This is a genomic window from Lonsdalea populi (assembly GCF_015999465.1).
In the GTDB taxonomy this organism is placed as follows: Bacteria; Pseudomonadota; Gammaproteobacteria; order Enterobacterales; family Enterobacteriaceae; genus Lonsdalea; species Lonsdalea populi.
Map to the genome: position 1 here is coordinate 1,614,368 of NZ_CP065534.1, position 57,671 is coordinate 1,672,038.

Consider the following 57,671-nt stretch of genomic DNA (forward strand, 5'->3'; position numbering starts at 1 on the left):
ACAGCCTGCGGTGCAGGATCTAGTGGATAGGTGTAAGTGTTTGTATATAAACATCTTGTTTTTATCAGGGAGTTTTAGCATTCTCTAAGCGCTATATTAATCAGATGTCGTCAATATTAAAAAAAGGTGTTTTCATAACAAAACCATCGCCGGTAATTAATGAATTAAGAATATGGACTTTTATTATAAATAACCAAAAAAACTGTGGTGATACTTTAATCAGGCGTTTTATTTGCGCTTGCTTAATTAAGTTTTTTATACCTATCATAGCAAAACAAGAATGAGAGAGCCTTATTTCTTACCCTACGGGTATTATAGTTTATGAGATTTCCTCGCGAAATCATTGCACCAGGCCTATGACTTCAAATTTGTCAAGCTACATCAGTGGCGAAAATTAAGACCCATTAACTTTCCAGGCCATGAATAATTTAATGGGTGGAATCTGCGTGGTAATTAGAAAAGAGGAATATTTTATGCCTGAAAAGGAACCCTGTCCACTGAGCACTGCCCAACAGGAAGTTTGTTTCGCTATCGCCAAAGCTGAGCATAATTTTAATTATCATTTATGCGACGTGCTTGAATTCAAAGGGCGGCTTAATCGTGAGTTACTCATTCAAGCTATTAACACCGTGTGCCGCGAAGTCGATGCCACGCACACTCAATTTGAAATAGACCCCGCGTCTGGGCAATACGTGCAATACGTCGTGCCTTGTCAGACACACGCTTACGTTCAGTATGTTGATCTTTCCGCCGCACGCGACCCTGAACCGGCCTATCAGGCGCAGCTCGACAATCTCCTGGGTCGAGATATGGACCTGGCTCATGCGCCGCTGATCCGCTACTACCTGGTTAAAATGGCTGACGACCAGCATCGCCTGATAGAGATGGGAACGCACTTGATCCTTGACGGTTATAGTCATGGGGTATTTTTCCGCCTGCTGGCGGAACATTACGGACAACTGCTGCGCAGTGAAACGCCCGCGCCACTGGTGCTGGAGCCGTTAAAACGAGTGCATGAAGTGGAGCAGGTTTACCGTAAAAGTCCTTCTTATATAAAGGATCAGGCCTACTGGCGCAATTATTGTCTGGATTTGCCGGAAGTCACGCAGCTGGTGCCGGGCAATGTGCCGCTGACCATGCTCAACCGCCTGCGTAAGCGTTACATTGGGGAAAATCTGGACCGCCTCAGAACCCTCGCCTCGGTCAACTATCCGGAGTTACGTTTATCCAGCATCCTCATCGCCGTGTGCGCCACCTACCTGCATAAAATGACGGGGCAGGACGAACTGGTCGTGGGCATTCCCGTCGCCGCCCGAAAAGCGAAAGCGCTGCGCAATATCCTATCGATGGTGGCTAACATTTTGCCGTTACACATCTCTTTCTCTGCCGCCTCTACGATAATTTCCGTCGCGGCGGCTATCCAGCGGCAGCTGCGTCACCACTTGCTGCATCAGGGCTACCGCTCTGAATCGATGATCCGCGATCTTTACGCCGAGCGCGGGCACAAACCCCTGTTTAACACGTTAATCAATGTGATTGCCTACGACCAGAGAGCCCACTTCGACGGCTGCGAGATGTCGGTGGATAACGTGGCCTGCGGGCCGGTAGAGCATCTGAGCTTCAATATTTTCGACCGCAACAGCGACGGCCACCTGGATTTCGGGTTCGACGCCAACGCGGATCTATACCCGATTGACGCACTGGAGTTGCACTACCAGCGGCTGATTTCTCTGCTGGAGCGGTTTGTGGACGCGCCGGAGTCGCGTGTGGCGGATTTCGATCTATTATTGCCCGGAGAGCGTGAACGCGTTTACTCGCTGCCGCCCCGGCCCGATGCACTGCCGCTGTTTCCCGAAACCTTCACCGAGTCTGCCCGCGCTCATGCTAACGAAGTTGCGCTGGTCCAGGATAAGCGTCAGGTCAGCTACGCCGAGCTGGATGAAGCATCCAACCGCCTGGCCGCTTATCTGCGTGAGCTTGGCATTCGCCCCGGCGACGATGTCGCGGTCATTGTGGCGCGCAGCGTCGAATGGGTGGTGACGATGACCGCGCTGTTCAAACTGGGCGCCTGCTATATTCCCATCGTGCCGGAGCTGCCGGAAGGTCGTATCAGCTACATTCTGAACGATGCTCAACCGGCTGCGGTGATTGTGGTATCGGACAGCCCGCTGAACGCCGACGTCGACCCGTCCATCGTGCTGCATTTGACGGCAGACAGGCTGGCTGCACTGCCGCCGGCGACCCGCTCTCTGGATCATTTCGATCGGTCTACGCTGGCCTACCTGATCTATACCTCCGGCTCGACCGGCAAACCGAAAGGAGTGGAAGTCACCCATCGTAATCTGGTGTCGATCGCCGGTTCGGCGATTGCGGCGGCGAAATTACAGCCTGGCGTTCGAGTGCTGCAGTTTATCGCGGCGGGCTTCGATATGTCGGTACTGGAAATCTTCATGACGCTGCTTTCCGGCGCGACGTTGGTGATTGCGGACAAGGTCTCCGCCACGCCGGGCCGGGCGTTGGCGTCGCTGACCAAAAGCAAGAACATCCATGCGTTGGTTATGACGCCCAGTCTACTGGCCTATCACCAGAAGGAAGATTTCCCGCAGGGCATGACGCTGTTGCTAGGGGGCGAATCCTGTTCATTGGCACTGTTGGCGCGCTTCTCCCACTGTCGTTTGCTCAACGTCTACGGCCCGACGGAAACCTCGTTCGCCACCTCGATTAACGCCCATTACGGCGCCGACGATCTCTCGATTGGCGAACCCACGGCCAACACACGCCTCTATGTCGTGGACCGGAATCAGCGCCTGCTGCCGCCGGGCGCCTGGGGTGAGTTGTATATCGCAGGGCCGGGCGTCGCCAGAGGTTATCGCAACCGCCCGGATCTCACGGCCGAAGGCTTTGTCCCCGACCTGCAAGACCCTGAACGCAGAATGTACCGGGCGGGTGACCGCGTGTTCTTCGATCATCAGGGACTCATTCACTACCAGGGCCGGAAAGACAATCAGGTCAAACTGCGTGGTCTGCGCATCGAGCTGGATGAAATCAAGAATGCGTTGCTGAGCTGTCCTGATGTGGAAGACGCGGTGGCGATGCTGAAAGATCTGGCCTATGGCCCGGCGATCGTGGCTTATGTCGCCAACAGCCAGCTGGAACTGGACAGCGAAACCTTGAAGCTGGCCGTCGGCAGTCAACTGCCGCAGTATATGGTCCCGAGCGTGATTATGGTGGTCGAGTCGTTCCCGCTGACGCCCAACGGCAAGCTGGCGGTTCGGGAACTGCCCGAACCCATCATGCAGGACAAGGTAGAACTGTCGCCGCCGCGTACAGCGGAAGAGGCGGCGATGTGCCGCCTGTTTGCCACCATACTCGAGTGCGACAAGGTTTACGCCAACCAAAATTTCTTCACGCTCGGGGGCCATTCGCTGCTGGGGCTACAGTTGATTAATCTGATCCGCGACGAATTCGGGGTGCAATTGAGCATTACGGATTTTCTTTCCTCGCCGACGCCGCGACAGCTCGCGCCACAGCTCAGGCTCGCTGGCTGCGCCGCCGACCCGTTCGATCCTATTCTGCCGTTGCGTTCGACAGGTGAAAGACCACCGCTGTTCTGCTTCCATCCCGGCGGCGGGATCGGCTGGGCGTTCGCCGGTCTGCTGCCTTATCTGCCGGACGACCAGCCGGTCTATGCGTTGCAGTCGCCCATCCTTCAGGACGCGACGCGCGTTATTCATTCCATTGATGAAATGGCGGCTGAATATCTGGAAAGGATCCGGACGATCCAGCCGCACGGTCCGTACCAGCTGGCCGGGTGGTCGGTAGGCGGCAACGTCGCGCTGCGCACCGCCAATCTCCTGCAGGCCGCGGGCGAGGAGGTGAGTTTCCTGACCATGTTCGACAGCTACCCGCTGCAACGCGGTAGGGAATCTCTGCGACTGGATGACGAGACCATCATTACCCGGATGACTCGCGCTATCTCCGGCGCGGCGCGAGGTGGGATCAAAGGCTTGAAGAGTGCGATGGAAGAGGCGCTCGGGGATCGCAGCATTCGCGAAACGTTCCTGACGCGTCTCATCGGAGATGCCACGCTGATGCTGGATTTGCTGGAGAAATGTCGCTATCAACCGTTCCACGGCGACCTGCTCTTTATCCGCGCATCGACCGATATTCTGAGATCGCAGGAACAACAGCCGGATCTCTGGCGACCCTATGTTACCGGAAAACTGATTCAGTGCGATGTGGATGCGACCCATGAGTGCCTGCTGCAACGCCAGTACCTGCAACAGTTTGGGCGTCAATTCGCCGACGTACTGTTAAAGCGTCAGAACTGTACCGCCTGAGCGTCTCGGGCAAAGCATAACTAAAACCAAGGTCGTTCAGGTCAACGTGGTCTGAACGACACGATTTCATCGTTCGCCAGGGAAAGACGCATAAGGCGGAGGACCGGCTCTCCTTTCTGTCAGTCACTTGAACCGATCATGCTTGCCGAAGAGTACCCTAAAGCGCCATGCTCCGACGATGTCCGCTGGAGCATGGCGCTTTTCTCATTAATGACTTTTCATCCCTGCCGCGGTCATCATCATGCGAAACAGCAATGAGACTACGCCCAGCGCCAGAATACTTCCCGACCAGATAAGCACCATCCAGAGCAGTCGCTGCCACAGCGGCGCACGGGTAGGCGCGGTGTTGATTTCAGCCATATTGCCTCCGCATTTCTGTTAGTGATAACCCGCATCCGGTTTGATTTTTCCCCGAAATACGTAATAGCTCCAGAAGGTGTAGATCAAAATGATCGGGATAATGACCAGCGCGCCGACCAGCATAAAACGTTGGCTTTGCGGGGGAGCGGCGGCATCCCACAGGGTGATGGACGGGGGAATGAGATGCGGCCAGATACTGATGCCGAGTCCGCTAAAGCCGAGAAAGATAAGCCCCAGCGTGAGTAAAAACGGCGCGTAGTGCGCATGTCCCTTCACCGCGCGGACAATCCCCCACGAACAGGCCAGCACCAGCAGGGGAACCGGCAGGAAGTAAAGCAGGTTCGGCATCACAAACCAGCGCTCGGCGATAGCGTGATGCTGAAGCGGCGTCCACAGGCTGATAATGGCGATAATCACCAGCAGCGCGGCCACCAGCGGGATCGCCAGCGCGGACATTTTACGATGGAGTTCATGTTCGGTTTTCATAATCAGCCACGTACAGCCGAGCAGCGCATAGGCAACGACCAGACCGACGCCGCAGAACAGCGGAAATGGCGCCAGCCAGCCCAACGCGGGACCGCTATAGGCGCGTTCCGTGACGGCGAATCCGTTGAGAAACGCGCCGACGACCACTCCTTGACTAAAGGTCGCGAGCAGGGAACCGGCGATAAATGATTTATCCCAGAAAGGGCGATGCGCGGGGGTCGCCTTAAAGCGAAATTCAAAGGCGACGCCGCGAAAGATGAGCCCGATCAGCATGGCCGTCAACGGGATGGCGAGCGCATCGATAATCACGGCGTATGCCAGCGGGAATGCGCCAAATAACGCCGCGCCGCCCAGCACCAGCCAGGTTTCGTTGCCGTCCCACACCGGGGCGACCGTGTTGACCATCATGTCGCGCTCCCCGGCATCCCGATTGAAGGGAAACAGGATGCCGATGCCGAGATCGAAGCCATCCATCACGATGTACATCAGGGTGGCGAACACAATAATGGCGAACCAGATAAATGGAAGATCGATAGCCACGTTATTTCCCCTCTTCGGACGTTAACGGTTCACGAGTGGCCGACAACGGTCTGGACGGCGTTTGCGGTTTGCCCGGTCCGCCTTCCGGCGTATGCGTGCCTTCACCCGGCTGCGGCCCTTTTTTGATCAGGTGCATCATATAGACGTAGCCGATGCCGAAGACCGAGCAATAGACCGCGATAAACGCGAGCAGGCTGATGCTCATATGCAAATCACCGTGCGCGGAAACCGCCGCCGAGGTGCGCTGAAGACCGTAGACGACCCACGGCTGACGGCCGATCTCCGTGGTGAACCAGCCCGCAAGAATGGCGATCAGTCCGGAGGGGCCCATCAGCAACGTAAACCACAGAAAAGGACGAGACTGATAAAGACGGCGTTTAAAGCGCAGCCACAGGCTGATCACCCCCATCAAGATCATCAGCAGGCCCAGCGCCACCATGATCCGAAACGACCAGAAAATCACCGTGGAATTGGGGCGATCCGCTTTCGGAAAACTTTTCAACGCCGGCACCTGTTTGTTCAAACTGTGCGTCAGGATCAGGCTGCCCAGATAGGGGATTTCCAGCGTATATTTCGTGCGCTCCTCGTCCATGTCCGGCAGCCCGAACAGAATCAGCGGCGTGGCTTCTCCCGCCCGATTTTCCCAGTGGCCTTCAATGGCGGCGATCTTGGCCGGCTGATATTTCAGCGTATTCAGGCCATGCATATCGCCCAGCATCGCCTGAATCGGCGCGACAATCAGCGCCATCCACAGCGCCATCGACAGCATGGTGCGGATAGCCGGGGTATCGTTGCGGCGCAACAAATGCCACGCGGCCGAGGCGCCAACGAAAAAGGCGGTGGAGAGGAAAGCCGCCGTGGTCATATGCAGCAGCCGATAGGGGAAGGAAGGGTTAAAGATGACGGCAAACCAGTCGACCGGCACGACGACGCTGTTGATGATTTGGTAACCCTGCGGCGTATGCATCCAACTGTTTGACGCCAGTATCCAGAATGTGGACACCAATGTCCCCAGCGCCACCATGCAGGTGGCGAAAAAGTGCAGCCCCGGCCCGACGCGGTTCCAGCCGAACAGCATCACGCCAAGGAAACCGGCCTCCAGGAAAAAGGCGGTCAGCACCTCATAGGTCAGCAGCGGGCCGGTAATACTGCCCGCATACTCGGAAAAACCGCTCCAGTTGGTGCCGAACTGATAGGCCATGACCAGCCCAGAGACGACGCCCATACCAAAATTGACGGCGAAGACTTTCGACCAAAAATGGTAAAGATCGCGATAGTCCTCGTTGCGGGTTTTGAGCCATAGCGCTTCCAGCACGGCCAAAAAACTGGCTAAGCCGATAGTGATGGCGGGGAAAATAATATGAAAAGATACCGTGAACGCGAACTGTATCCTTGCAAGATGAAATGCATCTAATCCAAACATGTCTCGCCTCTTACTGAATGAACATCTCCGTTTCCCCCCTTTCGCCGGCGGCTCGGTGAACGATATCCACACAATTCGAATGGCAAAAGAGAGAGATAGCCTAATCTTAGGTCGGATTTGCCTATGCGGAGAGGGATGTGTCCAAATATACGCATCTTTATGGTGGCGACTGGCGGCCGGCACGGGCTGGTCGATCTCGCCGCTTTTAAGACCACGGATATTAAGCTGGCGCTTGGTGCGAAGGCTCGCTCATTGCTTTTCTTGGCTTGGCCCGTCAAGCCGGGAATAACCGTGGACGCAAAATTCTCCGGAGGGGGGGCCTATGCAACACACCTCAGTGCCGGGTAACCCTGCGCCGCATTCCGGCGTGAATCTGCCGTCAGCAAGTCTTGCGCATCACGGCCCTCGCGGGGATGAGCGCCAGGATGCCAATGAAGCCTGCGACCAACGCTAGCATCGAAAACCCGCCGTGCGTGATGATCACCCCGCCGATTCCGCTACCGGCTCCGATGCCGATATAGATAACGGAACTGTTGAGCGCCAGCGCCTGCTGGGCCGCCGCGCCCGCCAGTCCCAGCAGGCGGTGTTGAATAGGAACCAGATACATATAGCTGACGATGCCCCATCCCGCGCTGAGCGCGAGCGCCGCGGCGGCGGATTCACGGAACAGGACCAATGCGATAAGCCCGGTAGTTTGCAGTACGATGACATGGCTCAGAACCCTCCCCGGGCCCCACCGATCGGTCAACAGCCCCGTCGCGATATTGCCGAGCACCGAACCGATGCCATAGGCCATCAGCACCAGCGGCAACGTTGGGACATCGCCAAGCCGAGTATTGGCCAGTAGAACGCTGATATAGGCGTAAACGGTGAACTCGGATGTAACGACCAGCAATGTGACGCAGAATAGCCCCCATACGGCGGGTGGAAAACGGCGCGATCCCCTGGCAACGCCCGGTGCGGAGCAAGGCGGAGCGCCGGGACGCTCCAACAGCATGAACAGCAGAGTCAGCGCAAGAATGCCGAAGAACACGACGCAGTAAAACGCCCAGCGCCAGTTCATGGCGTGTGAAATCCAGGTGATGAGCGGTACGCCCAACGCCTCAGACCGTGTCATGCCGCCGAAAATCAGCGCCAGTGCGACGCCTTTTCGGCCTGGAGGCATGCGCATTGCGGCCAGCGAGGTCGCGGTTGGCGTAAACATTGCGGCGCCGAAGGCAGACACAATGCGTCCTACTATCAAGATGCCGAAGGAGGGACTAAAGGCGCTCAAGCTATTGCCAGCAATAAAGCACACCAGAGAGAGCAGCAGCACTCTCTGGGTTGACCACGATCTAAACCACCAGGCATTGAGCGGCGCGAATGCGGCGTAACTTAACGCAGAAATGGACACCAGCCTGCCCGCCGTTGCAGGAGAGATCATGAAATCGCCGGCGATTTCATGCAGAGCGCCGATGACGACGAAGGTATCAAGACCGATGGCGAACGCGCCAAGAGTCAGCGCCTGCGGCAGCAATCGGACACGCCGACCGGCGATGGAATGGTTAAGAGGCATGCTGCGACGCGTTCAACTCAGGATAGGACATGGCGATAATTTCCCCTCGATAGCGCGCCCGCGGACCATAGAGCAACCATGTCGTCACCACTTCGCCTAAGGTTTCCAACAGCTCGATGCGGTCGGGATTCTCGGTGGCGACAAAGGTATAAGCCAATCCCGCGTCGTATTCGCCCGACAGCAGTTTCGCCGCCACCACCGGTTTGGACGTTTCTAGGATGATTTCGTCCCAGTCCTCTACATTAATATAGCCCAGCGTCGGTTCCGGCAGCGCCAGATGGCGCGGATGTTCGACGTCGCGGCGTTTGAGCAATGCCAGGGGTTGTGTGGGAAAAATAAACGTATCCACGACCGGAAGTCGTTCGCGGAAGCGCTCGGTGACAATATGCACCTGATTGTGGGCGCTGCACTGCAGTAGATAAGCATCGCCATCATCGACCGCCTGTTGGCCTGCGGCGACAAGATCGTCGACCAGGATGATCTCCGCCTCCTCCACGTTCTGGTAACGCAGATAGTGTCGAAGGGCGTTTTCATGGCAGGTGCCGGTGGGCCCCAGCGTGTAAATTCGTATCATATTGCGACTTCCTTGTGGTGGTGGCGCCCGCGCGATCAGGCTTTGATGATGGAGTCTTCTAGCCTGCAGGCTTCGTCGATAATACGTTCGTACAGCGCGATCGCAAACTCGGGGTTAAGCCCATGACTGGCCGCGCGCTCGGCGCAGCGCTGTTTCACGGCATTTAGCCGGCCCGGCTGCATCATCGGGATATCATGGGTGCGTTTATACGCGGCGACCTGTGTGCAGACATCAATACGCTGGGCGATAAGACTGATAATGGCATCATCCAGCTCGTTGATCTGGACACGGAAGGGTTCCAGCCCTTCAAGTGGGTTGCCCTGTCGAACCCGAGGAGGGTGGGTTGCGGGCGCTAAGAGGCCATTGACCAGTGCGAAGGCGCAGTCGGAGAGCGCGCTCATCAAGTAGCCGCCTTCCTGCACAAAGCAAATGGGCAGGTTGGCCGCGGCGAAACGCTCGCCAATCGCTTGGAACACTTGGGGCGACAGTCGCCAGATACCGTGAGGCTCGTCCTCAATGATATCGAAGCCGACGCTGACGACCAGGGAACGCGCTCCCGATGAAACGGCGTCCATCAGCACATTATCCAATGCGGCCAGATAGGCGGTCGCGTCGGGCGGCGTCTCAAATCCCGTATAGCGATGGGCGGGATGGGCGGGGGCGATGGCGTGCTGGTAAGGGAAGGTCTTTTCGCTCAATGCATGCAGGCTATAAAAATGTATATCCGGATGCGCAGACAGTACATCGCTCGTTCCGTTGCCGACGTGATGGTCAATGTCGATAACGCTGACCGGCGCTAGACCCTCATCGGCCAGCGTGCGTGCGGCGATGGCCGCGTTGTTGAGAAAACAGTAGCCGCCGAGAAAGGTCCTTCCTGCATGGTGACCCGGTGGGCGGCAGAGCGCGTAGGTATAGTCGGCGTACCTTTGCGTCAGACCGCGCGCAGCAAGCAGGCTAGCCATAGCGGAGGCCTCCGCGCGCGGGTAGCAGGTATTATCCAACAGCGTATTTTGCTCAATGCCCGGCGCGGCGTAGTCTTGCGCCAGCTCCCGTGCGTGGGCCGGATCCCGGGGCTGCTCGACGTGACGCAGTCCATCCAGATACCGAGGATTATGGAGTCGCGGCAATAGCGTTGCCAGCGTAGTGTTTGCCGCCTGTTCCTCCTCCTGGGACGGCGTCGCGCAGGACACTCTCGGCTGGCGGAGCAGTCCTTTGCAAAGGGTGTCTGTTCGTTCAGGCACTTCTTTGGACGGAACGGTATGGCCGTTCGCCATCACCAGCATCGCAAGCGGCTTCAGTTCCGTTTCTCGTACCTGATAAATTTGCATTGTTTTCATCGTCATCCTTGGCGTCTCCTGTAACGCTGCCCGGCGCTAGCGTAGCCCGCGGCTTGGTAAAATCGAGTCAGTTTCTCCAACGCCGGGTAGTCATTCATTGGTAATGTGGCTTCTATCATCGGCCATCCACGCGACCGTGCCTCATGATCTACGGCGTCCAACAACTGTTGGCCCAGACGTGCCGAGCGGTAATTGGGATCGACCCATAACTCCTGCAAAATGCCGTATTCGCTGCTGGCGCGCAGTGCGTGCACCCGGGAGACGGTCGCTAGCTCGACAATCCCATGTCTGCCGGGGACTTCGACGATGTAGGCAAAGCCCAACTCGCGGGAAGCGGTGATACGGACAGCCGCCTGACGGGCACCGTCTAGGGAAAACTGCGGTCCCGGTCCGCCCAACTCCCGTAACAGTTGATATACCGCGTCCGTCATCGCCTGCGCATCATCCGGTTCTGCCAAACGTAGCTGCGGTTCATCCGTGCGTGTCCCTGCCGGGTTGCTGAATTCACCCGCGATGGTAAAAGGCGCATCAGTCTGACCGGTCACGGACTCGGCGATAGCGGCGAGCGGCGCCCGCGCTTTCAGTAAGATTTCGTCGAATTCTGCGGCGGGATCGGAGAGGGCGACGATGGCGCCGCCGCATCCGACCGAGACGCTATTCGGCGTACAGACGATGGTGCGTATGACGATATTGAGATCCACCTCTCCCGACAGGGAAAGGTAGCCGATGGCACCGGAATAGATGCCGCGGGGGGCTGCTTCCAGCGCATCGATGATTTCCAGTGTGCGAATCTTCGGTGCGCCGGTCATCGAGCCGCCGGGGAAGCACGAGGCGATACAGCTGAGTGCGGTTTCGTGGGAGCCTAGGCGACCTCGAATGACGCTGACCAACTGGTGAACGGTTTGATAGCTTTCAATATGCATCAGGCTCGGGACGTTGACGCTGCCGGGTTCGCACACCCGGCCGAGATCGTTACGCATCAGGTCGACGATCATCAGGTTTTCGGCCCGGCTCTTCTCATCCAGTCGCAGTGCTTCCGCAATCTGAGCATCGCGAGCGGGATCCTGGTCTCGCGGCGAAGTCCCCTTGATGGGTTTGGTCACAGCGATACCGTCGCGGTCGATGCGAAGGAAGCGCTCGGGGCAGGAACATGCCACCGCCAGTTCCCCGAAGCGAAGATACGCAGCGTATGGGGCCGTGTTGCGGCGGCGCAACCGGCGGTATAGATCGAGCGGTTCGACATGCACCTGCGCGGAAATGTCATTAGTCAGGCAGACTTCGTAGGTTTCCCCCGCCGTAATCTGAGCCAGACAATGTTCGATATTGGCTATATAGGTGTCCCGGTCCTGGCGTAGCGTGAAGTTTACCGGAGCGGTAGCGTTTCCCCCCGTGACGGGCGGGGCGGGCGGCAGAGCGCCCAGTGTTTTTTTCATCTCTTCGGCCCAGACTTGCGCCGCATCCTTTTCCTGCGGGTCGTAGAGGGCGACGACGTACAGATGCTTTTCAACATGATCAAAGGCCAGAAAGCGCGTACAAAACAGAAACGCGGCGTCAGGATAGGGTGATAGAGGCGATGGCATATTGCACGTCAGGCTTATCAATTCATAACCGAAATAGCCGACGTGGCCACCGAGAAACGGGATGTCGGGGTGCGGGTGCTTTACGTCCAGGCCGTGCACGGAGCGGTTGCGTTCCAGATAGTCGAAAATCGACAGCGTTAGCGTGTCTTCGCTGCGGGTGCCTGGCCGTACCACTCGCACGGTCTGCCGTTTGGCATCGAAGAAAGCGACGTTGGCGTCCTGGCCGGAGATGTCGCCCATAAAAGACCAGCGTGACAGGGGGGGACCAGGAGACTGCTGTCCAGCCAAAATGCATAGTCGCTGCGGCCGTAGATGTGCGTGAAAACATCCTCGGCGTCGACGGTCAAGGGGAGTGGGTCGCACAGTAGCGCGTAAGATTGGGTTGACGCAGGCGCCGGGACGCCGTCAATGATACTAAACATTCGAGCTGTCCTTGTATTGAACGGTTTTCTGGGTCTGAAGAGGGGCTATGGCATCGGAGAGAAAGTTGCCGAAGATTTCGCGGCCATACTCCGAGCATATGGACTCCGGATGAAACTGGACGCCCCAGTGAGGAAGGGTGCGGTGGCGCAGCGCCATGACGATACCGTCTTCTGTTTCCGCGATCAGTTCCAGTGCGTCGGGCAAAGCTCTGTCGGCCACCAGCGAGTGGTATCGTGTGACTTCAAAGGTCTCGGGAATGCCGTGGAACAATGGGGTGCCGTAATGATGGACGCGGCGTATACGGCCATGCATGGGCTCTGGCGCAGCGATGACGCGGCCGCCGTGATGCAACGTCAGGCATTGGTGACCGAGACAGACGCCCAGCACGGGTACATCGGCATACGCCAGTATGTCCATGGAGCTGCAGACGTCTCGTCGCTGATGCGGCGTGCCGGGACCGGGAGAGAGAATGATACGATCATGGGGAATTTTATGAATCTCACGCCAGGATAAGGTGTTCGGTAATACAACAGCCTCTTGACCATTTACCTCGCCAATCATTTGGGCGATATTAAATGTAAAGCTATCGAAATTATCAATAATGAGAATATTTTTCTGATGAAGAATCATATATTCCTCTATGATATAGGAAAGGGTTGCTGTCAGTTTAAAAAACTCAGTTCAGCGCCGTCTGATTAAAACGGGCTCTGTTATTTTGCATGCCGGGTTCTATAACTAATATAATACCAGGTCTTCTTTTCTTAAAAAAACCTTGTTGTGAGTTTTTACCTGCCCCACTCAGTTAATTACTCTACCACTTTTATTTTGTCTATTTGTTGTTTTTATTTTCATGAAAAGAGGCGGGTAATAATATTTTAGGCACGACATAGGTATAAAAAATGTTTATTGCATAAGCGATATCTATGCTTTTTGCTTTAACTAATTGTTATTCTTTGTTTTTTTGTTTGTTCGTTACTGCGGCATTGCTTGGGCTGGTTGTTGTATAAAAATAAGTTTCATTGTTCATGATACAAATATTCTATGTGTGAAAAAAATCATAAAAACAGAGTGTTGTTAATCATCAATCAGAAGAAATGGTGATTGTTTTACGTTGTTTTTTATCATGGATAGAACGGTGTGGTGAGCATTTTTTGGGGTGCTAAAAAAATTAAATAAAACAATATCCATGGAGGCCAATAATTGTATTATCTTCAATTGTACGTCTATTATTCCATAGTGCTTAGAGTCAATTATACCGTGATATTCGTCCCATTTTATTTTTAAAAAAACGGGCTATTCCTTCTTTAAGGCGCTGAGCACTGCCGATGCCGAGTGCCGTAATGTTAACGACTTAAAGATGGAACCCGCCCACTGAATGAATTCAGACGGGAAAACAGGTTAATCATCAATGTGATCAATCACGGTTTGAGGAACTGGGAAGCCGTTTTTGGGGTGGCACTGCAACCCCGCATGGCCGCCTCTATCCAGAGGCTGTTGGCGCTGAAAAGATATCTCTGGGGCGCCGGTGACCTTGGCAACGTCTTGCCGTGCCGTCAGCGTTTTTCCAGCCCCGCGCTACCGCGATTTGGACTGTGTTATTGGCTGCGTCATGCGATGTCACCTTTCGCGGCCGCGAGTTACACGATGATCGTGCCCGCCAATGGCTGCCGAACGGGGATGACGGCAGTCATGTTCACCCTCTGAAATCCCCAATTGCCACGAGAGCGGCAGGCTGAACAGAGAGGAGGGAAAACGTCAGGAGACGTTATGGCTCTCTTTGATCAGTTGAATGAAGTAGTTCAGCTCTTCCTCCTTTCTCTTCAAATAATAGATATGCGACACCTCGGTAGGCTGGTTGAGAAAAAGAGGGCGTGTCGCCAGAGGAATATGCCGGGATATTTCGAAATTCATAAAAGAAGAGCACGAGAACGAATAACCTTTCCCGGCAGCAAGATACTCGACGACGTGTGAAAAATCGGGAAAAACATACACTCTGGCGCGGGTATTTTCCATCCTACGGTGCTGAATGGTTTTTTCCAGAATAGGGTGAGACAACATCGATGTATGAGCGACTAAATTTTCGTGGACGATAAGATCCATGACATTTTCATATCTATCAATCACTTTCTGCGCGCTGATCAGCGTACAGCTATTGTTCATCAGTGCAATACAGGCAATACGTTCCAGGCTGTCGATATATTTAGGGGAGGAGGAGATAAAGAAGTCTATCTCTTCGGACAACAGCTTGTTTTTGAACTCGGCGTAGGAATGCTGCATGCAGAAAAGGTCGATACCTTTTTTTATCGAGTTCGAAAAGATGATTTTATAGAAACTGTCGTTGTAGGTGTCCGTACTGATTTTTAGCTCACGAAAAAATTTTGTGTTTTTGGTGACAAGCTTGGTGATATTTTCCAGATTCTCTCTGACGGGCAGCAGCTGCTGATAAAAAAAATCGCCTTCTTTAGTCAGGTTTATCCCTGAATTGGAGCGATTAAACAACCGGTATCCGAGAGAGTTTTCGAGATCGCTGATGCTTTTGCTCAGTGCGGGAGGTGTCACATGAATGCGTTCCGCTGCCGCTTTAAATGAGCCTAATTCTGATATCACGATAAAATGCTCAACTTTTTTTGAAAAAATCATATCTCACCTCTGCCGATTCCTGTGAATATAAAGCATCTTCCTAATTGATATAAACAAAAGGTCTGTTGCCGTGACTAAAACAGAACCTTTCAGCGTCCAGGGGGAATGAAATCGTGATTCAGTATCATCCGATGACGAAATTTAGTCTACGTATTATATTTGCATTATCATAGGATTAATAGACAGCACAATATTGATGGATTCAAGATCATGAGAATAGTTGCGGATGATATTTTGCCACCCCGGAATTAGTGATGGAAATAAAAAATAGGTACGCTGCCGCTCCGTGATTTATCTCGGTTGCTGCATCCTTTGGTAGCATTCGAAAATACCCTGATATTTTGTTAAAAATAAGTACCTTTTGTATTCTATACACCACTCTGAATCGATGGGCAAGCGCTATGCGCGAGCAGACATCAGCGGTATCGGCGATGAAGAAGATCGCTGGTAATGGCTTCCCTGCGAGCCGGAACTACCGGGCGGCGGCGGCAGAGCCAGTCGTGTACCCTGGCTATCACCCGGACAACGTCATCACGGTTTCAGATTCGGACATGTCTGGACGCCGTGGCGCGCCGGGTGGATGCGTCGGACGCTCTGCCGCGAATTTTGCGCTATCACAGTTTATTCCTGAGTTTTTATTCTTCGAAATACGACATAGCACGATCTTTAAGGAGGACTGGCGTGGATATAAAGGATGCGTGTCTTGGGATGCGTGTCTTTATATCAGTTCGATGTTTTTCGCTATTCGCTTATCACGTTAAAAATAACGTAATAATAACGTTATTGTTTTCTCATTCGCAGTCGAACCATGGTGAGTAGGGCTGAAGCGGAGGCTGTCATTATTGATAATGTGGCGCTCGTTGAGCGTTGCCGCGTTTATTTAATGTGTAACCAAGTATTTTATTTTTAGAAACTGGAGTGTTTTTTTGAAAACAATAAACATTGTTGTGCCAGTGTATTTAAACAGCCAATAAATCAAGTGACGGTTTATTCGTTGTTTGAATCTTCGACAATGTCAGCGGTTATTTCCGATAAAAGCGTACTTAGATTGTTCTCACTATCCGCGCGTCGGGACGAGAGTCATGTGACGCGATGCAAGATCACGATCCGCTACCTAAACTGTAGCAAGAACGGAACGCATTCTGCGGCAAGCCACATCGTCAGAGAGGCTTCGCGCATGCTGGAGCCCACCTTCAACGTCTCTCCTCTCATGCGGGCCAGGTATTGCCATTGATCTCCCTGCATGTCTACCGTCTTACATTGACGGCGTCGACGCGAATGATGGCGATGCGCCGTCAGAATGCCTTCACTTTGGTGACTTAAACACGCAAATCACAGGAGATATTATGAGCGTTAATACTCATCACGATCGGCGTCTGGCGGGCAAAGTGGCTATTATTACGGGGGCGGCGAAAGGTATCGGACGCGCTACGGCTGAACGCTTTGCCTCGCAGGGCGCGCAGCTGATGCTTGCTGACGTGGATGCTGCGGGAGTCAACGACCTTGCCGCCCGCCTGAGCGAGCAGGGCATTAAGGTCATCGCACAGGCCTGCGACGTCCGACATGAAGATGATATTCGCCGCACGATCGACGCAACTGTCGCAGAGTTTGGGCGCATCGATATTCTGGTGGCCAATGCCGGTATTATTCCTGAGGCCACGCTGGAAGAGGCGACCGCTGAGTTATGGGACGAGACGTTTGCCGTTGATGCGCGCGGTATGTTTCTTTCGGCGAAATACGCCGCCAGAGAGATGGTGAAGGCAGGCAAAGGCGCCATTGTCTTCCTTTCATCTATTTCCGCCGCGGGCGGGCAGCCGGGGCAGGCCGTTTATGGTCCTGCTAAATTCGTGGCGTCGGGTTTGACCAAGCATCTGGCGATAGAGCTGGCGGGTAAAGGCATTCGCGTCAACGCCGTCGCGCCGGGCACGATCGATACCCCCGCCGTCGCGGGTCTGACCAAAGAAGGTATTGAGAAAGTGGTGGCGATGCATCCTTTGGGACGTATGGGGAAACCCGAAGAGATCGCCTGGGGGATTTTATTCCTGGCGTCCGATGAGGCGTCGTTTATCACCGGTGCCGTGCTGCCGATTGACGGCGGTTTCCTTGCACAATAAGAGGCGGTAAGGCATTTCGCTTAGACGAGTGCGTCGCATTTCGGCACAAGCCTCGTTTCCCTTGCGAAGTGAGGCTTGTGTTATGGGATATCATCAATGATGGATGGCAAAAACCGCCTTTACGGACAGCCCTGTAAGGCGATTGCTTTCCGGAGCCTTCTACTTCAGTTCTGGCGATCGCACAACGGTGTTTTTACCTTAGCGCTCGCTCTCTAACCGTGCGCGCCAGGGCGGTACGCTAATGGGCGGGATTGCGGGCGTTATTTTCCGCCGCTTTTCACCCGCGTCCAGGCGCGGGTACGAGCGCGGTCAAGCTTGGGTGACTTGTCCATCGTGATAAACAACCGCGCGCGAACTGCATCCGACGGATAAATGCCGGGATTGTTCCGCACCTCGTCGCTCAGCAGCGGCAGAGATGCTTTATTGGCGCTGGCGTAGAACACATGATCGCTGATTTTGGCGATGACGTCCGGGCGCATAAGGTAGTTGAGGAATTGATAGGCTTCGTCCACATTTTTTGCGTCCGCAGGAATGGCTAAGGTGTCGAACGCGACCTGTGCGCCTTCCTTCGGAATGCTGTAGCGAATATTCACGCCGTTCTTCGCTTCCTCTGCGCGTTGCGCTGCCTGCAAAACATCCCCCGACCAGCCGATAGCGACGCAGATATCGCCGTTGGCCAGGTCGTTAATGTACTGTGATGAGTGGAAATAGCGGATGAACGGACGCAGTTTCAGCAGGAGATCGGCCGCCGTTTGGCTGTAGTCCTTTACGTTATCGCTGTTGGGATTTTTGCCCTGGTGATTCAGTACGGCGGCGAAGATATCCTCCGGCGCATCCAGGAACGTCACCCCACAGCTTTTCAATTTTTCCAAATTTTCCAATTTAAATACCAGATCCCAGCTGTCTACCGGCGCATTTGCGCCCAGCACGGCTTTCACTTTATCGACGTTATAACCTATCCCCGTGGTGTTCCACAGGTAGGGGACCGCGTATTCACTGCCCGGATCGTGCTGCGCGACCAGCTTCATCAGCTCGGAATCGAGATTTTTCGCATTTGGCAATTTGCTCCAGTCCAGCGGGTGAAAAACACCGGCGGTGCGAAGACGCGCCATAAAACTGTCCGACGGCACCACCAGATCAAACCCGGTGCTGCCCGCCATTAGTTTACTTTCCAGCACTTCGTTGGAGTCGAACACATCATAGATCACCTTGATGCCGCTCTCTTTTTGGAAATTTTCCAGCGTATCCGGGGCGATATAATCAGACCAGTTGTAAATGTGCAGGACCTTCTCTTGCGCGGACGTGATAGCGGAAACGGCCATCAGTAAGCCTGTAACCGTTTTAGAAAACCTTTTCATATGATGGGTGAACATCCGTTGCTTCCTCCTATCGGGAGTGAATGAAACATTGACGAGCAGGATCGAAATTTTTTTAACGTTGCACGACGACGTTTCTCAGGGTTCTGGCAATCTGTCCCCTTGAATAAAATGGACGAGATTATCACGACATTCTATATAACCGATTGTTTTTAATAGTATTTTTAAAACAATTTGCCGATAATGAAAAATAGGAAAAACAAATATCAGAGGTTGCTTTACGCCGATAGGGCCGTCCGGTAGACGTGATGTCTTTTCCCTGAGGCGAGATACTGTTTGACGCTATCACGCCTGGTTCTTGAGATACCAACCCCACGGCTCTTCACTGACATATTCCGTAATCTGTTTCGTTTCCAGATAGTTGTCGAAACCCCAACGGCCGAGCTCACGCCCAATCCCGCTTTGTTGATAACCTCCCCAGGGCGCCTGCGTGAACGTGGGCTGCGAGCAGTTCACCCACACAATGCCCGCGCGCAACGCGCGACTGACCCGGCGGCAGCGCTCCGCATCTGCCGACATCACCGCTGCGGCGAGTCCGAAGCGGCTGTCATTGGCCTGTCTAACGGCCTCCTCTTCATCGCGAAAGCGCCGAACGGTCAGCACGGGGCCGAAGATTTCCTCCGTCCACAGCGCGCTCTGCGTCGGTGTATCCACGAAAATGGCCGGTTCGATGAACCAGCCCTGCGTCAGATGAGCAGGACGCTCACCGCCGCAGACCAGACGGGCGCCTTCGCGTTTGCCACGTTCTATCGCCTGCCGCACTTTCTGGTAGTGTTCGCCGCTGACCAGCGGGCCGAGCTGTACGCTTTCCTCCAGACCATCACCAATACGTATGCTGCGGGTGGCGTCGATTAATCGCTCGATCAGGCGTTCGTAGAGGCCTTCCTGCACCAACAGGCGCGAGGTGGCGGAACAGACCTGCCCTTGATTCCAGAAAATGCCGAACAAGATCCATTCGACGGCGGCGTCGATATCGGCGTCATCGAATACCATAAACGCTGATTTCCCGCCCAACTCCAAACTGACGTTTTTGATGTCCTGCGCGGCCGCCTGCATGATGGCGCGGCCGGTTGGCACGCTGCCGGTGAAGGCCAGTTTGTCCACGCCAGGATGGCGGGACAGGAGCGCGCCCGCTTCGCCGCCCAGACCGGTAACGATGTTGAGGACGCCGGCAGGCAACCCGACCGCATCGGCGATGGCGGCAAGCTCCAGCGCACCCAGCGGCGTCAGTTCAGAAGGTTTGAGCACGGCAGTCCAGCCTGCGGCCAGCGCAGGAGCGACTTTCCAGGCCGCCATCAGCAGCGGGTAATTCCAGGGGATGATCAGACCGGCGACGCCTAACGGTTCGCGCACCACGCGGCAGGTAAAACGCGGATCCGGCAGAGGGATAACCTGTTCTTCTGCGTCCAACGCCTCGGCCAGTGAGGCGTAGTACTCGAAGCAGCCGACGGCATCCTCGACATCCCACCGCGCTTCCGGCAGTGGTTTGCCGTTGTCTTTGACTTCCAGCTCGGCCAGTTCGTGTTGACGTTGACTCAGGAGGTCGGCCATAGCGCGGAGGTAACCGGCGCGGACTTTTCCGCTCATCCGCGGCCAGGGGCCATCATCAAAAGCGCGTCTGGCGGCCGCTACCGCCTTTTCGATATCGTCCGGCCCGGCTGCCGCAACTGTGCCGATGCGCGCTTCGGTCGAGGGATTGACGACCGCAAGATGGCCGTTTTGCATTGCCGATTGCCATCGGCCACCGATATAAAGCTGATCATGCATCGTGTTCATCTCCCCGATGATGGCGAATGTTCCGGTCAGCCGACATAGGGCTATGTTGCCCGTTAGCGGCGAGCGGAATAATGAATGACCTGAACGCGTCGTGAACGGCCCGTGGTGGGCGCGGCGTCAATCCGCGTTTTTGGCGATTTTATGCTGCAAATAAGATTTCGGCGAAAGTCCGGTCTCCTCTCTAAAGCAGCGGTAGAAGGTCGAAAGGGAGTGAAATCCGGCCGCTTTAGCGTCATCGTCGATGCGTTTGGATGAATATTTGCCGTCATCCCACTGCGTTAACACATGCCGAAGCCGGAGCCGGTTGAGATACTGGTAAAAACTGCAGCCCATGACGTGATTAAGGAAAAACGAGATCTGATTGCGGGTATAGCCCGTGGCGGTCGCGACCTGAATCAGACTCAGCTCCGCACTCAAATGGGGGCGGTGCTGGGTGAAATACTGCTGAATATCGTCGGCCATAATGCTCAGCTGCCGGGCGGACAGGCCCAGCCGTTGTGAGGCGGCACGGTGGTCCACATCGCTCGGCGAGCCTTTCCCCTTCGGATGAGAAAGCAGAGAGGCGTATTCATTGACGCGGATGATCATGCCTTCGCGGACCGTGACCACCTCACAACAGCAGATGATGGCATGGCTATCGCTGCCGCTGAGCGGAGTTTGATATTGCAGGGTTGCCGTGTCGCCATCAACGCGCAGGCGGTCGCTATAGTGGAGAGTGTCTTCCGTCGTCGTCGACAGACAGGCGCTGAGATAGTCGCGGAGCGCCTCGGGGGCGATGCGGCACCCCTGAAAAAAGTCGTTGTACTCTACCGTGGGTGAGTACAGGGCGATAAGCCTGTCCAGATCGCGTCGCCACCAGGCTTCGTAATAACGCATCATCACCTGCTGCGTGTGATGATTCGCCGTGTCGGGGGAATAAGGGGTCGTACTTAATCGTTCTGGGGCGCGTATGTCATCATCCATAATCAATTCCATTGCAGGTTCTTTCACAAAAAACCTAACCGATATTAGAAAAAAACGCCGCCGTTTTTACATCGGTCAGGCGCCGTCAGGAATCGAAGCCGATACCCAAAGCATCGAAGGTTTTCAGCAGCATATTACGATGCCCGTCCCGGTCCTCGCGGGCCAACGAGTGGATTGCCGCCTGTACGCCGGCGAAGCGCAGCGGTTCGGGGGGGAAGTGGATCGGCGCTCGCGAAAGCATGCGTAATTCGGTGCGCGGCGTTTTTTCTCCCGCAAGCTGGTCCAGCATGTTCAGCGCGGCGAAGCGACAGGCGGAGACGCCGAGTCCGGTATAACCCAATGCATAAGCAATCTTGCCGTCCGCCTCACAGCCGGTAAACATTGTCGTGCGTGCGGACGTGTCGATGATCCCACCCCAGGCATGGCTAAAGCCGACGTCTTGAATGGCAGGAAAAACGTCGCTGAACTGTTCTGCCAGACGGTTAAAGGTTTCGGGTCGTTGGGTGAGCGACTCGTCGCGACGGCTGCCGTAATGGTAGATCGCATCATATCCGCCCCACAGAATGCGGTTGTCCGCCGTTTTGCGGAAATAATGAAACCTATTGCCGCTGTCCGAGATGCCGTAACGTCCCGTCCAGCCGATATCGGCTAATTGCCCGTCGCTCAATGGATGAGTGACCAGTACGTAGTCGTAGACGGGGATGACCGTCGAGGCCAGATGGCGCAGCAGCGGCGCGGCGATGTTCGTCGCGAGGACGACCTGTTTGGCAAGGACGTCTCCCAACGCCGTGCGCAACCGGACGTTTTCACCGTGTTGCGTCAACGCTTTCACCTCGCTGTTTTCGTATAGCTCGATGCCCTGCGACAGACAAACCCGTCGTAATTCGCTCACCATTTTGGCGGGATTGACCATGGCGTAGTTCGATTCGAACAGGCCCGCACTGTAGCGCGGCGAGTTCAGCTTCTCGGTCAGGCTGTCGCCTTCCAGCCATTCGCATTCAAGGCCGAAGCGCTGATAATCCTGCTGCATGGAACGCAGCCCTTCGATTTGCCAGGGTTGGCTCGCCAGATTCAACTGACCGGTAAGCTCGAACTCAATCTCCATCCCAAATTCATGGAGGTCCGCGGCCAAATCTTCCAGATTGATTTTGCCCAACTCGATGAGTTTTCCCGCTTCCTTCGGCCAGCGATTGAGCGCGATGGAGATCCCGTGGGAGATGCTTGGCGAGCAGAAGCCGCCGTTACGGCTGCTCGCCTCGGAGCCGCAACGTCTGGCTTCGATAATGACAATCTTTTTCTCGGGCCATTTTCGGCGGGCCAGCAGCGCCGTCCACAGGCCGGTATAGCCGCCGCCGACGATGGCAAGGTCGCAGGAAATACGGTCTTGCAGGAAGGGCGCGGGCGTCCCGGCGGTAAGGGTATCCAGCCAGAACGGATAAGGTTTCACGTCAATAAATGCGTCTGGATTTGAATAAGTAGTCATGCGGGGCTCCTGAAACACAACGAATCTCTGTCTCTTTTGAGCTGAGTCTAAATACGCCTAAAAATGAAACAAAGACCACGGCTTTCCGTGCGGGTCCGCGAGAAAAAAAACTGTGACACGCTGTGAGGGGAGAACTAGGTCAATAAAGTTAAAAACAGATATCCAAAATACAGGGGTAGTATTGTTTATTCACCCACGAAAGGCGCGGTGGGGCCAGCAGAGGCTGGACGTAGAACATATTGAAGAACAGGCTGTTTTGGCTAAAAGCATCAGCTCGCAGGGAAATTTTTAGCACTCAGAAGAACGAGTGATGAAAAAGGACTCAGCGAAAAGGAGAAGTAGGAATGGTGCGTTCTAATGGACTCGAACCATCGACCCCCACCATGTCAAGGTGGTGCTCTAACCAACTGAGCTAAGAACGCATTCCTGAAGTGCGGCTGTCAGTGCGACAACGGGGACTGATATTAACGACCTGAGCGACGGCTGGCAAGGGGCGAATAAACCCAATTGCCGCCTTGCCGGTTCGATTGGCGAGCTTATATCCAGTTCGCCGTTTTTTTCATCATTTCAGTGAGTTAATGCTCCGAGCGCGCCAGCGTAACCGCCGCTGGTTGGTTCTGCACCCAGCGTATACGCAAGCCCATCATGATGGCGGAGGCGGTCAGACCAATAATGAATCCGCACCAGAATCCTGCCGGTCCCATCGGCGCAACCCATAGATCCGTCAGCGCCAGCAGGTAGCCGGAGGGCAGACCGAGCACCCAGTAGGCGGCGAGGGTAATAAAGAAAATAGAGCGGGTATCCTTATAGCCGCGCAACACGCCGCTGCCGATGACCTGAATGGCATCCGATACCTGATAGATAGCGGCGAGCAGCATCAAATGCGAGGCCATCGCGACGACCTGAGGATTGTCGTTGTAGAGCAGGGCGATGGGTTCACGCAGTACCACGGTGAATATCGCTGTGCAGAGCGCCAGCGCAACGCCGCAAAAAATGCTGGTGCGGGCGGCGATGCGGGCATCAGGCACTGAACCTTCCCCAAGCCGGTGTCCTACTCGGATGGTGGCGGCGACGCCCAGCGACATTGGCAGAACAAACATCAGCGAGCTGAAGTTGAGTGCGATCTGGTGACCAGCGACATCAATAACGCCCAGCGGCAGCACGAGCAGGGCGACAACTGCGAACAGGCTGACTTCGAACAGGATCGCCAGGGCGATCGGCAGCCCAAGGTTGAATAGCCGTTTGATGACGCGCCAGTCGGGACGCAAGGGCGTGGCATGTTTGCTGATATCTTGTATCCAGCGGGCCCGGTGCAGATATCCTGCCAGCAAAAACAGCATGATCCAGTACACCGAGGCGGTGGCGACGCCGCAGCCGACCCCACCCAACTCGGGCATACCGAGCTCACCGTGAATAAACACGTAGTTGATCGGAATGTTGACAAGCAGGCCGATGAAACCAACAATCATCCCTGGTTTGGTTTTGGATAACCCTTCGCACTGGCTGCGCAGCACCTGGAAAAACAGATAGCCCGGAACGCCCCACAGCAGCGCGCGCAGATAGCCGACCGCCTTGTCCGCCAGATCCGGCGAGTCGTTGTGCATCAGATGAATAACTTTGTCGCCTTGGTAGAGCAGGAGCATGGTGACGACGGAAATCACCGCGGCCAGCAGAAAAGCCTGCTGCCGTTGATGCGCAATGCGTTCACGCCGACCTGAGCCGTTGAGTTGGGCCACCACCGGTGTCAACGCCATCAGCAGGCCGTGGCCGAATAGGATCACCGGCAACCAGATCGAGGTGCCGACAGCCACCGCCGCCATGTCGGTAGCGCTGTATGAACCTGCCATGATGGTATCCACGACCCCCATGGACGTTTGAGACACCTGCGCAATGATGACGGGAAACGCTAGCGTTAACAGCTGACGCGCTTCCGATAGGTACTTTTGCACGCGAACACCTTTTGTAGAACGACAGTTTGTCATCCGAGATGACGCTATCATCCTGTTTCTTTGGAAAAAGTGGGGTATTGTAATGTTCTAACAACATTCTACCAATCACTTGTCTATATATACCCGCTAGCCTTAGCAGGTAAAACTGTCAGTCAAACTACCCATATCACACTATATCGTGCAAACTGACGTTAGCGCTTTTGCCGCTGGTAGGAAGCCAGCGACATTCTCTCATCGAATTGGATTTGTAAAGAGGCAGAATTAATGTTTACCGGTATCGTTCAGGGCACCGCGCCGGTGGTGTCTATTGATGAAAAAAGCAACTTCCGCACTCATGTCCTCCAATTGCCGCAAGCGCTGCTGCCCGGGTTGCAGATCGGCGCGTCCATCGCCAATAACGGCTGCTGTCTGACCGTCACGAAAATCGACGGCGATCTTGTCAGCTTCGACATCATGAAAGAGACGTTGCGTTTAACCAATCTGGCCGATTTGCAGGTAGGTTCTTGGGTGAACGTCGAGCGCGCCGCCAAATTTGGCGATGACGTGGGGGGGCATGTGATGTCCGGCCACATTATGTGTACGGCGGAAATTGTGAAGATTCTTATCTCGGAAAATAATTATCAGATTTGGTTCCGACCGACCGACGAAACGCTGATGAAGTATATTCTGCACAAGGGATTTGTCGGCATTGACGGCATCAGCCTGACGGTAGGTGAAGTGACGAAAAGCCGCTTCTGCGTGCATTTGATCCCTGAGACATTGCAACGCACGACGCTGGGCAAAAAACGACTGGGCGATCATATCAACATCGAAATCGATCCGCAGACTCAGGCGATTGTCGATACGGTAGAACGCATTCTGGCGAATCAGAACCTTTCTCTGTCCGTGGTTCCTACGCCTTCTCAGGCCTGACCGAGATGACAGGTTGGCGGAATGAATAGACCCCGCCAACCTGGTCTCTTAACGTGGCGCGCGAATCCCGCCTTCCACGCCATTTGTGCTGAATAGCACCTGCCATAACTGGATATTCCGCGCCCGGAAAGCCCCGGCACAGGCATTCAGGTAGTAGCTGAACATGCGCTGGAAACGAGCGGAGTAGGCGGAGGCCAGCTCCGGCCAATGCTGCTGGAATCGCTCATGCCAAGCCATCAACGTGCGGTCATAGTCGGCGCCGAAGTTGTGCCAGTCTTCCATCACCATGTAAGCCTCGCTGGCGCGCGCGACATGCTGGACGGATGGCAGGCAGCCGTTGGGGAATATATAGCGGTCAATCCACGGGTCAACGGACAGGTCGGTTTTGTTCGCGCCTATCGTGTGCAGCAGGAAGAGCCCCTTGGGTTTCAGATTTTTGCGCACCACGCGGAAATAGGTGTCGTAATTTTTGGGGCCGACGTGTTCGAACATGCCAACGGAGACGATGCGGTCAAACTGGCGGTCTAAATCACGATAATCTTCAAGCAGGATGGTAACGTCCAGATCCCGACATCGTTCCTGCGCCAGTCGCTGCTGTTCACGCGAGATGGTGACCCCAGTCACGGAAACACCGTAGTGCCGGGCGGCATATTCGGATAATCCCCCCCAGCCACAGCCGATATCCAGGAGCGTCATACCGCGCTGCAACTGCAGTTTTTCACAGATCATGCGCAGCTTGTTTTCCTGCGCCTGCTCCAGCGTCTCGGCTTCCTTCCAATAACCGCAGGAGTACTGCATGTGGGGGTCAAGCATGAGTGAGAAAAGGTCATTGCCAAGATCGTAATGTTCTTTTCCGACGATCCAGGCTCGTTTTTTGGACTGTAGGTTGGTGAGGCGGGCGATGAGAACGCGGGCGATATCACTAACATGTTTGGGGAGCTTATTATCAAGCCCGGCCCGGAGTACGCGGTGGAAGAAAATATCGAGCCTTTCACATTCCCACCAGCCGTCCATGTAACTCTCTCCGAGACCGAGAGAGCCTTCTCGCAACACGCGTTTATAGAGGTCAGGATTTTTGACCTGGATATCGAACGGACGAGCGCCATTGATGGCGATATCCGCCGAAGACAACATTTCTTTCACAATCTGGAACCAGGACGTGTTATGGATGTCCAGTTCCTCCACACAAGATGAACTCATAACCTCTCCCTATCTTGCTGTTAGCGAACACCGCAAGAAACAGCGTAGACAAAATTACCTGCAGAAGGTGTCGGTGGACGTGATCCATCGTCTATCCCCCGAAAAAGGGACTGGGGGGAAATTAAGAGAAAAGCCGGTACGAAAGGCATCTATCCGTGCCACAAAAGCCAGAATAGGCAATGTGTTATATCGACAGGATAGCAAACTGCTCTGTATGTCTTGTTCGTAGGTTATTGTCTTAGAAGACAGGGACAAGTTTATGACTGCTTCAACCAGGGTACAAGTTTTAAATGGCTGAAGCAGGGGAAAAGGCGGGGGTAATTATTTCAATCGAAAGAGATGTAATCACTAACGGCGATAATCGCGGAATGGGCCGTCAGACACGGATCGACGCTCAATTAATCGAGGATGTACCTCAATCACCTGGGACGTTTCACGCTTACTGGTAATTCGGTCTAACAGCATGGCGAACGCGGATTGCCCCAACCGTTCTTTCGGCTGATGAATGGTGGTCAGCGCCGGGGTGAAATAGCGTGAATGACGGACGTTATCGTAGCCGATGATGGAGATGTCCTGCGGCACGCGCAACCCAAGTTCATCCGCAGCGCAAAGGGCGCCCATCGCCATAATATCGCCGCCGCAGAACACGGCGGTTGGGCGTTTTTTTTGCGCCAATATCTGATGCATGGCTTTGTAGCCTGATTCCGGTTCGAAGTCGCCCTGTACGATCCACTCTTCACGGATATCAATGTCCGCTTCTTCGAGCGCTTTTTTGAAACCAAGATAACGCCCGCTGCCGGTATTGCGCTCCTGCAATCCCGGGATGGCCCCGATATCCCGGTGGCCGCGTTCAATAAGGTATTGCGCGGCGAGGTATCCGCCTTCAAAAGCGTTATCGATAACAGTATCGGTAAAGTCACTGTGTGCCTGGCCCCAGTCCATCACCACCATAGGGATGTGGCGATAGCCTTCGAGCATCGTCAGAAGTTCAGGCGGGTATTCCGCACACATGACCAGCAACCCGTCCACGCGCTTCTGCGCCAGCATGGCGAGATAGGCTCGCTGTTTGTCCAGATCGTTATGGGAATTGCAGAGAATCAGCGTATAGCCTTTAACATAGCAGCTGTTTTCGACGGACTCGATGATTTCGGCGAAATAGGGCGCCTCACTCGAGGTCGCCAGCAGGCCGATAGACTTGGTGTTATTGACTTTCAGGCTGCGCGCGACCGCGCTCGGAGAATAATGTAGTTCGTCAATGGCGGCGCGAACGGCGGCTTTGGTTTCTTCGGCGACGAATCTGGTCTTATTAATGACGTGGGATACGGTTGTGGTCGAAACGCCAGCACGCTTTGCCACATCTTTAATCGTTGCCATCTAAATGACTCCTAAATCTACTTCCTGCAGCAGTAAGTAACTTGTTAATCGTTTGCCTGCGCGAATCCTTCTCTTTCTGAAGATACGAGCCATTCAGAAGGTGGGGTGTCGACGGATATACCTGAAGATTAGGAAATGATGCTCGACCAACGGAGTTCGTACAGCAGTAAACCGGCGATTTTGTCCGATCCGGTCGAAAAGTGAAAGCGTTAATTCTACTCTTGCAACGATAAACGGACGTTACTGGTGAGATGGAACAGAAAGGTCACTTTTCCATAACATTATATTCATCATTAGGGTGTTGATAGATACCAATTCCCCTATACTGAACCGGCATTGCCACCTTGAATGTTGTGCTGAAAAATTAAGGAGAGAGTGATGGATACCAATTTGAAAATGTCCCTGTTGACGACGGTAGCGGCATTGGCCGTTATTATTGCCTTCAGTTTTACTGCGGTATTTGGCGCATAAGCCATACTGCCGGTATTTGTGCTCCCGGAAATCTTTCTTGTGGGCAGATTGCAAAAAAGGGACTTCGGCCCCTTTTTCTATTTCTTCTCGGCTTGGATTTTAATAACTGCTGCGGATTATCTCACCGTATGCGGCATGACGACCCGACGCGCGCCGATATAGTGTTCCTGCCAATAGTCTTCGCTAAGCTTGCTGATTTGGATATCTGAACCGTCGCGAAGAGACTGGATGAATTTTCCGTTTCCAACATAAACGCCCACGTGGTCTGTCGTACCGCGATGATTGATGCGGAAGAAGACCAGGTCGTCGCTTTCCAGCTCGTTTTTTTTGATAGGCGCGGCATCGCGCAATTGAAACATTTCATTGGCGGTGCGGGGAATGGTGATCTTCACAATATCTTTGTAGGCGCATAGACCAGCCCGCTGCCATCGAAACCGGTGTACGGCGATGAGTCGCCCCAGTGGTAGGGTTTGCCGATTTGGTTCATCAGCTTGTTGAGGACGGCGACTCTAGCACGTTGGGATCGTTGTTATGCGCCGTGCTCAGCACCAGGCCGCCGGTTTCGACGACATCATCTTTTCTTTTGCGGCTGATACGTTCAGCGGTCGTCTTTTCTTCTTTCACCCGAACAGGGTGGCCCCGTTTCGGCGCTTTCTTGGTTAGCGCTAGCGTGAATGGGTCCCGAGAGATTTTCTTGGCGTCCTTTTAAATGGGGTGATGGGAAGAAACGTCTTTATTTAAAGAGGAATAGGTCCCGGTCGGCGTTTGTTTTACGCTGCGTTTGGTTTTTTGTCGTTATCGGCGTCAGCGGTGGTTTTGGTCTTCAGCGGTTTGTTGCGGAATTTTTTCTTGTCTTGTGTGTGGTGGGCCGATATCGCCTGACTGAAAAATAGGCGGCTAAAAACCAATACGAAAAAGGTAACAATTAAACGCATTATAGTCTGACCGATGGTTGTTCTTGATCGCCTAATTTCCACAGTATTCCTTAAATCAGCATGATTACAAAACGCGAATAAGCAGTTAATGAGTATAGAATAGTGAAAAATCATTAATACGTATTGTTTTCTCGGTACTAATACATATTTTTGTTGATGATTTAACGGGTTAACGTTTTTAAAAACCACCCGGCGATAACCCTACAAAAGATGGCGTTTTTTGTGGTTATCGCTATCGTTAAAATGTGTCAAGGTAGTTGGGGCGAGCATACGCCCTTTACTGATGCCATGGCTAGTGGCTTATCATTAGCCATTACGTGCTTTAAGGAAGCAATAGAATGACGACAACGACAATTGAAAAAATCCAGCGTCAAATCGCTGAAAACCCGATCCTGCTGTACATGAAAGGTTCCCCAAAACTGCCGAGCTGTGGCTTTTCTGCTCAGGCTGTTCAAGCGTTGTCGGCATGCGGCGAGCGTTTTGCTTATGTCGATATCCTGCAGAACCCGGATATTCGCGCAGAGCTGCCTAAATATGCCAACTGGCCGACGTTCCCGCAGTTGTGGGTCGATGGTGAGTTGGTCGGTGGCTGTGATATCGTGATCGAAATGTACCAGAGCGGTGAGCTGCCGAAACTGATCAAGGAAACGGCGGAAAAACATAACGCTCAGCAGCAGGATCAAGAGTAAGTCAGAGGTTTGGACGACGGCGGGATTGACCGCGCGTCCGATACTGAATAGGGCGGCTTAGGCCGCCCTTATTGCGTCTGAATTATGTCTAACGCTGAGCCGCAGCGGTATTGTTTTCTTCGGACTCATTGAGCTCCAGCGGCCATCCGCCCATTTTTTTCCAGCGGTTAACCAGTTCACAGAACAGCAGCGTGGTGCGTTGGGTGTCATACAACGCGGAATGCGCCTGCGAGGAGTCGAAGGGAATGCCGGCGGTGATGCAGGCTTTAGCCAGTACGGTTTGGCCGACAACCAATCCGCTCAAGGCGGCAGTATCAAAGGTGGCGAAGGGGTGGAAAGGGTTGCGCTTAAGGCTGCAACGCTCGGTGGCAGACATGAGAAAGCTGTGATCGAAAGTGGCGTTGTGCGCAACAACGATAGCGCGATTACAGCCTTGATCTTTAATCCCTTTTCGCACCATTTTAAAAATTTCGTGCAGCGCATCATATTCTTTGACGGCGCCACGCAGCGGATTACTGGGATCAATGCCGTTGAAGGCCAGCGCTTCGGGCTGCAGGTTGGCGCCTTCGAAAGGTTCTACATGGAAATGCAATGTCTGGTCCTGCTGCAACCAGCCGTTATCATCCATTTTCAGCGTGATGGCTGCAATCTCGAGCAGCGCATCCGTTTTAGCATTAAATCCAGCGGTTTCCACGTCGATCACAACGGGATAAAACCCGCGAAAACGGGCGCTCAGTGCATTCAGATTAATTTTCTCAGCCATCAGTCTCTTTTCTTTAGCAAAAATGCAGTGCGTATTATGGCAAATTTTTGAAGGCGATGCAGTAATGCAGAGGCGACGGACGCGGCTGCGCGCCCGTCAGTAGGATAGGTTAGTTGCCCAAGCCCTGGCCGGCATGTTTGTTTTCAATCAGCTCTATTTTATAACCATCAGGATCTTCAACGAAGGCGATAATGGTAGTCCCGCCTTTGACCGGGCCGGCTTCACGAGTCACCTTTCCGCCGTCCTGGCGAATGCGGTCACAGGTGGCTGCCACGTCATCTACACCCAGCGCGATGTGCCCATAGGCCGAGCCCAAATCGTAGCTCTCGACGCCCCAGTTATACGTTAACTCAATCACAGCACCTTCACTTTCTTCCGTATACCCCACAAAAGCTAATGAATAGCGGTATTCCGTATTTTCGCTCGTGCGTAACAGGCGCATGCCCAATACCTGGGTATAAAAGTTAATGGAACGTTGTAAATCGCCAACACGCAGCATGGTATGAAGTAAACGCATAATTTCCTCTTATTCGGCTTTGCCAGTTACCATCACCGTGTACCACGGGAAATAGTTTGCAAAGTATAGCGTTCATAAAAATTTCAGTCCAAATCATTAATTTTTAATGTGTTAATACTCTGTTTAATGAGTGAAAACTGGTGTATGCGATTTGAGGGATTTCATCGACAGAAGAGTATCTGACCTGTTATTGTCTGCTAAGAATTGGGGACGGTTAGTCAATTATCTGAACTGTTTTTCAATATATCGGCAACGAACGCTTGCCTGCCATGGCGAACAACGGTTCAATAAAGGGATCCGATGAGGAGGTCCCGTGGCTGAGCAGCTTGAACTTTTTCCTGTACCTAATCCCTGTCGTGGTATCTGCCAAGCTAATGAACGTGGTTTTTGCCACGGATGTTTCCGTAGTCGGACCGAACGTTTTAACTGGACACAGATGAGCGATGCTGAAAAACAGAATGTTTTGAGGCTATGCCGACAAAGAATGAAGCGGTACGAGAGAGTAGAACAACCATTACCTTCAACAGAGTCGAAACAAACTCCCTTGTTTTAATGTTTGTTGTGCTGTTTAATGCCAAAAATCAAGTGTAAGATCATTTTTAATTAATGATTATTTGGTAAGATCTCTTGCGTTTTTAAAACAAAATTTAACTTCTTATTTTCTTTTCTATTAAATCAGAAATGGTTGCAATCCAGGGATATAACTTAGTCTGCTAATTATAAGGAGAGGTGATGGAATTGCCATTAGGATCTGATTTAGCTCGGTTGGTACGTGTTTGGCGCGCTTTGATTGATCAACGTTTAAAGCCTTTGGACTTGACCCAGACACATTGGGTCACTTTGCATAATATACATGAACTGCCGCCCGGACAGTCTCAAATCCAGCTAGCGAAAGCGATTGGTATTGAGCAGCCCTCATTAGTTCGCACATTAGACCAACTGGAAGATAAAGGGCTGATCACGAGACATATTTGTACGCACGATAGACGCGCAAAGCGTATTCTTTTGACTGAAATGGCTGATCCAATCATTGTGGCGGTGAATGATGTTATACAACAAACGCGCAGTGAAATACTGGATGGCATTACGCCAGAGGAAGTAAATAAATTAACTGTAATTATATCTCGATTGGAAAAAAATATACTGTCATTACATGAGAGCCAATCTTAATTAAATGCATTTCTAAAATGGATAAGTAATTAAGAGAGTAATTTGCGCCATCGTTTATTGACGAGAGTTGGCTGAACGGTTTATCAACAATTAATTGAAGTACACAATCACCCCCCCTATGGGTGGTGATTGTGTTTGTTTAGGGTTAACGAGGGGAAACCGTCAGGGTTCGACCGTTGTTTGCCATTGCGACACGTTGACCAGCGTAAAAGCGGGTATTTCCTTGTTTCTGAACGACCATAATGGTGCTGCCGTCATCCCGGCGAATTTCAAGTTCCACGCCTTGGGTACGATTTGCCGCGCCTTCTATGCTCGACCCGGCCACGCCGCCTGCGACAGCGCCCGCTGCCGTTGCCAGGCTTCGCCCTGTACCGCCGCCGATAGTATTCCCCAGGAATCCGCCGAGAACCGCGCCGCCTACAGCGCCAATAACGTTGCTGTCTTCACCTGCCTGGATCTGGACTGGACGAGTGGAGACTACCGTACCGTAAGTTACGGTCTGAACCTGCTTAGCTTCCGATGCGCTGTAGACATCGCCTGATAACGTGCTGGTGTTTGCGCAGCCAGCCAGTGTGGTGCTTGCGATGGCAATGACAATGAAACGCTTCATCATAAAAAACTCCTAATGACTATGTCGGGCTGGCACAGCCGGGTGCCGGCGAAGATAAAGGTGTATGTTTAAATTATGGTCTGTTCTCAGCGCTATTCCACTTTAAACACTAAGTTAAAATACTGCGCTTAAATTGATGATATACGCGCTACAAAGTTCCCGTTAGAACTCCCCATGACCATAATTTCCGTCAAAGTTAGGCTCGTTGCCCGGAATGAGGGTAGCGGAACACTGTATTTCATGTCATCAAAAAAGGTAACCTGCTTTTTTGATTGACTATTTTCTAAGACTTAACGTTAGCGATAAGAGTAACTTACTGTTAACTATAGGCACAGGTAAACACACATGCAGTCAGGCAGATATATAGGAGTGATGTCAGGCACTAGCCTGGATGGCATCGATGTCGTTATGGCTAAGATAGGCGAAGGGCGCGTGGTTCAGCTAGCCAGTCATTGCCACTCGATGCCCGAAGCGATAAAACAGGCGATTCTCGGTATGTGCCAGGGGCAGACGGTGACATTGTCAGCGGTGGGGCAGTTGGATACTCAATTGGGGATGCTGTTCGCCGAAGCGGTTCAGACGCTGTTGGCGCAGACTTCGCTCCAGGCGGGAGACATTACGGCCATCGGGTGCCATGGTCAAACGGTGTGGCACGAGCCTCAAGGCGAAGCCCCCTGTACGATGCAAATTGGAGACAACAATCAGATCGCAGCCTTGACCGGTATCACGACGGTGGGGGATTTTCGTCGGCGTGACATGGCGTTGGGTGGGCAAGGCGCACCGTTGGTTCCGGCTTTTCATCACGCGTTGCTGAGTTGTGACACCGAACGGCGAGTCGTCCTCAATATCGGCGGTATCGCTAATCTTTCTCTGCTGCTGCCGGGGCAACCGGTCTCCGGCTTTGATACCGGGCCCGGCAACATGCTGCTGGATGCATGGATTCGCCAGCATCAGTCATTACCCTACGACAAAGACGCCGCGTGGGCGCTGAGCGGCAGAGTGCATAACGGGTTGTTGCAGCGAATGCTGAGCGATCCCTATTTTTCGCTGCCTGCGCCTAAGAGCACGGGCCGAGAATATTTCAATCTACGTTGGCTTGAACAACAGCGGGCGTCATTTCCTGAGGTCGAACCGGCCGATGTCCAGGCTACGCTCGCGGAGCTCTCTGCGGTCAGCATCACCCAGCAGATTACGCAGTCTGGTGGAGCCGAACGATTACTGGTCTGCGGCGGCGGGGCGCGTAACCCACTCTTGATGCAACGGCTGTCCGCTCTGTTGCCGGAGACCGCCGTCAGCGCGACCGATGCATTTGGCATTAGCGGAGATGACATGGAAGCCTTGGCTTTTGCCTGGCTGGCCTACCGTACGCTCTCGGGCTTGCCCGGAAATCTGCCGTCTGTGACCGGCGCTAGCCGGGAAACGATATTGGGCGCGATCTATCCTACGATGTCGACTAATCAGACTTTGCTGAGCTGATCCCATCCGGTCGGTTGATAGACTGCTTTCCGGTCCAATAATCACAATGGGAGATAGCTATGAACAGTATGTTGCTGACGGGGGCGGCGCTGTTGCTTTTGAGCGGCTGTAGTCAATTCAGGCATGGTCAGGATAACGTCATGCACTATCAATGTGGGACGATGCCGCTGACGGTGACCCAAACGCAGATGCAGGGTCACGAGCAGGTCGCATTCTTCCTCGACGGCGAACGGCTTCACTTACGGCAGGTCGCGGATGGCTCAGGAAAACGATACAGCAATGATAACTATACATTTGTGCGCAACGGCAATCGGGCCGCCATCCAACGGGACGGCAAGTTGATCGTGGATGACTGTGTACTGAGGTAACGGGCAGACAAGGGGCTATCAACGTTGAGATTTTCACCCCGCGGGCGCAGAATGATTTTACTTTGATACCCGTTTGTGTGATGGAAGGACGCAATGACAACGGAAAACGAACCCTCACGTAATAAGGTAACGATAGCGCCCGATGCCCCCGCCGCGCAAATCGATATTGCAGATTTACGCCGCGAATATACTCAAGGGGGGCTGCATCGTCGCGATTTGACAGAAGATCCGTTAGATATGTTCGAACACTGGTTGAAACAGGCCTGCGATGCTCGGTTGAGCGATCCCACCGCCATGTGTGTCGCCACGGTGGATGAAACGGGTCAACCTTATCAACGTATTGTGCTGCTGAAACATTTTGATCGCCAGGGCATGGTGTTTTATACCAACCTCGGCAGCCGTAAAGCGCAGCAGTTGTCCAACAATGCCCGCATCAGCCTGCTTTTCCCATGGCAGATGTTGGATCGTCAGGTGGCGGTGCTCGGCCACGCGGAAAAACTCCCGACGTTGGAGGTGTTGAAATACTTCAATAGCCGTCCCAAAGACAGCCAAATTGGCGCGTGGGTGTCAAGACAGTCCAGCCGTATCTCTGCGCGCGGTATCCTCGAAAGCAAATTTCTGGAGTTGAAGCAAAAGTTTCAACACGGTGAAGTGCCGCTGCCCAGTTTTTGGGGAGGCTACCGCGTGCATATCGACAGCATGGAGTTTTGGCAGGGCGGAACGCACCGTCTGCACGATCGTTTTCTCTATCAACGTCAGGAAAACGGCTGGCAAATAGACCGTCTCGCGCCGTAACGGACGAAAACCTGCACAAGCCTCTGGCGCTCCCGCTAGCCGCGCTTTATTCTATGGCGTTTTCTGCCGCGCACAGCGATCGGCGGCTTATCATATAGCATCAGATTCGACGGTTATCCTTTGTTCCAACGTGGTTGGAATTATGGCACCAGTACGTTGTCCGGCAGTTCAACGCCGGGGAAACGACACGATTTTTTATAAAATGGAGTTCTCAATGGCGAGTAGTAACCTGGTAAAACAATTGCAAGAGCGGGGCCTCGTGGCTCAGGTAACGGATGAGGAAGCGTTAGCAGAGCGACTGGCGCAAGGGCCGATTGCACTGTATTGCGGTTTCGATCCGACCGCCGACAGCTTGCATTTGGGGCATCTGGTTCCGCTGCTCTGCCTGAAACGTTTCCAGATGGCGGGCCACAAACCGGTGGCGCTGGTGGGTGGCGCCACCGGTCTGATTGGCGATCCGAGCTTTAAAGCGACGGAACGAAAGCTGAATACCGAAGGCACCGTGAATGAGTGGGTGGAAAAAATCCGACGTCAGGTCGCGCCGTTCCTGGACTTCGACTGCGGCGAAAACAGCGCAATCGCCGCCAACAACTATGATTGGTTCGGCTCCATGAACGTACTGACGTTCCTGCGTGATATCGGTAAACACTTCTCAGTGAACCAGATGATTAACAAAGAAGCGGTCAAACAACGTCTCAACCGAGACGACGTAGGCATCTCCTTTACCGAATTCTCCTACAACTTGCTGCAGGGTTACGACTTTACCTCGCTGAACAGCGCGCACGGCGTCGAGCTGCAGATTGGGGGTTCCGACCAGTGGGGCAACATCACTTCCGGTATCGACCTGACGCGTCGCATGAATCAAAAACAGGTCTTCGGCCTGACGGTTCCGCTGATCACGAAAGCGGACGGCACGAAATTCGGGAAAACCGAAGGCGGTGCGGTATGGCTTGATGCCAGCAAAACCAGCCCCTACAAATTCTACCAATTCTGGATCAACACCGCCGATGCCGACGTCTATCGCTTCCTGAAATTCTTTACCTTCCTGAGCATCGAAGAGATTAATGCCCTGGAAAAAGAAGATTGCAACAGTGATAAGGCACCGCGCGCGCAGTACGTACTGGCTGAGCTGGTGACTCAGATGGTGCATGGCGACGAAGGTCTGGCCGCGGCGCGCCGTATCACAGACAGCCTGTTCTCCGGCGCGTTGCAGGACATGACGGCGGAAGACTTCTCCCAGCTGGCGCAGGATGGAATGCCGACCATTGAGCTGGAAAAAGGCGCCGACCTCCAGCAGGCGTTGGTCAGCGCGGAGCTGGTGCCGTCACGCGGTCAGGCCCGGACGATGATTTCATCCAACGCCGTTTCTGTGAACGGTGAAAAGCAGAGCAACGCGGAATACACCTTCAGTGAGGAAGACCGTTTATATGGTCGTTACACGCTGTTGCGCCGTGGTAAGAAACATTACTGTCTGGTTTGCTGGAAAGCATGATCGTTTTTTGAAGGGAGCGCGATGCTCCCTTTACTCATTTTATAACGGGAAAAATCGCAACACAGGGGCAAGGGTAGCAATCGTTCATGAAAAATATACTGTCGATCCAGTCTCACGTCGTTTTCGGCCATGCCGGCAACAGCGCCGCCGAGTTTCCGATGCGTCGCATGGGCGTTAACGTCTGGCCGTTGAACACGGTGCAGTTTTCCAATCATACCCAGTACGGACAGTGGACGGGCTGCGTCATGCCTGCTGAACATCTGACGGAAATTGTGCAGGGCATCAGCAATATTGGCCGACTGAAGGACTGTGACGCGGTATTGAGCGGCTACATCGGCTCACCCGAGCAGGGCGCGCACATACTGGATATCGTTCGTCAGGTTAAAGCAGCTAACCCGAATGCGATCTATTTCTGTGACCCGGTGATGGGGACGCCTGAGAAAGGCTGTATCGTCGCCCCCGGCGTGACGGACTTCCACTGTAACCAGTCGTTATTAGTCAGTGACGCCATTGCTCCCAACCTACCTGAACTGGAACTCCTGAGCGGATGCACGGTGCACAACGTTGATGAAGCAGTATCGGCGTCTCGTGGGCTGTGTCGGCGAGGTCCGAAGTTGGTGCTGGTGAAACATCTTAGCCGCGCGGCCTACCGTCAGGACAGCTTCGAAATGCTGTTGGTGACGGCGACGGAAGCCTGGCATATCAGCCGGCCACTGGTGGATTTTGGCGAAAAACAGCCTGTGGGCGTGGGCGATTTGACCAGCGGGTTACTATTGGTGAACTTGCTCAAAGGCGTTGCGCTGGAGAAAGCGCTGGAGCACACGACGGCCGCGGTGTACGAAGTCATGCTCATGACGAGCGAAATGAAAGAGCATGAGCTTCAACCGGTGGCGGCACAGGAGGGGATCGCACATCCTCGCCATCACTTCCAGGCCGTTCGTCTCAGTTAAGGCGTCATCTGGAAAAAATAAAAAAGGGGAGAACGCGATGTTTTCCCCTTTTTTGACTCGAAAAGTACGTTGCTCAGGTAATGAGCTCAAGTCCTTCCGCCGTCATCGCTTTCTCTACCGACGGCCGGTTACCTACACGCTCAATGTAGTTGTTCAGTGCCGGGAACGCGCTCAAATTGAATTTCAACTTATGCGCCCAACGGGCGATGGTGAATAAATACGCATCGGCGACGCCAAATCGATTGCCGATGAGGTAGTCGTGCTCGCTCAACACCGTATTCAGATAATTAAATCGTTGCTTCAGGTAGCTTCTCATCAAATCTTTGTAAGATTCCGGGGTGCCGGAACGGAACAGCGGCGAGACCGTCTTATGCACTTCCATTGCGATGTAGTTCAACCACTCGATGGCATGGTAATGATGAATCGTATCGGGAGGCGCAATAAGGTTGTATTGCGGCGCTTTGTCCGCCAGATAGAGCCCGATGGCGACGGCTTCGGTGAGAACGCTGCCGTCGTCCAGCTCCAGCGCCGGGACTAACCCTTTAGGCGCGATGTGCAGGTAATCCCGGCCTTGTTCGGTCGTCTTGGTGTGCAGGTCCACCCGCTCGAGGGTGAAGTGCGCGCGTGTTTCGCACAGGATGATGTGAGGAAACAGTGCGGAACTACCAGGGGTGTAATAGAGTTTCATACGTCGTTCCTTCCGTAAAAACTGCCATTTATATCGGTGTGTTGTTTTTGTTGTAGGCTGCTTCAGCATTATGGCGAGAAATCGTTGAGGCGTGATGTGCGTTGCCTCGCATATTATTTACAGTAAAAACTAATTCGTGTCTGTCTTTCTTAACGCTGATAGGCGTGATCTTGAACCGATTTTTCTCTGCTTTTCCTCACGAAATGCCAAGGGCAGCGCCATATTTCCAGTTTATCCCTATCGTTATAATAACGACCATTGTTATGGAAAAGTTATTATTTGTTTGTGTTATCTTTAAATAAAACCACAAGCAGAAGCCGGTCATTGTCTGCTGGTCGCCATCAAATATGGCACTCCTGCGCCGCTGGCGCGAGCGTCCTGTTCTGCCATGACGGCGCCTCGCAGGATAGTTACGCATTAGCCTGGAGGAAGCATGTCAACACAACATCGCCATGCCCGCATGGAAACGCTGACCGCCGGTCAGCACACCTATCATTTCTTTAGTCTGACGTTGGCCGCCGAGCGCTGGGGCAACCTAGACGCTTTACCTAAATCCCTCAAAGTATTATTTGAAAACGTACTGCGATTCTACGACGGCGATAGCATCGGTGATGCCGATCTGTGCGCGCTGGTCGCTTGGCAAGCCAGCACTCACGGCGATCGGGAGATTGCCTACCGACCCGCACGCGTGCTGATGCAGGACTTCACCGGCGTACCCGCAGTGGTCGATTTAGCAGCGATGCGGGATGCCGTGCGGCGGCTCGGCGGCGATGTCGACAGGGTCAATCCGCAGGCTCCGGTCGATCTGGTGATCGACCATTCGGTGACGGTGGACCATTTCAGTAAAAAAGACGCGCTGGAGAAAAATACACGGCTGGAAATGACACGCAATCACGAGCGCTATAAGTTTCTGCGATGGGGGCAGAAAGCCTTCCGTCACTTCAGCGTGGTACCGCCCGGCACCGGCATCTGTCATCAGGTGAATCTGGAGTATTTGGCTAAAACCGTCTGGTTTGAACAGGATGGGGAGCGTCGGATCGCCTATCCGGATACCTTGGTCGGTACAGATTCCCATACGACGATGGTAAATGGTCTGGGCGTATTGGGCTGGGGCGTCGGCGGTATCGAAGCTGAAGCGGCAATGCTGGGTCAGCCCATATCCATGCTGATCCCGGACGTCGTGGGATTCAAGCTGATGGGGCGATTGCGCGAAGGCATCACCGCGACCGACCTGGTGCTGACGGTCACTCAGATGCTGCGCAAGCATGGCGTCGTCGGAAAATTCGTGGAGTTTTACGGCGACGGTCTGGCCCATTTACCGCTGGCCGATCGGGCGACGTTGGGCAACATGGCCCCGGAGTATGGCGCGACCTGCGGCTTTTTCCCGGTCGATGAAGTGACGTTGGATTACCTCCGCCTGACCCATCGCAGCGAAGAGCAGATCGCGCTGGTGGAAAGCTACTGTAAGCGCCAGGGGCTGTGGCGAAATCCGGGTGACGAACCTCGTTTTACCAGCCAGCTTGAGTTGGATATGGCCGAGGTGGAAACCAGTCTGGCCGGCCCTAAACGACCGCAGGATCGCGTTGCATTGGCGGGTGTGCCTGCGGCTTTTCAGGCAAGCCGGGAGCTGGTTCTCAATGCCAACCCGCCATCGCAGAGTCCCGCGCCAATGTTCACGCTGGCCGGTGAAACGCATGCGTTGAGGGAGGGGGCTGTCGTTATCGCAGCCATCACTTCCTGCACCAACACCTCTAACCCCAATGTCATGATGACGACGGGTCTGCTGGCGCGCAACGCCGTAGCGCGCGGACTGCGGACTCGTCCGTGGGTGAAAACGTCGCTCGCGCCCGGTTCACGGGTCGTCACGGAATATCTGGCGCGCGCCGGGCTTACCGCTGCGCTGGATCGGCTGGGCTTTAATCTGGTGGGGTATGGGTGCACCACCTGTATCGGCAACTCCGGGCCATTGCCCGCGCCGATTGAAGCCGCGATCCGACAAAGCGACTTGACCGTCGGCGCGGTGCTGTCCGGCAACCGCAACTTTGAAGGCCGCATTCATCCCCTGGTGAAAACTAACTGGCTGGCGTCTCCGCCGCTGGTGGTGGCCTATGCTTTGGCAGGCAACATGACGGTGGATCTCAGCCGTGATCCGCTGGGCGAGGATGACAAAGGCCAGCCGGTTTATCTGCGCGATATCTGGCCTTCCGCGAAAGAAGTGACTGACGCGGTTCAAATGGTCAGTACCGATATGTTTCGTCGCGAGTACGCCGAAGTCTTTTTAGGGACGGCAGAGTGGCGGGCAATCGCGGTCGGCAATGCGCCGACTTATGCCTGGGCGGCCGACTCCACCTACATCCGTCAAACGCCGTTTTTCAATACGATGCAGGTCGCGCCGGAATCGGTTAAAGACATTCTCGGTGCCAGAATCCTCGCCATTTTGGGCGACTCCGTCACAACCGATCACATTTCTCCTGCGGGAAATATCAAAACCGACTGCCCGGCGGGCCGCTATTTGCAGGCGCATGGCGTGGAACCAGAAGCGTTTAACTCCTATGGTTCTCGCCGGGGGAATCACGAAGTGATGATGCGCGGAACGTTCGCCAATATCCGTATTCGCAATGAAATGGTGCCGGGCACGGAAGGAGGATATACCCGACATATTCCCTCGCAGGAGGTACTGGCGATTTACGACGCCGCGATGCGCTATCAACAGGAGCAGGTGCCGCTGGCGGTCATTGCAGGTAAGGAGTATGGTTCGGGGTCAAGCAGAGACTGGGCCGCTAAAGGACCGAGTTTACTGGGGATTCGTGTGGTTATCGCAGAAACGTTTGAGCGTATCCACCGTTCTAACCTGATTGGCATGGGGATCCTGCCTTTAGAGTTCCCTGCAGGCGTGACCCGCAAAACATTGGGGCTGCGCGGCGGAGAGCGTATCGACATCGCTGGGCTGACTGATTTGCAACCCGGCAACCCGGCAGCACGGTGGCGGTGACGATCGCCTCAGCAGAGGGCAAAGCGCAGACGGTCAACACCCACTGCCGTATTGATACCGGAAACGAGCTAACCTACTACCGTCACGGCGGCATTCTGCATTATGTCATCCGTAATATGCTGAAATCTAAGTGACATTGTCACTTGTAATGGGTAAGTTCTTACGAACGTCCTCTTGTTGAAGGTCAAATAATCGCGTATCACTGAGGCCGCAGTTTTTACCATCACATCGTTTAAAAGGGAAACACAATGGCAAAGGAACATCTGAAGCTGGCGGTGATGCTGGGCGCGTTGAGCATGGGGGCCGCTGCTGAGGCGGCGGTGGTCCCCGCTGGCACCGTGCTGTCGGACAAGCAGGAACTGGTGCGCGGCAACGGTTCGGAACCCGCGACTCTAGACCCGAATCGGGCGGAAAGTGACGTTGAATCCAACATTATCCACGACTTCTTCGACAATCTGATTTGGGCGAACGATGACGGCACCTTTAGCGGCGGTATCGCGGAACGCTGGGAGAACAAGGATTATCGGGTATGGACATTCCATCTGCGACCGGGATTGACCTGGTCTGACGGCAGTCCGATCACCGCTGACGACGTCGTGTTCAGCTGGCGTCGCCTCAGCGATCCGAAAACGGTGTCGCCGTACCAGTCGTTTATTCAAAGCATGCATGTGCTGAACGCAGAGGCGATTACGCGTGGCGAAAAAGGCCCAGAGACACTGGGTATCAAAGCGCTGGATCCGCAAACGGTGCAGATCACGCTCGACCAACCGCTGTCCTATTTCCTGTCGATGGCCTCGCATTATGTATTATCCCCGTTACCCAAAGCGGTGGTCGAAAAGTATGGCGACAGATGGACGCAGCCGGGGCATTTTGTCAGCAGCGGGCCTTACACGCTCAGCGAATGGGTGGTGAACGAACGTCTGGTGGGAAAGCGCAATCCTCGCTACTGGGACAACGCGCATACGGTGATAGAGAAGGTGACCTATCTGCCGATCCCATCGCCGACCGCGGAAACCAATCGCTATAAGTCTGGCGAAATCGATATCACGAATACGCTACCGCCGCAGCTATTTAAGTCACTGCAGCGGTCGCTGCCGGGGCAGGTAAAAGTATCTTCGTTTCTCTCAACCTATTTTTATAAATTCAATACGCAGAAACCGCCGTTTAACGACGCGCGCGTGCGGCGGGCGCTCGATTTGGCGTTGGACAAAACGGTGATTGCCGAGAAGGTGATGGGGATGGGGGAAAAGCCCGCCTACAACTATATTCCTCCAGGGATGGCGGGCTATACCAGCAACCAGCCCGTCTGGGCTGGCTGGACCCAGCAGCAGCGGATTGCGGAGGCTAAAAAACTGCTGCAGGAAGCGGGCTTCGGCGCCGATCATCCTTTGCGCTTCGAACTGCTGTACAACACGTCTGAGGCTCATCAGAAGCTGGCGATAGCGGCCAGCGCCATGTGGAAACAGTCACTGGGCGTAGAGGCGACGTTGGTCAATCAAGAGTGGAAAACGATGCTCGATACGATGCGCAACGGACGTTTCCAGGTGGTGAGGTCATCATGGGTTGCGGACTACAACGAACCGTCTACTTATTTTAATACCCTTCGCAGCAATGACAGTAACAACCAAGGCAAGTTCAGCGACCCCGCCTTTGATGCATTGCAAGACAAAGCGATCAATGCCGGAAGTCTGGAAGCGCGCAACGCGAATTATCATCAGGCGGAAGTGGTCCTTCAGCAACAAATGCCGCTGATCCCGATTTACTATTACGTGCGTAGTCAGCTGGTTAAACCCTACGTAGGGGGATTCAAAACCGACCTGCAAGGGAATTTTTACACGCGGGATTTTTATATCATCAAACACTAAGAAGAGGACGTCAGGGAGAATGCCCTGACGCCGTAAGGGTTATTTGCTTTCCAGCAGGTGGCCCATTTTGGCGGCTTTGGTTGCCATATAACGTTCGTTTTTCGGGTTTTGCCCCACAATCAGCGGCACGCGTTCGACGATGTTGATGCCCGCTTCGGTCAAAATTTTCACCTTCTGCGGATTGTTGGTCAGCAACCGAACCTGCGCAACGCCCAACAGCTTGAACATATCCGCACATGGCGTGAAGTCGCGCTCATCTGCGGCGAAACCCAACTGATGGTTCGCTTCGACGGTGTCTGCGCCTTTATCCTGCAAGGCATAGGCGCGGATTTTGTTCAGCAGACCGATGTTGCGGCCTTCCTGACGGTGATAGAGCAGTACCCCGCGGCCAGCTTCGGCAATCTGATTGAGGGCGGCTTCCAGTTGGAAACCACAGTCACAGCGCAGACTAAACAACGCATCGCCCGTCAGACATTCAGAATGAACGCGGGCCAGCACGGGCTCGGAGCCGGAGATATCGCCATACACCAACGCAAGATGGTCATGCCCGGTCGCTGTTTCTTCAAAGCCTACCATCAGGAAATCGCCCCACGGAGTGGGTAATTTGGCCTCGGCGACCCGTTTTAGCTGCATGTTAATCTCCAACATAAAAAGACAGAGTGCATCCTACTACTTTTGCTTGAAACCTCTATAGCAGGCTAACAAAAGACCGGATGAATGGCGGTTTTTTAGACTGGTGGGACTTATAAGAGGCGTATAAAGCCTACACTTTACTCACTAAGCCGTTGACGTAACCGAAAGGTATTTTACGTCATACTAAACGCCTATGTCCTCTTTTCTGGTAATATCGGGAAAATTTTATTGGGTTTATATCCCTCTGAATTATAGGGAGAATTAATGTACGGAATTACTAAAAGAGTTACCATTGGTGCGCTATTGCTATTGATAATGCCCCTCGGGGTCTGGCTGAGCGGCTGGCAGTGGCATCCACTGCTCACCGGAGGATGGCTGCGTGTGCTGTTTTGGGTCACGGAAACGGTAACGTCACCCTGGGGCGTAGTGACGAGCGTTTTGCTGTCGCTTTGGTTCTTGTGGTGTCTGCGTTTCAGCCTAAAACCGGCGCTGGGCGTGTTCGCTATTCTGATCGTGACCATCGGTATCGGGCAAGGGGTAAAATCGGCGATCAAAGGCTGGGTTCAGGAACCCAGACCGTTTGTCGTGTGGCTTGAAAAGAGCTATCAGATCGATGAGCGCTATTTTTACTCTTTGCCGCGATCCGAGCGGTCGGCGTTGGTTAAAAGCCAACTGCAAGACGATAATCAACTGCCGATATGGTTACGTCACCACTGGCAGGCCGAAACCGGTTTTGCTTTTCCGTCCGGGCATACGTTGTTCGCCGCCTCTTGGGCGTTGTTGGCGGTCGGTCTGCTGTGGGCGCGTCGGCACTACGTTACCGTGACGATAGTCATGCTGTGGGCTGTGGCAGTGATGGGAAGCCGTTTAGCGCTAGGCATGCACTGGCCTCAGGATCTGATGATGGCGACGGCGATCAGCTGGTTGCTGGTATTGGTCGCGACCTGGCTGGCTTCTCGCTGGTGCGGGCCTTTGACTGCTGCAGAGGTTGATGCTGAGCAGCATTAGCAAGCAGTGACGGTGTCACATGATGGCGATACCTAAGTCTGCGATGGCGTACCCAGATCCGCTCAGGTACGCCGAAACGGCCTTTACAGTTGTACTCCCGCCGCTCTTTTCTCGTGAATTTCCCACGTCGGGTTGGAAGTGCTAACTTAAATGGGGTCCGTTGCCGATTTCGGCATAATTCATTATTTCAAGCGATATCACAGGAAAAAGACGTGAAATATTTGCTTATTTTTTTATTCGTGCTGGCGATCTTTATTGTGGCTATCACGCTGGGAGCACATAACGATCAGGTCGTCACCTTTAGTTACCTCATCGCGCAGGGGCAATACCGTCTGTCAACATTGTTAGCGACGTTATTTGCCGCCGGATTCGTGCTGGGGTGGGTCATTTGCGGACTGTTTTATCTGCGCTTACGCATTGCGCTAGGCCGTGAACAACGTAAAATCAAACGTCTTGAGCAGCAACTGCCCAACTCCGCGGAGAGCAAAACCGTCTCTCCCGAGCCTGTGACCCACTAAGGAATGATTTTCTATGCTTGAACTGCTGTTTCTGCTGTTGCCCGTTGCTGCCGCATACGGTTGGTACATGGGCCGCAGAAGTGTACAGCAGGACAAACAGGATGAGGCGAACCGCCTGTCGCGCGAGTATGTAACGGGCGTGAACTTTCTGCTGTCCAACCAGCAGGACAAGGCCGTCGAACTATTTCTTGACATGCTCAAGGACGACAGCAACACCTTCGAAGCTCATCTGACGCTCGGTAACCTGTTTCGCTCTCGCGGGGAGGTGGATCGGGCTATCCGCATCCACCAGGCGTTGACTGAAAGCGCCTCCCTCAGTTTCGAACAACGCCTGCTCGCCGTGCAACAGCTGGGCCGCGACTATATGACGGCCGGGCTGTATGACCGTGCGGAAGAGATCTTCAACCAACTGGTGGACGAGGACGATTTTCGTCTGACTGCACTCCAACAGCTGTTGCAGATTCATCAGTCGACCAGCGACTGGCAGAACGCGATTGAGACGGCCGAAAAGCTGGTTAAGCTCGGGAAAGAGCGTCTGCGCAGCGAGATTGCGCATTTTCACTGTGAGCTGGCGTTGCAGGCGATGGGCAGTGACGATCTCGATAAAGCGCTGTCTTTGCTGAAGAAAGCGGCTGCGTCCGATAAGCTCTGCGCGCGAGCGTCCATCATGATGGGCCGCATTTACATGGCGCAGCAGCAGTATGCTAAAGCGGTCACAGCGTTGCGGCAGGTGTTGGATCAGGATAAAGACTTCGTTACGGAGACACTACCGATGCTTCAGGCATGTTATCAACACCTGGAACAGCCGCTGGAATGGGCGATATTTCTGAAACGCTGCGTCGAGGAAAATACCGGTGCCACCGCCGACCTGATGTTGGCGGATATCATGGAAAAAGAAGAAGGAGCCGACGTGGCGCAGGTCTATATCAACCGCCAGTTGCAGCGACACCCGACCATGCGGGTTTTCCACCGGCTAATGGACTTCCACCTGAGCGAAGCGGAAGAGGGCCGGGCCAAAGACAGCCTGATGGTGCTGCGCGACATGGTGGGTGAACAAATCCAGACCAAGCCGCGTTACAGCTGCTTTAAGTGCGGTTTCGCCTCCCAATCTCTGTACTGGCATTGCCCATCCTGCCGCTCCTGGGCCACGATCAAACCGATACGCGGTCTGGACGGTCAATAACATCCTGCTTGCGCAATTTAGCGCTATCCTCTCTCTTTATAGTTACAACATTCTCATGTATCCGATGATGGTGCGAGATGTCGGCTCAAACGCGTAGCGGTTCAGCAGTCGCTGGGATTTCATTGTCCGGACATGTAGAATGCGGCGGGAATTTACGCTCAATCTCATGTCGATGGGAGACGCTTCCGCCGTGCGTTGACTTGTCGTGCGGCGTCTTTCTCCCCGCGACGCTGAATACATATCGATACCTCGGGGGTAACGCCAGTGAAAGGCCAAAACGTAACAAAGAAACAGACTTCCCACTCCTCGCCGATTATTGTTGCCCTTGATTACGCCACCCAGCGCGATGCCTATGATTTCGTTGATCGCATTGACCCTAAAAGCTGCCGGCTGAAAGTCGGCAAAGAGATGTTTACGTTGTTCGGGCCACAGCTGGTCAACGATTTACAACGGCGCGGCTTCGAGGTTTTTCTCGACCTAAAATTTCACGATATTCCTAATACGACAGCGCGTGCGGTTGCCGCGGCGGCGGAACTGGGAGTGTGGATGGTTAATGTGCATGCCAGCGGCGGCGCGCGCATGATGCAAGCGGCCAAAGAAGCGTTGCTGCAGTACGGCGCTGACGCACCTTTGCTGATTGCCGTTACGGTATTGACCAGCATGGATGAGGACGATCTGCAAGGATTGGGGATCACACGGTCTCCGGCTGAGCAGGCCGAACGGCTGGGGGTGCTCACGCAGCAGTGCGGGCTGGACGGCGTAGTTTGTTCGGCTCACGAGGCTGAACGTCTCAAACAGCGCTGTGGCGCGGCCTTCAAGCTGGTCACGCCGGGAATTCGCCCGGTCGGCAGTGCAGCTGGCGACCAGCGCAGAATTATGACTCCAGAACAGGCGAAGCAGGCCGGAGTAGACTACATGGTGATTGGTCGTCCGATTACTCAGTCTGCCGACCCGGCGCAAAAGCTGAAAGCGATTCTGGCGACGTTAGGAGAGTCAATATGAATTTTCGTGACGACAATCCACTAGTTTATTCGACGGAGAGCGGACGCGTTGCGGAAAAAACGGCGCCAGCCGAGCGTCCAAAAGGCGATGGTATCGTACGTATCCAGCGTCAGACCAGCGGTCGTAAAGGTAAGGGCGTGTGTGTGATTACCGGCATCGACCTTGGTGATGACGCATTGCAAAAACTGGCGGCCGAATTAAAGAAAAAGTGCGGCTGTGGAGGCTCGCTGAAAGACGGTGTGATCGAAATACAGGGCGATAAGCGCGACGTGCTGAAACAGCTGCTGGAAGCGAAAGGAATGAAGGTGAAGCTGGCGGGGGGATAAACGCGGGCAAAATAGTGATGGGCAGGTCCGGTAACGGAAACCTGCCCATAAGCATTATCTTTTGACTTCGTGGCCGATGACGCCACCCAGTGCCGCGCCACCCAGCGTACCGAGCGTGCTGCCGCCGGTCAAAACAGCGCCGCCTACGGCGCCTACGCCTGCACCGATGGCCGTATTGCGGTCTCGTTTAGACATATTGGAACAACCGGTCAGGCTTCCTGCCACGACTACCGCAAGTACCGTCACTGCCAATGCCTTATTTACTCTCATGGTCTTCTCCTGTGGATGCCGTCTTATGGTGGAATAAGCGGTCTATTACCGCTTTTACATAAGAAAATAGGGTGATGGCATCATTCTGTGAAATTAACTACAACTTACTCACGTTTTGTTACCTGAGGCGCAGTATAAATGTCGGCAAAATTTTCGATAGGTAAAAACTCTTAATTCTAGTCATCCCATCGTTTAGTTTGTCCCACTGACCTGTCCGCCGGTTTTCCTCGCGGCATTTTCGCTATTTCTTCTGGCCTTGATACGGCTTCAGTCCCCATGAGTCGGCAACGATGACGGTGAAGACAAATCATCGTGGGCCTTACGCACAATCGCCCTTGCATCGTCCAATCATATCAACAGGTTTGCCTCCGTGCCGCATCCGTTCAGACGCAGACTCGCTTTGCCGCATTCAAGGGTTAAACATAAATATGCTTGATGATTTCAAGGGGGGGAAGGAAAGTTGGCGGGTGCTCGAAAAGGTTAACCCGCTGTGACAGCGGGTTTAATGTTTAGAAAGAACAATGTCCCCCTTTATGATGGGCCCCCGTTCCGCCATAAGGATGCTGTCCTTTAGGGCAGGCGAATGCTGATGTAGACAGTGTGCCTATAAGGGCGATTAACAATAATGCTGCGATTTTTTTCATAATTTTCCTTTCTATGATTGCTGTGAAAATATGCAGTTACAGTCTACGTCGATTAAGCAAGGCAGGTAAGCCTGATATTTGATCAGTAAATTATGTTTAACATTTAAATGGCTATGTGGGGTTTTAACGATGCATGACGTGGGTCAGTCGGCCCGTGGGACGTTGATGGCTGACCTGATTGCCACGCAGAGAGAGGCGTTCAGCGGGAAAGCGAATACGCTTTTTACTATCTCGCGGGTGGCAAAGGTGGGGCGATAACGAGTGGATTAGGAGCCGAAGAACGAAGGGAATGAGATTATCTGGCGGGAGCTGACGCCATCGGGAGCCCCTGATGGCGTCATAACGACTTATGCTGCCGGTTTGGCGATGATGCTGCGCGTCTCCAGACGCACTTCCTTCAACATCACATCCAGCTTGTCGCTCTGGCGGTAGACGATTTCACCTTTGATGGTGACGGTTCCGGTTTCTTGACTGCATACCAGTTCGTCGCGGACGGAATGGATTAACGAGGCCGGAATAAATGCCGTCGCGCCGTTGTCCAGCAGACGAACCCGTAAGCCACCGCGCGTGACGTCCATAATCTCGGCGGAGAAACGCGTGTCGGTGCCCGCATGCGCCTTCAGGTAGCGAGCGTACAGCCAATCGCTGACGTCGCGTTCGGCCATACGATTGAGGCGGCGACGTTCCGCCAACTGAACGGTGACCTCTTCCCGCGGTTTCTCCGCAGCCTGACCGGTGATAATCGCTTTCAGCAGGCGATGATTCACCATATCGCCGTATTTACGGATGGGCGATGTCCAGGTGGCGTAGGCTTCTAAGCCCAGGCCGAAATGAGGACCCGGTTTGGTGCTGATTTCTGCAAACGACTGGAAGCGGCGCATACGGCTGTCCAGGAACTGCGTCGGCAGGGCGTCCAACTGACGACGCAACACGCAGAAGCCTTCCAGCGTTAGTATCCGCTGCGCGTCGGCCTGAATCTCGTTGCTTTCCAGAATGGCGACGGCCTGTTCCACTGTGACCGGATCGAACCCGTGGTGGATGTTGTAGATGCCAAAGCCCAGTTTTTCGCGCAGCACGATGGCGGCACAAACGTTAGCGGCGATCATGGCTTCTTCGACGATGCGATTCGCGATGCGGCGCGGTTCGACCACGATATCCAGCACTTCCCCTTTCTCTCCCAGCAGGAAGCGGTAGTCCGGGCGATCTTTGAATACCAGCGCGTTTGTGGCGCGCCAGGCGCTGCGCAGTTGCGACATCTTGTGCAGCAGGCGGATCTGGGTCGCGATAGCCTCATTCTCGGGCTGCCATTCTCCCTTTTGTTCCAGCCAGTCAGACACGTCGTCGTAGACCAGTTTGGCGCGGGATTCGATCCAGGCGGCGAAGAACTGGATATCACTCATCGCCCCATCTGCGGCCAACGTCACGCGGCAGGCCATGACCGGACGGCGTTCCTGCGGGCGCAGGGAGCAAATATCGTCCGACAAGTGACGCGGTAACATTGGAATGTTGAAACCGGGCAGATAGTTGGTGAAAGCACGTTTGCAGGCGATGGCGTCCAGCTCGCTATCGGCGGGGACATAAGCCGTCGGATCGGCGATCGCTACGGTCATTTCCAGCGTGCCATCGCCGTTGTCGCGGACGTACAGCGCGTCATCCATATCTTCGGTACTGGCGCTATCGATAGTGACAAAGTCCAGCGCGGTTAAGTCTTCACGCGTCAGTACGCCATCATTTATCTCAGCCGCGTCGTTCTCCGGCGCGTTACGCTCCAGACTGTGACGTGACAGCGTCACCCACCACGGTGCCAGCGGATCGTCGCCGGTGGTGATGTATTCTGTGATTTCCGCATGGAAATGACGGTCGCCTTTGAGCGGGTGGCGACGCATTTCCGCTACCGCCCAGTCGCCATCGTGGATCTCGTGGTCCAGTTGACGCGTCACACGGCAGTTGATCGCATCTTTCAGCAAAGGATGGTCGGGGGTGATCGTCAGGCGGTCGTCTTTCTTATGAATGCGGCCCACGAAGCGAGTCAAGAATGGTTCGATCAAGGATTCGGGCTCGGCGATTTCGCGATCTTTTTCCGTATGCAGCGTCGCAACAATACGGTCGCCGTGCATGACTTTTTTCATGTGCGGCGGCGGGATGAAGTAGCTCTTCTGTGCTTCGGCTTCAAGAAAACCAAATCCCTTATCGGTGCCTTTTACGACGCCTTCTACACGTGGCGTCTTAGAATGGAGTTGCTGTTTAAGCTGTGCAAGCAGCGGATTGTCTTGAAACATAGCGTCCAGAAATGCGGTTATAGGTGGCTTTAGCGGCACACAGTTTTACGCGAATCATACCCCGGCGGCAAGCGTTGATCGGGGGCTCCCGCAAGATTTGCCGACTGTGGCGAGAGGGGGGAAACGCGGCTTCGGCGGCCGTAAAGGCGTATGAGCGCCCCCTGCCGCCGATCGCGCTTATAATCAGGCTATCCTTCTCAGCGAAGCGGCGTCGCTACGGGAAACGCGCACGGGAATCGATTTAGACGTCGGAGTAAACGTCTGGTCGCCATAGCTCGAGAGCGGCACCAGCGGATTGGTTTCCGGATAGTAGGCGGCCAGATTCCCGCGCGGGATAGCATATTCAACCAGTCGGAAACCGCTGACTTTACGGGTAATGCCGTCATGCCACAACGTCTCGATATCCACCCGATCGCCGTCCTTAAGTCCCAGCGCGGCAATGTCCTCCGAATGCATGAACAGCACTTCACGTTGGCCGTAGACGCCTCGGTAACGGTCGTCCAGTCCGTAAATCGTTGTGTTGTACTGATCGTGGGAGCGCAGGGTCTGCAAGGTAAACGGCGCCCGCCCCCCATTCTGCTCAGGAACGACGCTGGCTGGCAGCGGCGCATGGCTGAACATTGCTTTTTGGCTAGGAGTGTTAAAGCGTAACTCGGCGGCTGCGTTGCCCAGATAGAAGCCACCCGGTTCGGCGCAGCGCTGGTTAAAGTTGTTAAAGCCCGGCAGCGTAGCCGCGATGTGGTCGCGGATCAAATCATAATTTCCCGCCAATGCCAGCCAATCGACCTTGTCGTCGCCCATCACCGTGTGGGCGATACCGGCGACGATGGCCGTTTCGGAACGCTGCTGGGGAGAGAGCGGCCGCCCGACGCCTTCGGAGGCGTGCACCATGCTGAAAGAGTCTTCAACGGTGATGTACTGAGGTCCGGTCGCCTGAACATCTTGATCTGTCCGTCCAAGCGTCGGCAGAATCAGGGATTCTTGCCGGCCGGTGGTCAAATGGCTGCGATTCAGCTTGGTGCTGATATAAACGGTCAGATCGCAGCGGCTGATGGCGTCTGCAGTACGCGCACTGTCCGGCGCGGCGGCGGCCAAATTCCCGCCTAGCGCAATGAGCACGTTGATCTCATTGCGCAGCATCGCTTCAATCGCCTGAACGGTGTTATGGCCGTGCTCACGCGGCGGGGTAAAGTCGAAATGCGCCGCCAGACTGTCCAACATCGCCGCCGAGGGGTTTTCATCAATCCCCATTGTCCGGTTGCCCTGTACATTGCTGTGGCCGCGAACGGGGCACAGGCCTGCGCCCGTTTTGCCCAACTGGCCAAACAGCAATTGCAGGTTGACGATTTCCCGCACGGTCGCTACTGAGTGCTTATGCTGGGTGATGCCCATGGCCCAGGTGCAAATCACGCGCGGGGAGTTCAGGTATAGCTCGGCGACGTGGCGCAGCTGTGCTTCGCTCAGGCCGGACTGTTCGACGATATGAGTCCAGCTCGTCGCATCGATCTGCTCAAGATAGGCTTCGACCCCGTCAGTGTGGCTGTCGATAAATGTCTGATCGAAGATACCTGGCTCCCCGGCGGCCAGACGCTGGCGATGCGTTTCCAACAGGGTTTTGACGAGGCCGCGGACGGCGGCCATATCCCCGCCTAAATTCGGCTGCAGGTAGGTATCGCTAATCGTGCCCGATAGCGACGTCAGCATCTCTACCGGGTTTTGCGGGTCGGTAAAGCGTTCCAGCCCGCGTTCGCGCAGGGTATTGAAAGTGATCACGCGAGCGCCGCGGGCGGCGGCGGAGCGCAGGCTGTGCAACATGCGCGGATGGTTGGTGCCGGGATTCTGGCCGAACACCAAAATGGCGTCGGCATGGTGGAAGTCGTCCAGCCGCACGGTGCCTTTACCGATGCCGATGCTCTGTTTCAGCCCGGTGCCGCTCGCTTCGTGGCACATATTGGAGCAATCCGGGAAATTATTGGTGCCCATCATGCGGCCAAACAGTTGATAGAGATATGAGACTTCGTTGCTGGCGCGGCCCGACGTGTACAGCTCCATCTGGTTAGGGCTATCCAATCCGTGAATATGATGTGCGATCAGCGCAAACGCCTGTTCCCAGGTGATGGGAAGGTAGTGGTCTGTGTGGTGGTCATAGCGCATCGGGTGTGTCAGCCGCCCCTGATATTCCAGAAAATAGTCGCTCTGGCGGCGCAGCGAACTGACGCTATGGGCGGCGAAAAACTCAGGTCCGACCGCTTTGCGCGTGGCTTCCCAACTTATGGCTTTAGCGCCGTTTTCGCAGAAGCTGAAGGTGCTGTGGTTATCGTCGCCCCAGGCGCAGCCGGGGCAGTCGAATCCACGCGGTTTATTCACCCGCATCAAGTTGCGGATATTTTTAAAGGCTTCTTTGCTGTCAAGAACGTAACGCGTAGTGGCTTCCAGCGAGCCCCAGCCCCCTGCGGGGCGGCGGTATGGCTTGATTTCTGGTTTAAATTTCATCATGGGATGTGCTGGCCATATTGTTTTGAATATGTGAATGGATTTTTAACAAGTTGAGACTATATGTTAATTCTAGGATCGCCGGGCAGGAACGTCTAATCAAATGCGGCTATGGCGAGATAGAGAGGGCTTATCGCAAATAAAGTGTGACCGGGTGCAGAATCTTAATTTTTTGTCTAGTTGTATATACAAATTTTGTTATTTTCCGGCTATTCCTTAATCAGAATGAAAAACAGGAAGGGCAAATAATGAAAGATCTTGGCAATAAGGTTCACGCCTTTGGTAAGGCACTCATGATGCCGATTTCGGTCATCGCCGCCGCCGGGATTTTCCTGGGGCTGGCGGCAGCGATGCAAAACCCGGCCGTCACCGGCGACGCGTTCGCCCACATGCAGATCCCGCAGCTCATCATTGGTTTTATTCGTCAGATAGCCGGCGCGCTCTTCGCCAATCTACCGCTGTTTTTCGCCGTCGCCAGCGCGATAGGTCTGGCCAATGCCGAAAAACCGACTGCCGCTTTTGCCGCCGTCATCGGTTTCATTTCCATGCATGTCGGCGTGCAGGCGACGCTCACCGCGCAGCACCTTACGCCGGTCACCACCACGGTGGAGGCGCTGACGGCAGGTGGAATGGACCGCACGGCGGCGCTGATGTACGCCGCCGAGTTCACTAAAACGCTGGGTATTTTTACCTATAATATGAGCGTGTTGGGCGGGGTCATCGCCGGGGTGGTAACAGTCATGTTGCATAACCGCTTCTACACAATCGAATTGCCGACCGCGATCAGCTTCTTTGGCGGCCGCCGCTTCGTGCCCATTATTACGGTGATGTGCCTGCCGCTGGTGGGGATCGGTCTGGCGCTGATTTGGCCGACCATCGGCGCTGGTATCGCCTGGATTGGGGCGTTAATCGGCCACAGCGGCCAGTACGGCGCGTTTCTCTACGGCTTTTCCGAGCGCATTCTTATCCCTACCGGGCTGCATCATATTCTGAACGAAACCGTGCGCTTTACTCCTATCGGCGGCGTAGCGACGGTGGACAGCCAAACGGTGGTGGGTGCCCTGAACATCTTCAACACCTCGCTGACGCATCCCGGTGCCGTCAGTGACGAGGCGATCCGTAACGCCACCCAGTTTCTGGCCCAGGGCAAAATTCCCGTCATGATGTTTGGCCTTCCCGGCGCGGCGCTGGCGATGTATCAGTGCGCCCGGCCTGAGCATAAAGAGCGGGTGAAAGCGTTGATGTTGGCCGGGGGACTGGCGTCGTTCACCACCGGGATCACCTAACCGCTCGAATTCTGTTTCATCTTTGTTTCTCCCGTTTTGTATCTGCTGCATGCCGTACTCAGCGGCCTGTCTTTCATGCTGATGTCTCTGGCCCACCTGATGATCGGCAATATTCAGGGCGGCGCCATCGATTTGGTCGTGTTTGGCGTGCTGGGCGGGCTGAAAACCCAATGGTGGTATGCGGTATTGCTTGGCGTGTTTTACTTCCTGATTTACTACGCCGCGTTCAAGTTCGTGATTAAGCGTATGAACGTTGAGACACCGGGACGGGAGCCTGAATCGGCGGCATCACCAGCGCCAGTCAGCGCGGATGAACGCACGCAGACCATCATCGACGGGCTGGGCGGCCAGAGCAATATCGCCGAAGTGGACTGCTGCTTTACCCGGCTGCGCGTGCAGGTAAAAGACATCAGCCTGGTCGTGGATAACACCCTGATGACGACGGGAGCAAATGGCGTCAAGCGCATAAATGAACATAACGTCCAGGTTATTTACGGACCGAAAGTGGAAAAAATCGCCCAGGACGTCAAAACAGCGCTTGGCGTCACAGCGTAATGAAACCTCAACCGAAAAATGGGAAGCAGCTATGACGAAGACATACAGTATTGTGATTGTAGGCGGCGGGTCGACCTGGACGCCGGGGTTACTGAAGGCGCTATGCAAACGACAGAACACGTTTCCCTTGAGACGGGTGGTGATGTATGACGTCAACGCCGAACGTCAGGCGGTGATCGGCGACTTTGCCCGACTGCTGTTCAGCGAAGAGTACCCGGCGCTGGATTTCTCCTACACGACGGACGTCGAAGAGGCGTTTCGGGATGTTGATTTCGTCTTCTGCCAGATGCGCACCGGCGGTTACGAAATGCGAGAAAAGGACGAAAAAATCCCGCTTTCATTGGGCGTCATCGGTCAGGAGACCTGCGGGCCGGGAGGATTCGCCTACGGCATGCGTTCTATTGGCGACATGATTAAACTGGTGGAACAGGTGCGGGCGCGCTCGCCTCAGGCCTGGATTTTGAACTACACCAATCCGGCGGCCATCGTCGCCGATGCGCTGCGCGTCAAGTTTCCGGATGACAAACGCATTCTCAATATCTGCGACCAGCCGGTCAATCTGCTGCGTTCCTATGCCCGCATTTTGGGCCGCGACGTCAATGAGTTCGAACCGGTCTATTTCGGCCTTAACCACTTTGGCTGGTTTACGCATTTGTACGATCGCCAGGGAACCGACCTGTTGCCGCAGCTGAAAAAGCTCATCCTCAATCAGGGATTCAAGCCCGCCGACGCAGAGCAGCGCGATGCCTCGTGGCTGAATACCTACGCGGTGGTGGCCGAGATGCTGCGGGATTTCCCTGACTATTTGCCGAACACCTATCTGCAATATTACCTGTACCCGGATTACAAGCTCAGCAAGCTGGACCCGAACTATACCCGCGCCAACGAGGTGATGGCGGGAAGGGAAAAACGCGTGTTTGAGACATGCCGAAAGGCGGTCGCCGCTGGAACGACCAAAGACGCCAGCGTGGTACACAACGATGCGCACGGAGATATGATTGTCGAAGTCGCCGAATCCATCGCCTATAATCAGCATCGTATCTTCGTGGTGATCGTGGAGAACCACGGTCTGGTGAACAATCTGGATGACAGCGCGATGGTGGAAGTAGCGGCGACGCTCGGCATCAATGGTCCTCGGCCCTATGGGGTGGGCAATATTCCCACGTTCTATAAAGGGATGATCGAACAGCAGTTCGCCTACGAACGTCTGACGATTGAGGCCTGGTTTGAAGGGTCTTATGCCAAGGCGTTGCAGGCGCTGACGCTGAATCGGCTGGTGGTGGATGCG

45 protein-coding genes, 1 tRNA gene and 3 pseudogenes (1 of these 49 cut by a window edge) are annotated in these 57,671 nt (G+C 54.3%); 23 read left to right on the forward strand and 26 right to left on the reverse strand.

What is annotated here, in order from left to right:
* Positions 1–473 precede the first annotated feature (473 nt).
* Entirely contained in the window at positions 474–4,340 is a 3,867-nt protein-coding gene (locus I6N93_RS07020; protein WP_085684401.1) for a non-ribosomal peptide synthetase, read from the forward strand.
* 207 nt (positions 4,341–4,547) lie between these two features.
* Here the strand turns inward: I6N93_RS07020 and I6N93_RS07025 are convergent, their stop codons facing one another.
* The 8 genes from I6N93_RS07025 to I6N93_RS07060 form a co-directional block, all read right to left on the reverse strand.
* Positions 4,548–4,700: a DUF2474 domain-containing protein gene (locus tag I6N93_RS07025; RefSeq protein ID WP_085684399.1), complete on the reverse strand. Its 153-nt coding sequence runs from the start codon at positions 4,698–4,700 to the stop codon at positions 4,548–4,550.
* A gap of 18 nt (positions 4,701–4,718) precedes the next feature.
* A complete protein-coding gene (cydB, locus tag I6N93_RS07030) occupies positions 4,719–5,726 on the reverse strand; it encodes a cytochrome d ubiquinol oxidase subunit II (protein ID WP_085684397.1) in 1,008 nt (335 codons plus the stop codon).
* Position 5,727: 1 nt separating this feature from the next.
* Positions 5,728–7,149 carry a cytochrome ubiquinol oxidase subunit I gene (locus I6N93_RS07035; RefSeq protein ID WP_085684395.1) on the reverse strand — a complete coding sequence of 474 codons (1,422 nt, stop codon included), beginning with the start codon at positions 7,147–7,149 and terminating at the stop codon, positions 5,728–5,730.
* Between the two features lie 379 nt (positions 7,150–7,528).
* A complete protein-coding gene (locus I6N93_RS07040; RefSeq protein ID WP_085684391.1) occupies positions 7,529–8,704 on the reverse strand; it encodes an MFS transporter in 1,176 nt (391 codons plus the stop codon).
* Positions 8,694–9,278 (reverse strand): hypothetical protein, encoded by a 585-nt coding sequence (locus tag I6N93_RS07045; RefSeq protein ID WP_085684389.1) that lies wholly within the window; start codon positions 9,276–9,278, stop codon positions 8,694–8,696. The genes I6N93_RS07040 and I6N93_RS07045 overlap by 11 nt, the downstream gene beginning before the upstream one ends.
* A 35-nt stretch (positions 9,279–9,313) precedes the next feature.
* Positions 9,314–10,621, reverse strand: coding sequence for a chorismate mutase (locus I6N93_RS07050; protein ID WP_085684387.1), 1,308 nt, complete (start codon positions 10,619–10,621; stop codon positions 9,314–9,316).
* A complete protein-coding gene (gene pabB, locus I6N93_RS07055; protein ID WP_254900105.1) occupies positions 10,618–12,558 on the reverse strand; it encodes an aminodeoxychorismate synthase component I in 1,941 nt (646 codons plus the stop codon). Before pabB ends, I6N93_RS07050 begins: the two co-directional genes overlap by 4 nt.
* A gap of 51 nt (positions 12,559–12,609) precedes the next feature.
* A complete protein-coding gene (locus I6N93_RS07060) occupies positions 12,610–13,248 on the reverse strand; it encodes an anthranilate synthase component II (protein ID WP_112103936.1) in 639 nt (212 codons plus the stop codon).
* Between the two features lie 822 nt (positions 13,249–14,070).
* On the opposite strand from I6N93_RS07060, the gene I6N93_RS07065 reads away from it, so the two are divergent.
* Positions 14,071–14,322: a hypothetical protein gene (locus I6N93_RS07065; protein ID WP_139829901.1), complete on the forward strand. Its 252-nt coding sequence runs from the start codon at positions 14,071–14,073 to the stop codon at positions 14,320–14,322.
* Between the two features lie 51 nt (positions 14,323–14,373).
* On the opposite strand, the gene I6N93_RS07070 is transcribed toward I6N93_RS07065, so the two are convergent.
* Positions 14,374–15,258, reverse strand: a complete 885-nt coding sequence (locus I6N93_RS07070; protein ID WP_085684383.1) for a LysR family transcriptional regulator — start codon at positions 15,256–15,258, stop codon at positions 14,374–14,376.
* 431 nt (positions 15,259–15,689) lie between these two features.
* Here I6N93_RS07070 and I6N93_RS07075 point away from each other — a divergent pair, with 431 nt between their 5' ends.
* Both I6N93_RS07075 and I6N93_RS07080 read left to right on the forward strand, forming a co-directional pair.
* Positions 15,690–16,019, forward strand: a complete 330-nt coding sequence (locus I6N93_RS07075) for a hypothetical protein (RefSeq protein ID WP_139829900.1) — start codon at positions 15,690–15,692, stop codon at positions 16,017–16,019.
* Between the two features lie 585 nt (positions 16,020–16,604).
* Entirely contained in the window at positions 16,605–17,372 is a 768-nt protein-coding gene (locus tag I6N93_RS07080; protein ID WP_085684381.1) for an SDR family NAD(P)-dependent oxidoreductase, read from the forward strand.
* A 260-nt stretch (positions 17,373–17,632) separates the two neighbouring features.
* On the opposite strand, the gene potF is transcribed toward I6N93_RS07080, so the two are convergent.
* The 6 genes from potF to I6N93_RS07110 form a co-directional block, all read right to left on the reverse strand.
* A complete protein-coding gene (gene potF / locus I6N93_RS07085) occupies positions 17,633–18,745 on the reverse strand; it encodes a spermidine/putrescine ABC transporter substrate-binding protein PotF (protein ID WP_085684379.1) in 1,113 nt (370 codons plus the stop codon).
* 288 nt (positions 18,746–19,033) lie between these two features.
* Positions 19,034–20,515 carry an aldehyde dehydrogenase family protein gene (locus tag I6N93_RS07090; protein ID WP_085684519.1) on the reverse strand — a complete coding sequence of 494 codons (1,482 nt, stop codon included), beginning with the start codon at positions 20,513–20,515 and terminating at the stop codon, positions 19,034–19,036.
* Positions 20,516–20,641: 126 nt separating this feature from the next.
* The gene (locus tag I6N93_RS07095; protein WP_085684517.1) at positions 20,642–21,487 is read right to left on the reverse strand and encodes a helix-turn-helix domain-containing protein; all 846 of its coding nucleotides are present in this window, start codon (positions 21,485–21,487) and stop codon (positions 20,642–20,644) included.
* An 85-nt stretch (positions 21,488–21,572) separates the two neighbouring features.
* On the reverse strand, positions 21,573–22,970 hold the full coding sequence (locus I6N93_RS07100; protein ID WP_085684377.1) for an NAD(P)/FAD-dependent oxidoreductase: 1,398 nt from the start codon (positions 22,968–22,970) through the stop codon (positions 21,573–21,575).
* A 345-nt stretch (positions 22,971–23,315) separates the two neighbouring features.
* Positions 23,316–23,392: transfer RNA gene (locus I6N93_RS07105), tRNA-Val, on the reverse strand.
* 153 nt (positions 23,393–23,545) lie between these two features.
* Positions 23,546–24,919, reverse strand: a complete 1,374-nt coding sequence (locus tag I6N93_RS07110; protein ID WP_085684375.1) for an MATE family efflux transporter — start codon at positions 24,917–24,919, stop codon at positions 23,546–23,548.
* 264 nt (positions 24,920–25,183) lie between these two features.
* Here I6N93_RS07110 and I6N93_RS07115 point away from each other — a divergent pair, with 264 nt between their 5' ends.
* A complete protein-coding gene (locus tag I6N93_RS07115; protein ID WP_085684373.1) occupies positions 25,184–25,831 on the forward strand; it encodes a riboflavin synthase subunit alpha in 648 nt (215 codons plus the stop codon).
* Between the two features lie 48 nt (positions 25,832–25,879).
* On the opposite strand, the gene cfa is transcribed toward I6N93_RS07115, so the two are convergent.
* Positions 25,880–27,031, reverse strand: a complete 1,152-nt coding sequence (cfa, locus tag I6N93_RS07120) for a cyclopropane fatty acyl phospholipid synthase (RefSeq protein ID WP_085684371.1) — start codon at positions 27,029–27,031, stop codon at positions 25,880–25,882.
* 348 nt (positions 27,032–27,379) lie between these two features.
* Positions 27,380–28,405 (reverse strand): HTH-type transcriptional repressor PurR, encoded by a 1,026-nt coding sequence (gene purR, locus I6N93_RS07125; RefSeq protein ID WP_085684369.1) that lies wholly within the window; start codon positions 28,403–28,405, stop codon positions 27,380–27,382.
* Positions 28,406–28,783: 378 nt separating this feature from the next.
* On the opposite strand from purR, the gene cydH reads away from it, so the two are divergent.
* Positions 28,784–28,876: a cytochrome bd-I oxidase subunit CydH gene (gene cydH, locus I6N93_RS07130; protein WP_099017386.1), complete on the forward strand. Its 93-nt coding sequence runs from the start codon at positions 28,784–28,786 to the stop codon at positions 28,874–28,876.
* A gap of 116 nt (positions 28,877–28,992) precedes the next feature.
* Here the strand turns inward: cydH and I6N93_RS07135 are convergent.
* Positions 28,993–29,572, reverse strand: a pseudogene (locus I6N93_RS07135) (C40 family peptidase); the annotation flags it as partial.
* Between the two features lie 577 nt (positions 29,573–30,149).
* Here I6N93_RS07135 and I6N93_RS07145 point away from each other — a divergent pair.
* Complete coding sequence (locus I6N93_RS07145; protein WP_085684367.1) at positions 30,150–30,500, forward strand: Grx4 family monothiol glutaredoxin; 351 nt, start codon at positions 30,150–30,152, stop codon at positions 30,498–30,500.
* 88 nt (positions 30,501–30,588) lie between these two features.
* Here I6N93_RS07145 and rnt read toward each other — a convergent pair whose 3' ends face one another.
* Both rnt and gloA read right to left on the reverse strand, forming a co-directional pair.
* Positions 30,589–31,263, reverse strand: a complete 675-nt coding sequence (gene rnt / locus I6N93_RS07150) for a ribonuclease T (RefSeq protein WP_085684365.1) — start codon at positions 31,261–31,263, stop codon at positions 30,589–30,591.
* Positions 31,264–31,372: 109 nt separating this feature from the next.
* On the reverse strand, positions 31,373–31,780 hold the full coding sequence (gloA, locus tag I6N93_RS07155; protein WP_085684364.1) for a lactoylglutathione lyase: 408 nt from the start codon (positions 31,778–31,780) through the stop codon (positions 31,373–31,375).
* A 313-nt stretch (positions 31,781–32,093) separates the two neighbouring features.
* On the opposite strand from gloA, the gene I6N93_RS07160 reads away from it, so the two are divergent.
* Both I6N93_RS07160 and slyA read left to right on the forward strand, forming a co-directional pair.
* A complete protein-coding gene (locus I6N93_RS07160; RefSeq protein WP_085684362.1) occupies positions 32,094–32,333 on the forward strand; it encodes a DUF1289 domain-containing protein in 240 nt (79 codons plus the stop codon).
* A 179-nt stretch (positions 32,334–32,512) separates the two neighbouring features.
* Positions 32,513–32,950: a transcriptional regulator SlyA gene (gene slyA / locus I6N93_RS07165; RefSeq protein WP_026740287.1), complete on the forward strand. Its 438-nt coding sequence runs from the start codon at positions 32,513–32,515 to the stop codon at positions 32,948–32,950.
* Positions 32,951–33,095: 145 nt separating this feature from the next.
* On the opposite strand, the gene I6N93_RS07170 is transcribed toward slyA, so the two are convergent.
* Positions 33,096–33,563 carry an outer membrane lipoprotein gene (locus tag I6N93_RS07170; RefSeq protein WP_085684360.1) on the reverse strand — a complete coding sequence of 156 codons (468 nt, stop codon included), beginning with the start codon at positions 33,561–33,563 and terminating at the stop codon, positions 33,096–33,098.
* A 342-nt stretch (positions 33,564–33,905) separates the two neighbouring features.
* Here I6N93_RS07170 and anmK point away from each other — a divergent pair, with 342 nt between their 5' ends.
* From anmK to pdxY, 5 genes are all read left to right on the forward strand, one after another.
* Positions 33,906–35,036: an anhydro-N-acetylmuramic acid kinase gene (anmK, locus tag I6N93_RS07175; protein ID WP_085684358.1), complete on the forward strand. Its 1,131-nt coding sequence runs from the start codon at positions 33,906–33,908 to the stop codon at positions 35,034–35,036.
* A gap of 59 nt (positions 35,037–35,095) precedes the next feature.
* Positions 35,096–35,404 (forward strand): MliC family protein, encoded by a 309-nt coding sequence (locus I6N93_RS07180; RefSeq protein ID WP_167459548.1) that lies wholly within the window; start codon positions 35,096–35,098, stop codon positions 35,402–35,404.
* Positions 35,405–35,497: 93 nt separating this feature from the next.
* Positions 35,498–36,199 (forward strand): pyridoxamine 5'-phosphate oxidase, encoded by a 702-nt coding sequence (gene pdxH / locus I6N93_RS07185; protein ID WP_085684356.1) that lies wholly within the window; start codon positions 35,498–35,500, stop codon positions 36,197–36,199.
* Positions 36,200–36,413: 214 nt separating this feature from the next.
* Positions 36,414–37,691: a tyrosine--tRNA ligase gene (gene tyrS / locus I6N93_RS07190; RefSeq protein WP_085684354.1), complete on the forward strand. Its 1,278-nt coding sequence runs from the start codon at positions 36,414–36,416 to the stop codon at positions 37,689–37,691.
* A gap of 86 nt (positions 37,692–37,777) precedes the next feature.
* Positions 37,778–38,641, forward strand: coding sequence for a pyridoxal kinase PdxY (pdxY, locus tag I6N93_RS07195; RefSeq protein WP_085684353.1), 864 nt, complete (start codon positions 37,778–37,780; stop codon positions 38,639–38,641).
* Between the two features lie 73 nt (positions 38,642–38,714).
* On the opposite strand, the gene gstA is transcribed toward pdxY, so the two are convergent.
* Positions 38,715–39,329: a glutathione transferase GstA gene (gstA, locus tag I6N93_RS07200; RefSeq protein ID WP_085684351.1), complete on the reverse strand. Its 615-nt coding sequence runs from the start codon at positions 39,327–39,329 to the stop codon at positions 38,715–38,717.
* A gap of 433 nt (positions 39,330–39,762) precedes the next feature.
* On the opposite strand from gstA, the pseudogene acnA reads away from it, so the two are divergent.
* Positions 39,763–42,455: pseudogene (gene acnA, locus I6N93_RS07205) on the forward strand (aconitate hydratase AcnA).
* A gap of 114 nt (positions 42,456–42,569) precedes the next feature.
* Positions 42,570–44,186, forward strand: a complete 1,617-nt coding sequence (locus I6N93_RS07210) for an ABC transporter substrate-binding protein (RefSeq protein ID WP_085684349.1) — start codon at positions 42,570–42,572, stop codon at positions 44,184–44,186.
* A 39-nt stretch (positions 44,187–44,225) separates the two neighbouring features.
* Here the strand turns inward: I6N93_RS07210 and ribA are convergent, their stop codons facing one another.
* On the reverse strand, positions 44,226–44,819 hold the full coding sequence (ribA, locus tag I6N93_RS07215; protein ID WP_085684347.1) for a GTP cyclohydrolase II: 594 nt from the start codon (positions 44,817–44,819) through the stop codon (positions 44,226–44,228).
* A 264-nt stretch (positions 44,820–45,083) separates the two neighbouring features.
* On the opposite strand from ribA, the gene pgpB reads away from it, so the two are divergent.
* The 5 genes from pgpB to yciH all read left to right on the forward strand — a co-directional run bounded on the left by pgpB (position 45,084) and on the right by yciH (position 48,856).
* Positions 45,084–45,827: a phosphatidylglycerophosphatase B gene (pgpB, locus tag I6N93_RS07220; protein WP_085684345.1), complete on the forward strand. Its 744-nt coding sequence runs from the start codon at positions 45,084–45,086 to the stop codon at positions 45,825–45,827.
* A 212-nt stretch (positions 45,828–46,039) separates the two neighbouring features.
* On the forward strand, positions 46,040–46,345 hold the full coding sequence (locus I6N93_RS07225; RefSeq protein ID WP_085684343.1) for a LapA family protein: 306 nt from the start codon (positions 46,040–46,042) through the stop codon (positions 46,343–46,345).
* Between the two features lie 13 nt (positions 46,346–46,358).
* Positions 46,359–47,528, forward strand: coding sequence for a lipopolysaccharide assembly protein LapB (gene lapB / locus I6N93_RS07230; protein ID WP_085684341.1), 1,170 nt, complete (start codon positions 46,359–46,361; stop codon positions 47,526–47,528).
* Positions 47,529–47,792: 264 nt separating this feature from the next.
* Positions 47,793–48,530, forward strand: coding sequence for an orotidine-5'-phosphate decarboxylase (gene pyrF / locus I6N93_RS07235; protein ID WP_085684339.1), 738 nt, complete (start codon positions 47,793–47,795; stop codon positions 48,528–48,530).
* Positions 48,527–48,856, forward strand: a complete 330-nt coding sequence (gene yciH, locus I6N93_RS07240; RefSeq protein ID WP_085684337.1) for a stress response translation initiation inhibitor YciH — start codon at positions 48,527–48,529, stop codon at positions 48,854–48,856. Before pyrF ends, yciH begins: the two co-directional genes overlap by 4 nt.
* 54 nt (positions 48,857–48,910) lie before the next feature.
* Here yciH and osmB read toward each other — a convergent pair whose 3' ends face one another.
* The 3 genes from osmB to I6N93_RS07255 all read right to left on the reverse strand — a co-directional run bounded on the left by osmB (position 48,911) and on the right by I6N93_RS07255 (position 54,542).
* Positions 48,911–49,126 (reverse strand): osmotically-inducible lipoprotein OsmB, encoded by a 216-nt coding sequence (gene osmB / locus I6N93_RS07245; RefSeq protein ID WP_085684335.1) that lies wholly within the window; start codon positions 49,124–49,126, stop codon positions 48,911–48,913.
* A 991-nt stretch (positions 49,127–50,117) separates the two neighbouring features.
* Positions 50,118–52,049 carry an exoribonuclease II gene (locus I6N93_RS07250; protein ID WP_085684333.1) on the reverse strand — a complete coding sequence of 644 codons (1,932 nt, stop codon included), beginning with the start codon at positions 52,047–52,049 and terminating at the stop codon, positions 50,118–50,120.
* Positions 52,050–52,232: 183 nt separating this feature from the next.
* Positions 52,233–54,542 (reverse strand): FdhF/YdeP family oxidoreductase, encoded by a 2,310-nt coding sequence (locus I6N93_RS07255; RefSeq protein WP_085684513.1) that lies wholly within the window; start codon positions 54,540–54,542, stop codon positions 52,233–52,235.
* A gap of 248 nt (positions 54,543–54,790) precedes the next feature.
* On the opposite strand from I6N93_RS07255, the pseudogene I6N93_RS07260 reads away from it, so the two are divergent.
* Both I6N93_RS07260 and I6N93_RS07265 read left to right on the forward strand, forming a co-directional pair.
* Positions 54,791–56,383, forward strand: a pseudogene (locus I6N93_RS07260) (PTS transporter subunit EIIC).
* 31 nt (positions 56,384–56,414) lie between these two features.
* Positions 56,415–57,671: the 5' portion of a 6-phospho-alpha-glucosidase gene (locus I6N93_RS07265; RefSeq protein WP_085684331.1), read on the forward strand. The gene runs 69 nt beyond the window's last position; 1,257 of the gene's 1,326 nt are visible here — the first part of the coding sequence; it begins with the start codon at positions 56,415–56,417; its stop codon lies off the right edge, out of view.

Excerpts from the sequence above, each read along its gene's own strand:
- I6N93_RS07020 (WP_085684401.1), top strand. The coding sequence starts at position 474 with ATGCCTGAAAAGGAACCCTGTCCACTGAGCACTGCCCAACAGGAAGTT.
- I6N93_RS07025 (WP_085684399.1), bottom strand. The coding sequence starts at position 4,700 with ATGGCTGAAATCAACACCGCGCCTACCCGTGCGCCGCTGTGGCAGCGA.
- I6N93_RS07035 (WP_085684395.1), bottom strand. The coding sequence starts at position 7,149 with ATGTTTGGATTAGATGCATTTCATCTTGCAAGGATACAGTTCGCGTTC.
- I6N93_RS07040 (WP_085684391.1), bottom strand. The coding sequence starts at position 8,704 with ATGCCTCTTAACCATTCCATCGCCGGTCGGCGTGTCCGATTGCTGCCG.
- I6N93_RS07045 (WP_085684389.1), bottom strand. The coding sequence starts at position 9,278 with ATGATACGAATTTACACGCTGGGGCCCACCGGCACCTGCCATGAAAAC.
- I6N93_RS07050 (WP_085684387.1), bottom strand. The coding sequence starts at position 10,621 with ATGACGATGAAAACAATGCAAATTTATCAGGTACGAGAAACGGAACTG.
- I6N93_RS07060 (WP_112103936.1), bottom strand. The coding sequence starts at position 13,248 with ATGATTCTTCATCAGAAAAATATTCTCATTATTGATAATTTCGATAGC.
- I6N93_RS07070 (WP_085684383.1), bottom strand. The coding sequence starts at position 15,258 with ATGATTTTTTCAAAAAAAGTTGAGCATTTTATCGTGATATCAGAATTA.
- I6N93_RS07075 (WP_139829900.1), top strand. The coding sequence starts at position 15,690 with ATGAAGAAGATCGCTGGTAATGGCTTCCCTGCGAGCCGGAACTACCGG.
- I6N93_RS07080 (WP_085684381.1), top strand. The coding sequence starts at position 16,605 with ATGAGCGTTAATACTCATCACGATCGGCGTCTGGCGGGCAAAGTGGCT.
- potF (WP_085684379.1), bottom strand. The coding sequence starts at position 18,745 with ATGTTCACCCATCATATGAAAAGGTTTTCTAAAACGGTTACAGGCTTA.
- I6N93_RS07090 (WP_085684519.1), bottom strand. The coding sequence starts at position 20,515 with ATGCATGATCAGCTTTATATCGGTGGCCGATGGCAATCGGCAATGCAA.
- I6N93_RS07095 (WP_085684517.1), bottom strand. The coding sequence starts at position 21,487 with ATGGATGATGACATACGCGCCCCAGAACGATTAAGTACGACCCCTTAT.
- I6N93_RS07100 (WP_085684377.1), bottom strand. The coding sequence starts at position 22,970 with ATGACTACTTATTCAAATCCAGACGCATTTATTGACGTGAAACCTTAT.
- I6N93_RS07115 (WP_085684373.1), top strand. The coding sequence starts at position 25,184 with ATGTTTACCGGTATCGTTCAGGGCACCGCGCCGGTGGTGTCTATTGAT.
- cfa (WP_085684371.1), bottom strand. The coding sequence starts at position 27,031 with ATGAGTTCATCTTGTGTGGAGGAACTGGACATCCATAACACGTCCTGG.
- purR (WP_085684369.1), bottom strand. The coding sequence starts at position 28,405 with ATGGCAACGATTAAAGATGTGGCAAAGCGTGCTGGCGTTTCGACCACA.
- cydH (WP_099017386.1), top strand. The coding sequence starts at position 28,784 with ATGGATACCAATTTGAAAATGTCCCTGTTGACGACGGTAGCGGCATTG.
- I6N93_RS07145 (WP_085684367.1), top strand. The coding sequence starts at position 30,150 with ATGACGACAACGACAATTGAAAAAATCCAGCGTCAAATCGCTGAAAAC.
- rnt (WP_085684365.1), bottom strand. The coding sequence starts at position 31,263 with ATGGCTGAGAAAATTAATCTGAATGCACTGAGCGCCCGTTTTCGCGGG.
- gloA (WP_085684364.1), bottom strand. The coding sequence starts at position 31,780 with ATGCGTTTACTTCATACCATGCTGCGTGTTGGCGATTTACAACGTTCC.
- slyA (WP_026740287.1), top strand. The coding sequence starts at position 32,513 with ATGGAATTGCCATTAGGATCTGATTTAGCTCGGTTGGTACGTGTTTGG.
- I6N93_RS07170 (WP_085684360.1), bottom strand. The coding sequence starts at position 33,563 with ATGATGAAGCGTTTCATTGTCATTGCCATCGCAAGCACCACACTGGCT.
- anmK (WP_085684358.1), top strand. The coding sequence starts at position 33,906 with ATGCAGTCAGGCAGATATATAGGAGTGATGTCAGGCACTAGCCTGGAT.
- I6N93_RS07180 (WP_167459548.1), top strand. The coding sequence starts at position 35,096 with ATGAACAGTATGTTGCTGACGGGGGCGGCGCTGTTGCTTTTGAGCGGC.
- pdxH (WP_085684356.1), top strand. The coding sequence starts at position 35,498 with ATGACAACGGAAAACGAACCCTCACGTAATAAGGTAACGATAGCGCCC.
- tyrS (WP_085684354.1), top strand. The coding sequence starts at position 36,414 with ATGGCGAGTAGTAACCTGGTAAAACAATTGCAAGAGCGGGGCCTCGTG.
- pdxY (WP_085684353.1), top strand. The coding sequence starts at position 37,778 with ATGAAAAATATACTGTCGATCCAGTCTCACGTCGTTTTCGGCCATGCC.
- gstA (WP_085684351.1), bottom strand. The coding sequence starts at position 39,329 with ATGAAACTCTATTACACCCCTGGTAGTTCCGCACTGTTTCCTCACATC.
- I6N93_RS07210 (WP_085684349.1), top strand. The coding sequence starts at position 42,570 with ATGGCAAAGGAACATCTGAAGCTGGCGGTGATGCTGGGCGCGTTGAGC.
- ribA (WP_085684347.1), bottom strand. The coding sequence starts at position 44,819 with ATGCAGCTAAAACGGGTCGCCGAGGCCAAATTACCCACTCCGTGGGGC.
- pgpB (WP_085684345.1), top strand. The coding sequence starts at position 45,084 with ATGTACGGAATTACTAAAAGAGTTACCATTGGTGCGCTATTGCTATTG.
- lapB (WP_085684341.1), top strand. The coding sequence starts at position 46,359 with ATGCTTGAACTGCTGTTTCTGCTGTTGCCCGTTGCTGCCGCATACGGT.
- yciH (WP_085684337.1), top strand. The coding sequence starts at position 48,527 with ATGAATTTTCGTGACGACAATCCACTAGTTTATTCGACGGAGAGCGGA.
- osmB (WP_085684335.1), bottom strand. The coding sequence starts at position 49,126 with ATGAGAGTAAATAAGGCATTGGCAGTGACGGTACTTGCGGTAGTCGTG.
- I6N93_RS07250 (WP_085684333.1), bottom strand. The coding sequence starts at position 52,049 with ATGTTTCAAGACAATCCGCTGCTTGCACAGCTTAAACAGCAACTCCAT.
- I6N93_RS07255 (WP_085684513.1), bottom strand. The coding sequence starts at position 54,542 with ATGAAATTTAAACCAGAAATCAAGCCATACCGCCGCCCCGCAGGGGGC.